This window comes from Streptomyces sp. NPDC052036, assembly GCF_040680495.1.
GTDB lineage: Bacteria > Actinomycetota > Actinomycetes > Streptomycetales > Streptomycetaceae > Streptomyces.
Genome location: NZ_JBFAWW010000002.1, coordinates 171,142 through 228,085 on the forward strand (window position 1 = coordinate 171,142; position 56,944 = coordinate 228,085).

The window sequence follows — 56,944 nt, forward strand, 5'->3', positions numbered from 1 at the left end:
GATCTCCAGACGCAGACTGCGCCCGGGCCGGCCCGCCGGGACCAGATGCCGGGTGCGGGCGGGCGAGGCCAGCCCGGCCCGCCGCCGTGCCGCGAGCACGTCGGGGAGCATCCGCGCCGCCAGGTCGATCATCCGGTTCAGATGGCGCGGCGCCGGCGGCTCGTACGGGTAGTCGACGGCGTCCGCGATGTCCTCGGCGTGCACCCAGCACTCGAAGGCCCGGTCCAGCATCGCGTCGTGCAGCGGCAGTCCGAACCCGCCGTAGTCCACCGTGAGCTTCCCGGTCCCGCCGGTGAACGACACCGTCCGCACCAGATCGCGGCTCTGCTCCCGCCAGGGGGAGCGCACGGACCGGGTCGGCGGGAAGTGGGCATCGCGCCAGTACGCCTCCGTGCGCCCTTGCGGTGTGGCGGACTCGGCGGTTGTGCCCGTGAGCGGGTCGTCCAGCCCCAGCGCCAGGGCCACCAGTCCGTCGACGGAGAGCAGATGGGCGATCACCCCGGCGACGGTCGTACGACGACTCGCCGGTCCCGTCCCGTCGAACCACCGCAGCCGTACGGGCGCGTGCCACTCGGCGTCGCCTATGTCCTGGAGCAGGGCGTCCAGGCGCGCGGCCTCCGCGTCGTACGGATCGGCCCAGTCCGGTACCGGGATTCGGGGCGGGCGCCGGTCCAGGCAGGTCTCCAGGACCCGGGTGCGCAGCCCCGGATCGAGGTCGAGGCTCTCCGGGCGGTGCAACAGCCCCACCGCCTCGCGCAGCCGCCGGGCCTCGTCCGCGCAGGGGCCGCAGTCCCCGAGGTGCGCCTCCACGGCCGCCGTCTCCTTCGCCGTACAGGCGGCGAGCGCCCAGGCCCCGAGCAGCGCCTTCAGCACCCGGTGTTCGAACACGGGCGGCGCTTCGGCCGCCGCGAGGGCCGCCCGGGTCCCCGCCTCCTCGCCACCCTGCACCCCGGTCATCACGCGGCCCCCGGTTCGTCGGGGGCGCCCGAGGGGTCCGTCTCGTAGGCCGTGGACAGCAACTGGAGGCCGAGGCGGAGGCGGCGCCGGGCCTCGTCCGCGGTGATGCCGAGGTCGGCGGCGGTCTGGCGGTAGTCCCGGCGCTGGAAGTAGGCGCGCTCCAGGGCGGCGCGCAGCGGTACCGGCATGGCGGTGACGATGTAGTCCGCGCGGGCCGCGACCGCGGCGCGGCGCACCTTGTGCTCCAGCTCCTCGGGGGTCCGGCCGTCCCTGGCGAGTGCAGCGGTCTCGGTGGCGCGCAGCCGCCGCACGGCGAGCCGATGGGTCAGCAGGGCGATCCAGGAGCGCAGGGGGCTCTGCTTCGGGTCGTACTCCTCGGGGTTCTCCCAGAGGCGGGCGAACACCTCCCGTGTGACGGCGTCGGCCGCCGCCTCGTCCCCGAGCACACGGTGGGCGAGCCCGTGCACCAGCGAGGCGAACCGGTCGTAGCACTCGCCGAGCGCGGCCGCCTCGCCGCGGGCGAGCCGCTGCTGCATCCTGCGGTCCCAGCGGGGTGGTGCATCCTTCTTCGTCACGCCGCCCTCCCCTCCGGTGGTGCCCGGCGCCCGTTCCGTCCAGCCTGTGACCCCTGTCTCCTCGAATGTAGTCGGCACGTCGGACAACGCACGCCCCTTTACGGCAATGTGCGCCCCTTGACGAGCCGCAGGTGATACAGGCCGGCCGCACGAGTTCGGTGCTTCAGGCGGCCGTCCACGCCGAGGGCCCCTCCGATCGGTCCTGAACGAACAAGACCGTTACCGATCGGATTGGCTCATCTGGCACGCGCTTCCGATCAATAGTTCGGTGTTTCATGGAGGGGCGTTGGGGCAGCCGCGCTGAAGGAAGCGTAGGAATGACTTCCGTTTTTTGTCGGGACGCAAGTGTGCGGGAGGCGTGGCGGTGACGCTCAAGGTGACCTACGGGGAGCGCGGCGAGTGGGCCGTGCTCCATGTCTCGGGTGAACTGGACCTGGTGACGTCGCCGGTGCTGCGCCAGCGGGTGCACGACGCGGTGGCGGACGGCCGGCACCGGGTCGTCCTCGATCTGTCGGACGTCGTCTTCTGCGACTCCAGTGGCGTTGGTGTGCTCGTCGCCACCCGCCGGCTGATCCGCTCCTGCCAGGGCGGACTCAGACTGATCCTGCCCGGACCCAGCCCGGCGGAGGGCGCGCACGTCAACAGGGTCCTCGCCGCGCTCGGGGTGCGCCGCCTCTTCGATGTCTACGCGGATGTGGTCTCGGCCACCGACGAGGAGTCACGCCCCTTGTCCGCGTGAGCCCCTCGCGCCCCCTTCCCGTGAGCCTCCGCGGTCCTTCCGCCTGAGCCCCTCACGCCCACCCGTGCGGGCTATTTACGGCCACCCTCAAAGGCCCCTCCGTGCCCACCCGCAAAGGCCTCCCACGCCCACCCGCGTGAGCCCCTCCCCCCCACCCGCCGTGAGCCCCCACGCGCGTCCGTATCACCCCCTGCGCCCCGTCCATGACCCGCGCGCTCCGCCCGTATGCCCCCGTCTCCACCCCCGCGACGCGCCCGGCGCACCCCCGTCAACGGAACACTCCAGGACAGCGACACTGTTGTCCCGGAATTCCTGCGGTCTTGGTACAAGCGTCGTTTTCCGTCTCCCCCCGCGCCTCAGGCGTCGTACGCTCCGTCCGAGACGTACCCCGACTCATGTAAGGCGGCCCGAGAACACCATGGTCAGCACCGAGTACGAGCGCAGGATCGCCGCCCGTTTCGCCACCTTCGACCTGGACGGCAACGGCTACATCGACCGGGAGGACTTCAGCGCCGCGGCCAAGGCGGTCCTCGCCGAGTTCGGCACCGCGGCCAGATCCGAGCAGGGGCAGGCCCTGTACGCCGGGGGCGAAGCGTTCTGGCAGGGCATGGCCGGCATAGCGGACCGGGACGGCGACCAGCGCATCACCCGCGAGGAGTTCGTGGGCGGCGCGGTCAAGCGGCTGCGCGACAATCCCGAGCGGTTCGCGGAGATCGCCCGCCCCTTCCTGCACGCGGCGCTCGCCGTCGCGGACGGTGACCACGACGGCCGGGCCACGGTGCAGGAGACCGTGCGCGTCCTCAGGGCGCTCGGCGTGGGCGAGGAGATCGCCCGGGCGGCCGTCACGGCGCTCGACGCCGACGGGGACGGCACGGTCGGCGAGGCGGAGGTCGTGACCGCGGTCGCGCGCTACTTCACCGTGCCGGAGTAGCGCTCCCGCAGCTTGTACTTGAGCACCTTCCGCAGGGTGTCGTTCCGCGGCAGGACGTCCACCACCTCCAGCCGCTCCGGCAGCTTGTGCACCGACAGCCCCTCGGCGCGCAGATACGAGACGACCGCGTCCAAGGTCAACTCCTGTGCGCCGAGCGGCTGTTCCACCACCGCGCAGACCCGCTCGCCGCAGTCCCGGTCGGGCAGCCCGATCACCGCGACGTCCCGCACCGCGGGGTGCCCGTGGAGCAGGTCCTCGATCTCCTTGGCCGAGATGTTCTCGCCCTTGCGGATGATGACGTCCTTCAGGCGTCCGGTCAGCACCAGATGACCGCTGTCGGTGAGGCGCCCGAGGTCGCCCGTGACGAAGAACCCCTCCTCGTCGAAGGCCTCCGCCGGGCCTGCCGGGTCCAGATAGCCCTGGCAGACGGCCTCTCCCCGCAGACGCACCTCCCCGTCGACGATCCGTATCTGCATCCCCTCGGGCGGCCGTCCCTCGGTCGTCGCCAGGTTGCGCGCCGAGTCGTCCGGCCGTCCCATGGTGATCACGGGCACCTCGGTCATGCCGTACCCGTGCGCGAGCTGCACCCCCATCTCCCTGACCACCTGGTGGTACAGCTCGGGAGGCTTGGGCGCCCCGCCGCCCGCCAGCAGCCGCAGCGTCGGGATCAGCCGGGCGCCCGGCTGCTTGCGCTGCTCGGCGAGGAACATCGAGTAGAAGGCGGTGGATCCGCCGGCCACCGTCACCCCGTGCCTGCGGTACTCCTCCAGTGCGTCCGGCAGCGCGAACTGCTCGAACAACACCGCCGGGAAGCCGTACAGCAGCAGCATCACCGTGTAGTCGGGCCCGCCGATGTGCGCGTACGGGAAGGCGATCGAGCCCACGTCGTGCTCGGACAGCCGCAGCGCGTGCGCGAGGCAGGCCCCGCCCGCGATGAGGGAACGGTCCGTGTGCAGGACGCCCTTGGGGTCGGAGGTCGTCCCGGAGGTCCAGTAGATCCAGCGGACCGAGGTGCCCTCGGCGGGCGGGGGAGGCAGCACGGACGGGTCCCCGTCGGGCAGGTCCTCGTCGTCGTACGCCCGGAAGACGCCCCGCGCGCCGAGCTGCCGCGCCATCGCCGTGTGGTCGAACCCCCGCCAGACGCCCGGCACCGCGAAGAACTCCGCCCGTGCCCGGCCGAGCGCGAAGCCGACCTCGCGCTCCCGGTAGAAGGGGATGACGGGGGTCTGGACGGCCCCGAGGCGGGCCAGCGCGAAGGACAGCAGAGCCGTCTCGATACGGGTGGGCAGCTGCCAGGCGACCACGGTTCCAGGGCGCACGCCCAGGCCGTAGAGGCCGGCGGCCACCCGCTCGGCCCGCGTGCACAGCTCGCCGAAGCTCAGCGAACGCTCTCCCTGGAGCAGAACGGGCCGGTCGGGGGTGAGGGCGGCGCGCCGGGCGGCCAGTTCCCAGAGCGTCCGGGACATGCCCAGCGCGTGCGCGGTGTCGTTCACATCGACCCCCCTGTAGCTGACGGTCAGTCAGATAGTGTCCAGAGCGTAGGGCCGACCGCCTTGCCGGTCCAGAGGTGCGGGACTAGTCTGCTGCCCGGCTGATCTGACTACCCGTCAGATCTTCTGGCGCCAGGGGAGGGGATCGCACCCATGACCGAGCCGGCCGACCTGGACCGCTAGTGGAACTCGCCCACTCGCCCGAGGAGGAGGAGTTCCGGGCCGGGCTGCGCGCCTGGCTGGCCGAGGTGCTGCCGACCCTGCCCCCGAAGCCGTCCCCCGACGACTGGCCGGCCCGGCGCGCCTACGACCTCCGCTGGCAGCGGATGCTCCACGACGCCGGATACGCGGGCCTGCACTGGCCCGTGGACGCGGGCGGGCGGGGAGCCACCCCCACCCAGCATCTGATCTTCCTGGAGGAGACGGAGAATGCGGGCGCACCCTATGTCGGCGCCAACTTCGTCGGACTGCTGCACGCCGGGCCGACGATCGCCGCCGAGGGCACCCCCGAGCAGCGGGCCCGCTGGCTGCCGCCCGTGCTGCGCGGCGAGGAGGTGTGGTGCCAGGGGTTCAGCGAACCGGAGGCCGGCTCCGACCTGGCGTCGCTGCGCACGCGCGCGTGGCGGGACGGCGACACCTATGTGGTGAGCGGGTCCAAGATCTGGACCTCCCACGCCGAAGTGGCGGACTGGTGCGAGCTGCTGGTCCGTACGGATCCCTCGGCCCCGAGACACCGGGGCATCACCTGGCTCGCGCTGTCCATGGACGCACCGGGTGTCACCGTACGGCCGCTGCGGACGCTCGCGGGGTCGAACGAGTTCGCCGAGGTGTTCCTCGACGAGGTGCGGGTGCCGGTGGCCAACCGGGTCGGCGCCGAGAACGACGGCTGGCGCGTGACCATGGTGACGCTCTCCTTCGAGCGAGGCACGGCGTTCGTCGGGGAGGTGGTGGCCTGCCGCCGGGTGCTGCGCGAACTCGCCCGCGCGGCACACGACAACGGCCGCTGGGACGACGTCACGCTCCGCCGGCGGCTGGGCCGGCTGAACGCGGAGTTCCGTGCCCTGTGGCGGCTCACCCAGTGGAACGTGAGCGAGGCGGAGCGGACCGGGGGAGTGCCGGGCGTCGGCGGCTCGGTCTTCAAGCTGCGGTACTCGCACGCCCGTCAGGAACTCTTCGACACCGCCGCCGAGGTGCTGGGCGCCGGTTCCCTGGACCTCGGCCACCCCTGGGTCCTGGACCGGCTGTCCTCGCTGTCGTACACGATCGCGGCCGGCACCTCGCAGATCCAGCAGAACATCGTGGCCGAACGCATCCTGGGGCTGCCGAAGGGGCGGTGACCGACCGTGCGCTTCCAACTGACCGACGACCAGCAGGCGTTGCGGGCGGGCGTGCGCGCGCTGCTGGCGGGCCGCTTCGGCCGGGACGCGCTGCGCGCCGCCGTCGCGCGGCCCGGTGTGCTCGACCGCGCGCTCTGGCGTGCGCTGGGCGAGGCGGGCCTGTTCGCGCTGCGGCTGCCGGAGGCGGCGGGCGGGGTCGGGCTGGGGCTGCCCGAGGCGGTCCTCGCCTTCGAGGAGGCGGGCCGGGCGCTGCTGCCGGGCCCGCTGGTGGCCACGCATCTGGCGGCCGGCGAGGTGCCGGGCGCGGCGAGCGGCGAGACGGTGGTCACGGACGTGTCCGGCGGCCTGGTGGAGTGGCTGGCCGAGGCGGACGTCGTGCGGGGGGACGCGACGGGTGCCGTACCGGTCCGCTCGGTGGACCCGCTGACCCCTCTGCACCGGGTGGTGCGGCCCCGGGGCGCCGCCCCCGTGCCCGGCCACCCGGACCCGGTGGCCGTCCTCCTCACCGCCGCCGAGCAACTGGGCGGCGCCGCCCGGACCTGCGAGCTGGCGGTGGCGTACGCGCGGACCCGCGAGCAGTTCGGGCGGCCGATCGGTGCCTTCCAGGCGGTCCAGGGGCTGTGCGCGCAGAGCCTGGTGCGGGTGGAGACGGCCCGGGCGGCGGTGTACGCCGCTGCCGTCACCGCCGATCCCCTCGACCTCGCCGCGGCCCGTCTGCTCGCCGACGAGGCGGCGGTCCGCGGCGCGCGCGACTGCCTCCAGGTCCACGGCGGTATGGGTTTCACATGGGAGGCCGAGGTGCATCTGTTCCTGAAGCGGGCCTGGGTGCGGACCCATCGTACGGGTAACGATACGCAGAGTTACGGCATCTTGGCCGATGATCTCCTCTCCGAGGCGCTCTGACCCCCTCTGTCCAGGCATTCTTCGGGGTAAGTGCCTGTGGGTGTCGCGGATTGTGGCAATCCAGAATTACGGAGCGTTGATACCGGGTTGTGTCCTACGCGTGACTTGTCACGGGCTGGAGTCGGGACGGGGCTCCGGTACCTTGTGTGGGATGCGAGTGGTTCCGAGCACGAGCCTTACCGGTGCGGCCCCTGTGGCGGCGCCGGATCCGGCGACGCATGCCGCTCGCGGGGCGGTGCGGGCCCCCGTATTCGCCTGTTCGACTCCCCGTGGCAAGCGTCGCACAGTATGGCGTACGCGTACTCCTTCACGCTGGAATATGCCCGAAGCGCTTGTTGGGGTGACTGTACGTCAACCATGCTGTCGTGCAAGGGAATCACGGTGTGTGATCCTGGTTCCTGCCATGCAGACGATGACCACGATCGTGGCGCTCGCGAGGCGCGAGGCGATGTGTCCGCCGGTTCGGATGGTGTGAGCGGTGCAGGTGCTTCAAGTGCAGCTGGAGATCCGGCCCGACCCCGCGGAGGTGGGGCGAGCCCGGAGATGGGCACGCTCCCGGCTCGCCGGGTCGGGGATAGGCGCGGAGGAGCCGCTCGCCGAGACCCTGATCCTGCTCGTCTCCGAACTGGTCACCAATGCCGTGGTGCACACCGGCTGTCCCGCCGTGCTGCGCCTGCTGCTGACGGGGGTCCGGGACGACCCCTCCGGCGCCCCGTCGGGCACCGTCCGTCTTGAGGTGGCCGACATCAGCGCCCGCCCGCCGGTGCCCCGGCACGCGCTGGGCGACGAGACCGGTGGCCGCGGGCTGGAACTTGTCGACGGCCTCGCCGACCGCTGGGGCTGGGACCCGGAGGGCGCGGGCAAGCGCATCTGGTGCGAGGTGGACCGCTGCACCGCGGCGGTCGCAGGCCGGATCGCGGCCTGCGCGAGCGAGACGGCGCTCGCCGATCTCGCGTTCGGCGCGGTCTAGTGCCGCGACCGGAAAGGTTCACCGGCTCGCGACTCCCCCAGCCTGGCGACTGGGAGGTGCCCCCAGGCACGGCATCTCGCCGCGTTGTCGTATCACCCGAGTACATCCAGTACGCGGGCGATGCTCCGCCGTGCGATCTAACGCACCGGACGCCGCGAGCTATCCGGCAAACCGTCCGGCCACAGCACTAGCGGAATCCGCGCACACGGGATCGGTCGCCAGGGTGTGCCCTGGCCGGGTTCCTGGCGCGGGCGTGAGCCTTGGCCGGTCCGTGGCGCGGGCGTACGCGCCCGGGCGCCCGGCCGCACCGGCTCGGCCGTCCGGGGCGGAGCGGAGTTCGGATGCGCCGGGGCGTGCTTCCGTGCGCGCTGTCGAGGGCGTAAGTGAGGAATCCCCGAGCGGCTGTTGACGCCCTGTGTCCGGGTGATCACGCTGGTGTCCAGCGGTGCGCCGCGAGGGGACGGCGAGGGTCGCGGTGACGGGGCCCTCGGCGAGTGCGGATCGCGATGCGGCGGCGGCTCCCTACAGGGTCGGACGATCCTCCGAGATCGTCCGAGGGGCGGGCGGGCGCGCCGGGGCCGGATGGCGGTGCGCGGTGCCGCGCTCGGGGCGAGCAAGGGCGTGCCGCCATCCGAACCACCTTCCCTGCCGCCCCTCTTCCCCGTGCCAACCCGGCCGCGCCCCCTAGAGGATCGCCACCGGCGCCACGGGCCCTCCCGTGCCACCGGTGAACGGCTCGGGCGTCGCCGACAGCAGGAAGGCATGGCGCCCTGTTTCTCCACAGGCTGTGGACAACTCTTCGAGATTCCAGTTCTGGCCCTGCGGCATCCCCATCTCCACGAGATCCAGCGCATGGACGGGCAGCCACAGATCCTCGATCTCGGGAGGGAAGATCTCGAAGGTGAGCGTGTCGTTGGCGACGGCCGCCACATCGCGCGCGTGGAACCACTCCGGGGTGCGCACGGACAGCCCCGGCGACGGATACCCGTAGCCGTGCCGGTCGCCCGCCAGGCAGCTCCGGATCTGCCCGGTCCGTACGAGCACGATGTCCCCGGCCCGTACGCGCGTACCGGCGAACTCCTCGGCCGCGTCGAGGTCTTCGGGGGTGACGGCGTGCCCGCCGTCGAGCCGTTCCCGGCCGAGTGCGCGGGCCACATCGAGCAGCACACCGCGGGAGACGATGTGCCGCGGCTTGTCGATCCCGCCGAACGCCGCACCCGCGTGGGGGGTGATGGTGTCGGCCGGGCGCCCGTTGTAGAGCCTCCCGGAGTGCGAGACATGGCTGAGCGCGTCCCAGTGGGTGCCCGCCTGCAACCCCATGGTCACCGCGTCGTCGCTGCACGCCACGGTGCCGGGACCGAAGACCTCCTGGTTGATCTGCACCATGACGTGCAGGGGATCGACCCGCCCCGGGATCGCACCGGTCTGCACCCCGTCCTGCCGCAGGGGAAGGGCGAGCGGGACACGCAGACCGCTGCGCACACAGGTGGCGGCCTCCCGCACCACCCCGTCGCTGATCAGGTTCAGGGTCCCGATCTCGTCGTCCGCGCCCCAACGCCCCCAGTTGTTCACGCGCCTGGCGATCTCGTGGAACTCGGCCGGCAGTGACATGAGTCCTCCCCGGGGCTTGTCTCCGAGCGGCCGACGGGCCGTAGAATCAGAAAACTAACGGACCGTCAGATACTGTGGGAGGGGCCGGGCGTGGGGAACTTCTTGGCGGGCAAGGTCGTCGCCGTGACCGGTGCGGGCCGTGGGATCGGACGAGCGGTGGCGCTGGCCGCGGCGGCCGAGGGGGCCCGGGTCGTCGTCAACGACCTCGGGGTGTCCGTGGAGGGCGCCGCCCCCACCAGCGCGGTCGCCGAGGCCGTGGTCAAGGAGATCGAGGCCGCGGGCGGCCAGGCCGTCGCGGTGGCCGACGACATCGCGACGATGGCGGGCGGACAGCGGGTGGTGGACGAGGCGCTCGCGTCGTACGGCCGCCTGGACGGGGTGGTGTGCGTGGCGGGCATCCTGCGCGAGCGGATGCTCTTCAACATGACGGAGGAGGAGTGGGACCCCGTGGTCGCCACCCACCTCAAGGGCACCTTCACGGTGTTCCGGGCCGCCTCGGCGGTCATGCGCGCACAGCGGTCGGGCACCCTGATCGGCTTCACGAGCGGCAACCACCAGGGATCCGTCGCGCAGGCCAACTACAGTGCGGCGAAGGGCGGCATCATCTCCCTCGTCCGCAGTGCCGCGCTCGGCCTGCACAAGTACGGGGTGACGGCGAACGCGGTGGCGCCGGTGGCCCGCACTCGGATGTCGGCGAACGTCCCCATGGAGCTGAAGGACATCGGCGAACCGGAGGACGTGGCCGCGCTCGTGGTCTATCTGCTCTCGGACCGCGCCCGGGAACAGGGCATCACGGGCCAGGTGTACACGATCGCAGGCCCCAAACTCGCGGTCTGGGCCCAGCCGAGGGAGCTGAGGGCGGCCTACGCGGAGGGTTCCTGGAGCCCGGAGCGAATCGCCGACGTCCTCAGCGGGGCGGTGGGGGCGGACCCGATGCCGCTCCTCGCACAACTGGAGGCGATGGAGCGGGCGGCCCGAGAAGGGAAGCGGCCCAACACCTGAAGCAGCGGGCGGCGCGGGAAGGGAAACGGCCCCACACCTGAAGCGGCGGCCGGCCGCAGCTGCTCACACCAGTCGACCCGATGCGAGGCGGTGACCGTGGAGTTCGGCCCCAACCCCGAAGACCAGGCCTTTCGTACCGAAGCGAGGGCCTGGCTGAGGACCCGTCTTGCCCCGGACACCGGCCGGCGCGCATGGGAACGCACCCTCGGCGCCGCCGGCTGGATAGGCCTCGGCTGGCCGGAGGACGGCTATGGCAACCGCCGCGCCACCCTCACCCAGCAGGTCGTCTGGGCGGAGGAGTACGCGAGGTCGGGTGCGCCGCCCCGCTCCGGCCACATCGGCGAGAACCTCCTCGCCCCCACCCTCATCGCCCACGGCACCCCCGAGCAGAAGTCCCGCTTCCTGCCCCCCATAGCGCGCGGCGACGAACTCTGGTGCCAGGGCTACAGCGAACCCGGCGCGGGCTCCGACCTCGCGGGCGTCCGCACCGCCGCCGTACGCGACACCCCGGGGACGTACCGCGTCACCGGCCAGAAGATCTGGACCTCGCTGGCCCACCAGGCCGACTGGTGCTTCGTCCTCGCCCGCACCGACCCGGCCGCCCGCCGTCATCACGGCCTGACCTTCCTCCTCGTCCCGATGGACCAGCCCGGCCGTATCGAGGTCCGCCCGATCCGCCAGCTCACCGGGACCAGCGAGTTCAACGAGGTGTTCTTCGACGGGGCGACGGCCCGCGCCGAACATGTGGTCGGCGGCGAGGGAGCGGGCTGGCGGGTCGCGATGAGCCTGCTCGGCTTCGAGCGGGGCGTCTCCACCCTCGCCCAGCAGATCGGATTCGCCCGGGAGCTGGGCGGGATCGTACGGACGGCGGTGGCGACGGGCGCGGCCGACGACCCCGTCGTACGCGACCGTCTCGTCGCCCAGTGGGCCGAACTGCGGGCGATGCGCTGGAACGCCCTGCGCACCTTGGGCGGCACGGCCGACGCGGGCGCCCCCAGCGTGGCCAAGCTGCTGTGGGGGCGCTGGCACCAGCGGCTGGGCGAGCTGGCGATGCTGGTACGGGGAGCCGCGGGGGCGGCGGCCCCGGCCGACTGGACGCCGGGCTCCCCGTACGAACTGGACGCGGACCAGCATCTGTTCCTCTTCGGCCGCGCCGACACCATCTACGGCGGCTCCGACGAGATCCAGCGCACGATCATCGCCGAGCGTGTGCTCGGCCTGCCCAAGGAACCCAGGGGACCGGCGGCCTGAGGGAGTGGCGATGCCAGACACGATACGAGGCGTGATCTACGACGGCACACAGCCGCGGGTCGTGGACGACCTGGAGGTACGGGACCCGGGTCCCGGCGAGGTGCGGGTGGCGGTCGCGGCGGCGGGACTGTGCCACAGCGATCTGTCCGTGGTGGACGGGACCATACCTTTCCCCGTTCCTGTGGTGCTCGGCCATGAGGGCGCGGGTGTGGTGGAGGCGGTGGGCGATGGGGTCGCCCATGTCCGGCCCGGGGACCATGTGGCGCTGTCCACCCTGGCGAACTGCGGGGCGTGCGCGGAGTGCGACCGGGGCCGGCCGACGATGTGCCGGAAGGCGATCGGTCGGCCCGGCCGTCCGTTCACCTGGGCCGGCCGTCCGGTGTACCAGTTCGCGTCGAACTCCGCCTTCGCGGAACGCACCGTGGTGAAGGCGGTCCAGGCCGTACGCGTCCCCGAGGACATCCCGATGCCGTCGGCGGCGCTGATCGGATGCGGTGTCCTGACCGGCGTGGGCGCCGTGCTCAACCGCGCACGGGTGGACCAGGGCGACACCGTCCTCGTCATCGGCGCGGGCGGGATCGGTCTCAACGTCTGCCAGGGCGCCCGGATCGCGGGCGCCTCGCGGATCGTGGCGGTGGACGCCAACCCGGCGAAGGAGGCGGTGGCGCGGCAGTTCGGCGCGACGGACTTCCTGGCCTCGGCGGACGGGCTCAGGGACCTCCTGCCGACCGGCGTCGACCACGCGTTCGAGTGTGTGGGCCGGGTGGAGCTGATCCGTGCGGCGATCGACTCCTTGGACCGCCATGGCCAGGCGGTCCTGCTGGGGGTGCCCCCGGCGGGGGCGGAGGCCACGTTCCTGGTGTCCTCGATGTATCTGGACAAGTCCGTCCTGGGCTGCCGTTACGGCTCCTCCCGCCCCCAGCGGGACATAGCGCTCTACGCCCGGCTGTACCGCGAGGGCCGTCTGCTGCTGGACGAGTTGGTGACGGCGACGTACCCGGTCGAGGACTACGAGAAGGCCGCGGCGGACGCACACGCGGGAAGGGTGGCGAGGGCGGTCCTCACCTTCTGAGACCGGCCGAGTTCCCGGCCGCCGCCCCGTCGGCGCCGTCGGCGGCGTCCGTGCGGAACGTCCGCCGGTAGACGGTGGGCGTCACCCCCAGCGCCGCCTGGAGGTGCTGCCGCATCGACTGCGCCGTGCCGAAGCCGGAGTCCCGCGCCACCTGGTCGATCGACAGGTCCGTGGACTCCAGCAGATGGCGGGCCCGTTCGACGCGCTGCTGGGTGAGCCACTGGCCGGGGCTCACCCCGACCTCCTCGCGGAAGCGGCGCGTGAAGGTGCGTACGGACATGGCCTCCTGTTCGGCCATGTCGCGCAGCTGGATGGGCTCGTGCAGGCGGCCGAGGGCCCAGGCACGGGCGGCGGTCGTGGTGGCCAGCTGCGGATCGGGCACGGGACGGTGGATGTACTGGGCCTGGCCGCCGTCGCGGTGCGGCGGTACGACCATACGGCGGGCCACGTCGTTGGCGACCGCGGTGCCGTGGTCGCGGCGCACGATGTGCAGGCACAGGTCGATTCCGGCCGCCACCCCGGCCGAGGTCAGGACGTCGCCGTCGTCGATGAACAGGACGTCCGCATCGACCTTGATCCGCGGGAAGAGCCGCTGGAAGTGCTCCGCGTCGGCCCAGTGCGTGGTGGCGGGCCGCCCGTCGAGGCGACCGGCGGCCGCGAGGACGTAGGCGCCCGTGCAGATGGACACGAGCCGGGTGCCGGGCCGGATGCGCGCGAACGCGGCGGCCAGCTCGTCCGAGAGAACGCCCCGCTCGAAGACCGGCCCCAGCGCGTAGGACGTCGGCACGACGACGGTGTCGGCGGTGGCCAGGACCTCCGGGCCGTGCGGGACGTGGACGGTGAAGTCCGCGTCGGTCTCGACCGGGCCGGGCGGCCGGACCGAGCAGGTGAGGACCTCGTACAGAGGCCGTCCCGAGGCGTCCTGCGGGCGCCCGAAGATCCGGTGCGGGATGCCCAGTTCGAAGGGCAGCAGCCCGTCCAGGACGAGGACGACGACACGGTGCGGCCGGAACGCTGGCTCACGAGTCATGGCCCGATCCTAATCAATGTTGTCCTTCGGGCCACTCGTTCGACGGATGCGCGGCCAGGATCCTCTAGTCGTGACCGAGACAACCGAAGCCGCAGCCGTAGAGGAATCCCGAACCGATACGACGCCGTCCCGTATCCATCGGGCCTGGTTCGTCGCCGCCGTCACCTTCGTGACCATCACCGGCGCCGCCGCCTTCCGCTCGCTGCCCGGTCTGCTGATCGACCCACTGCACCAGGAGTTCGGCTGGTCACGCGGCACCATCGGCGCGGCGGTGTCCGTCAACCTGGCGCTGTACGGAGTGACCGCGCCGTTCGCGGCCGCCCTGATGGACCGCTTCGGCATCCGCCGGGTCGTCGCCGCGGCCCTCGCGGTCATCGCGCTCGGCTCCGGCGCGACCATCTGGATGACCACTGCCTGGCAGCTCCTGCTCTGCTGGGGCCTGCTCGTCGGCCTGGGCACGGGAGCGATGGCGCTCGCGTTCGCGGCGACGGTCACCAACCGCTGGTTCACCGCGCGCCGCGGACTGGTGAGCGGCATCCTGACCGCCGCGTCCGCTTCCGGACAGCTGGTCTTCCTGCCCCTGCTGTCCTGGATGGTCCAGGACCACGGCTGGCGCCCGGCCGCGGGCACGGTGGCCCTCGCCGCCTTCGCGGTCATCCCCTTCGTCTGGCTGCTGCTGCGGGACCATCCGGCGGACGTGGGCCAGAAGCCGTACGGCGCACTTGAGTTCGTGCCCCGGCCGGAACCCGTGCGCGGTGCCGCACGCCGGACCGTCACCGTGCTGACCTCGGTGGTGCGCACGGGGACGTTCTGGCTGCTGGCCGGCACCTTCGCGATCTGCGGCGCATCCACCAACGGCCTGGTCCAGACCCACTTCGTGCCGGCGGCCCACGACCACGGCATGCCGATCACGGCGGCTGCCTCGCTGCTCGCGGTCATCGGCGTCTTCGACGTCGTGGGCACGATCGCCTCGGGCTGGTTCACGGACCGCTTCGAACCGCGCCGGCTGCTCGCGGTCTACTACGCCCTGCGTGGACTCTCGCTGCTCTTCCTGCCCATGCTGCTGGCCCCCGCCGTCCACCCTCCGATGATCTTCTTCATCGTCTTCTACGGCCTGGACTGGGTGGCCACCGTCCCGCCCACCCTGGCGCTGTGCCGGGAGCAGTACGGCGAGGACAGCGCCATCGTCTTCGGCTGGGTCCTCGCCTCCCACCAGGTCGGCGCGGCCCTGGTCGCGTTCCTCGGCGGTGTCGCGCGGGACACGTTCGGCTCCTACGACGTCGTCTGGTACGCGGCGGGTGCGCTGTGCGCGGCGGCGGCCCTGATGGCGCTGGTGATCCGCCGCCGCCCGGCGGGCGTGCCGGCGCTCGCCTGACCGCTCGCCCTTCCGAACCCGCCGACTCCCTACAGGAAGCGGCCCTTGTGGAACAGCAGCGGAGCATCCGTGCCGTCGCCGGTCCCCAGGGCCGCCACCCGGCCCACCACGATCAGATGGTCCCCGCCCGTATGCACGGCGTGGATCGCGCAGTCGATCCACGCCGGGGCTCCGGCGAGACGCGGGGAGCCGGAGAACGGCGCGGGTCCGTGGTCCACGCCGGCGAACTTGTCCCCGCCGCTCACCGCGAAACCCCGGCACAACTCGCCCTGGTGGGCGCCCAGCACATTGACGCAGAAGACGCCCGCGCGGGCGATCCGCGGCCAGGTCCGCGAGGTCCGGCCGACCAGGAAGACGACCAGCGGAGGGTCGAGGGACAGAGACGAGAAGGACTGGCAGGCGAACCCGGCCGGCCCGCTCTCGCCGTCCCCGGCGGGCGCGGTGATCACGGTGACACCGGTCGCGAAGTGCCCGAGGACGCGCCGGAACTCACCCGGGTCGACCGGCGCCCGTTCGTCGTCGCCGACGGCCCGCAACTCGGGCCGTGGCAGCGCCTCGACGGGCTCCGCGGCTGTGGCCGCCCCGACCGACCTGAGGTAACGGACGGCGGAGGCCGCCATCCCTGCGTGTCCCATCACAGCGCCCATTGAAGCTGACGACATGTCAGAAGTGAACCCCTCGGGGAACCTCAACGGCCCCGATAGCGGGGCTCCCGGCGCTCCACGAAGCTCGCCACACCCTCGTTCGCGTCCACGGTGGTCATGTTGATCTCCTGGGCCGCCGCCTCGGCGGTGAACGCGGTGGCGCGATCGCCGTCCAGGGACGCGTTGACCAGCTGCTTGGTGAGCGCGAGGGCGCGGGTCGGCCCGGCGGCCAGACGCTCGGCCCAGGCGCGCGCGGCCTGCTCCAGACCGTCCGCCGGTACCACCCGGTTGACCAGGCCCAGCTGTTCCGCATCGGCGGCGGTCAGCGCGTCACCGAAGAACATCAGTTCCTTGGCGCGCTGCGGGCCGACCAGCCGGGGCAGCAGATAGGCGCCGCCGCCGTCCGGCACCAGCCCCCGGCGCACGAAGATCTCGATGAACCGGGCCGGCGCGGTGGCGAGGACCAGGTCGCAGGCGAGAGCGAGATGGGCGCCCAGGCCCGCGGCGGTGCCGTTCACGGCGGCGATCACCGGCTTCTCGCAGTCCAGGACCGCGGCGATCAGGCGCTGGGCGCCCTCGCGGATGGTCCGGGCGACATCGCCGGGGAGCCGCTCACCGGCCGCCGCGCCGCCGCGCAGGTCCGCGCCGGCACAGAAGCCGCGGCCCGCACCGGTGAGGACCACGGCCCGCACCTCCGGGTCGGCGGAGGCGTCGAGAAAACTGCGGATCAGACGTTCTCGCAGGTCAGGGGTGATGGCGTTGAGGGATGCGGGGCGGTTGAGGGTGAGCCAGCGGACGTGATTGTCAGTGGTGTGCCGTACCAATGACTCAACGGATTCTTCGGGCTCAACGGGTTGTTCGGACTCTGAGGATTCTTCGGGCTCTACGGATTCCTCGGGATCAACAGGTTGTTCGGACTCGACGGGTTGTTCCGACTCGGCGGGTCCTTCGGGGGAGGGCGTCATCATGTTCCGTTTCTTCATGTTCCGTTTCTTCGTCCGGATGTCACGGGCCTCAGCGGCACACCACCAGCGCGTCCAGGGCCACGGCCCCCTGCCCGCTGGGCAGCACCATCAGCGGGTTGATCTCCAGCTCCGCGATCCCGTCCCCCAGCTCCAGAGCCATGCGCTGGACACGGAGCACGACCTCCACGAGCGCGTCCAGGTCGGCCGGGGGACGCCCGCGCACCCCGTCCAGCAGGGGCCGCCCGCGCAGTTCGCCGAGCATGGCCCGCGCCTGCTCCTCGCCGAACGGCGGCACGCGCACAGCCGCGTCCCGCAGCACCTCGACGAGCACACCGCCGAGCCCGACCGTGACCGTGGGCCCGAAGAGAGGGTCGTGGCCGACGCCGACGACCATCTCGACGCCGCGCTCCACCATCTGGCACACGAGCACGCCGTCGAGCGAGATCCCCTCGTAGCGCGCGATGTCCGCCAGCTCCCGGTAGGCGTCCCTGACCTGGCTCGCGGAGGTGAGTCCGACCTTCACCAGCCCGAGTTCGGTCTTGTGGGCGATCCGCGCGCCGGATGCCTTCATCACCACCGGGTAGCCGACGAGCCCCGCCGCCCGCACGGCCGCCGCCGCGCTGGTCACCAACTGCTCGCGCGGTACGCGGATGCCGTACGCCCGCAGCAGCTGCTTCGCCGCGTGCTCGCTCAGCTGCTCCCCGGGCCGTATCAGCGCCCGCGCCTTGCGGAAGGACGGCGAGGGAGTGCGGGGGGCCTCGTCGAAGGGGGAGCGGTAGCCGTCGACGAAGCGGTGGTGGTCGAGATGGGCGCGGACGGCCATGAGGCAGTTCGCGACGGTGCGGAAGGTGGCGACACGCGAGGACCCCAGCAGCGTCTCGCGGTAGGCGGCCTCGGTGCCGACCGGCGACCCCCACACCACGCACACCAGCTTGTCCGTGTGCTCCGCCGCGTCCACGAGATCCTGCACGAGACGATCGCTCAGCGGCGGGAAGGGCCCGGTGACGGGGCAGATGAGAACGCCCACCTCCGGGTCGTCCAGGATCGCGTCGATGATCTTCCGCCCGCGCCAGTCGCCCACCGGGTGACCGCCGTTGTCGATCGGGTTGGCCACGCTCAGGTACTCGGGTATCCACTGGTGCAGCTCGGCCTGCCTGGCCTCGGACAGCACCGGCAGCCGCAGCCCCGCCTCGGCCGCGAGGTCCGCGACGTGCGCGCCCGTGCCGCCCGAGATCGAATAGACGACGACACCGTCCGCGCGCGGGGCGCGGGCCCGGGCCAGCAGGGTGGCGGTGTCCTGGAGTTCGTCGAGGCCGTCGACGCGGATGATCCCGTACTGCCGCATCGCCGCGTCGACCACGTCGTCCGCGCCGGTCAGCTTGCCGGTGTGTGAGGCGGCGGTGCGGGTACCGGTCGCGGTGCGTCCGACCTTGACCGCGACGACCGGCACCCCGCGCCGGGCGGCCCGGTCGGCGGCCAGGAGGAAGGAGCGGCCGTCCTTCAGCCCCTCGATGTAGCAGGCGATGGCGCCGACCTCGGGCCGCTCGGCGAAGTAGGAGAGGAAGTCGGCGGTCTCCAGGTCGGCTTCGTTGCCGGTCGGGGCCCAGTGGGAGAGCCGGACGCCCAGTTCCTGGAGCGCGAAGACGGGCCGCCCCTGGTGACCGGACTGGGTGATGAGCGCGATGGCCGGCCCGCCGAGGTCGTCCCGGAACCGCTCGAAGGCGTTGAGATTGGTGTTGGGGCCGAGCAGCCGGATCCCGGACCGTTCCACGGCCGCGGCCAGCCGGGCCTGCGCGGCGGCACCCTGCTCACCGGTCTCGGCGAAACCGGAGGCGAAGGCGACGGCGAACCTGGCCTTGGCCGCGCCGAGTTCCTCGATGACGGGAAGGGGATCGGAGACGAGCAGTACGGCGAGATCGATCTGTTCGGGCAGGTCTGTGACGCGGGGGGTGCAGGGAAGACCGAAGACGGATCGGCGGGTGGGGTGCACGGGGTACAGCCGGGCGCCGACGCGTTCGGCCCAGCAGAGCAGCTGCCGGGTGATCCCGGTGCCGGGCCGCCCCTCGGTGTCACTGGCCCCGACGACGGCGACGGACTCGGGCCGGAAGAACCGGTCCAGGTCGGGGACGGCGGCGTACAGCGGCCGGCCGCTGACGTCCAGTTCCCCGGCGCCGGCGGGCCTGCCGTGCACCACGGGCGAGGTCCGCTCCTCGCAGGCGACGACCCGGGCCCGGCGGGAGTCGGTGGTCAGGCTGCCATGGGTTGATCCAAGCATCGATCCGCCCCGCTCCTGTGTGACGGCGCCGATAACTGACGTACCGTCAGGTTAGTGGAACTGACGCTATGTCAGGAATGACCGTGCAGACAAAGAATGCCCGCGGTCGGCCAGGGGCAATCGCGCCGCCGGGGCTGCGGGGCTGCGGGGCTGCGGGGCTGCGGGGCTGCGGGGTCGGGGGCTGCTGGGCCGCTGGACCGGGCTGCCGGGCCGCTGGACCTGCCGAGGGCGCGGCGGCCGGGTCAGTGACCCGCTCGGGTCCGTTCCAGGCGCCGTGCCGCCGCCTTCGCTATCTTCCGGGCGTCCAGGGCCAGTTCGCGGAGCATGCCGCTGATCGGGTTGGTGAAGCCGGTGAAGTAGAGGCCGGGTGCGGAGTGCGGGGTGCGGGCGCCGTGGACGACCGGCTTCCCGTGGGCGTCGAGGACGTCGAGATGGCCGACGAGGCCCTCCAGCGCGCGGACGTATCCGGTGGCGGCGATCACCGCCTCCGGCTCGACGCGGCTGCCGTCGGCGAGGGCGACCTTGTCGGCCTCGAAGCCGTCGACGGCCGCCACGATCTCGACCCGCCCCTTGCGCACGGCGTCGATGAGCCCGACGTCCTGCACCGGGATGGAACCCTCGTTGACCCGGCTGTAGAGCCCGGTCTCGGGCCGGGCCAGCCCCTGCGCCGACAGATCGGGCACGCTCAGCTTCGCCGTCGGCCCGGCCAGCCGGTCGACGAGCCGTACCGGAAGGCGGCGGACGAGCACGCCCGTGTACTGGGCGGCCCACCCGGCGGTCGAGCGGCGCACGATGTGCGGCGGCGTCCGTACCGACAGCCGCACCCGTGAGGCCCCGCCCTCCACCAGGTCGACGGCGATCTCGGCGCCGGTGTTGCCTACGCCGACGACGAGGACGTCGCGCCCGGCGTAGGGGGCCGCGTTGCGGTACTCGCCGGCATGCAGGAACTCGCCGGTGTAGGCGTCGAGACCGGGCCAGTCGGGCACGTGCGGGGTGTGGTTGCAGCCGGTGGCGACGACGACCGCGCCGCCGGTCAGCCGACGGCCGCCGGTGGCGTGCAGCAGCCAGCCGGTGCCGTCCGGCGCGGGCTCGACGCGCGAGACCTCGACGCCGGTGACGATCTCCAGCTGGTGGTGCTCGGCGTACTTCTCCAGGTACCGCACCACGTTGTCACGTGACACCCACCGCCCGAAGGACCGCGGTATCGGCAGCCCGGGCAGGGCCGACAGGCGCCGGGTGGTGTGCAGATGCAGCCGGTCGTAGTGGTGCCGCCAGGACGCTCCGACGCGGTCGGACCGCTCCAGCACGACGGCCCGTACCCCCCGGGCGCGCAGCGCGCAGGCCGCGGCCAGCCCACCCGGCCCGCCGCCGATGACGTAGACCGGTCGGTCCTCGTGGACGGGCACCACGGGGTGCGGCGAAGCAGCAGTCGAGTCGGCCATGAGCGGAGCGTAACCCCGCTGGTGGTTGATGGGTCTCGGTCAAGCCCGGAATCGGTTGCGACTTGATCACACCTGTAGAAGTCGTGCGGGGAACTGGCGGCATACGGTCGGAGGTGTGTCGGTTCGCGTCGGCCGGAGTGACCGAATGGGATTCCCGGTGGCCGCCTCTTGCGGGGTCGTCGTCCATGCGCTGAACTGACGTACCGTCAGATAACCGGCCGGTGGGGGTGGATGCACTTCATGGACACGATCTGGCTCACCGGCGCGGAGTGGTTCGCGGTGCTCCGCATCGGGCTCGGGCTGTGGTGGCTGGAGAGCTGGCGGCACAAGGACAAGAAGGCGTGGTTCGAGCGGGGCAGCGGCATCGCCTGGGCCGCGGACATCGCGTCCGGGCATCGGTGGGCCGCGGTGCGCAGAGGCTTCGACGCGATGGTCGCGCCCCGGCCGCGGACGATGGCGTATGTGGTCGTCTACGCGGAACTGGCCCTCGGGCTCGGCCTGATCGCGGGCTTTCTGACCCCGGTCGCCCTCGTCGGCGGCCTGCTCCTCAACGTCCTCTACTTCGCCCTCATGATCCATGACTGGGCCGAGCAGGGGCAGAACTCGATGATGGCGCTCATCTCGCTGGTCGGGCTGTTCGGGATGGCGTGGCAGACATGGTCCGTGGACAGCGCGCTGGGGCTGTTCCGGTGACCGGGCGCTTCGACCTCCCCGACGTCGACGCCTTCACCCGCCGCTACTGGGACGCGGCGGCCGGGGGACGGCTGTTGATCCGCCGCTGCGCGGCGTGCGCCCGCGCGCACCACTACCCGCGGGAGTTCTGCCCGTACTGCTGGAGCGAGGACGTGACCTGGGAGCAGGCGAGCGGGCACGCCACCCTGCACACCTGGTCCGTCGTCCACCGCAACGACCTGCCACCCTTCGCGGAGCGCACCCCGTATGTCGCCGCCGTGGTCGACCTGGCGGAGGGGCCTCGGATGATGACCGAGGTGGTGGAGTGTGCCGAGGCCCGGCTGCGGGTGGGGATGGCGCTGGAGGCGGCGTTCCGGGAGGGGGTTCCGGTGTTCCGGCCGCCGGGCCGCTGAGCCCGGCCCGCGGATTGGTTCAATGGTCCGATGACCGACATACATCGGAAGTCCCCCGGCCCGTCCCCCTTCCCCGAACTGCAGGACCACGGCCTGCGGCTGACCGTCTGGGATCCGGAGTCCGAGGAGCAGTTGGACGCATGGTTCCGCGGGCTGACCGACCCGGACTTCGGACGGTGGAACACCCCGTTGAAGATCGTGCACGACCGGGCCGAGGCGCGCCAGTCACTGCGGTCGAAGGCGGTGGGCGCGGCGAAGGGGACGAACGCCTCGTTCCGGATCACGGACGCGGCGAGCGGTACGACACTGGGACACATCGGCGTCAACGAGATCGACCATGTGCTGAGCGTCGCCCGCGTCGGCTACTGGGTGCTGCCCGAGGCCCGCGGCCGGGGCGTCGCCACCCGGGCCCTGGCCGTCGCCGCCCACTGGGCCCTGACCGACCTGGGCCTCCACCGCCTGGAACTGGGCCACGCCCTGGGCCACGAGGCGTCCTGCCGGATCGCGGAACGATGCGGCTTCCGCTACGAGGGGACGTTGCGCGGCGCCATGTTCGAGAGCGGCCGGCAGGACGCTTTCCGCGACGCGCATCTCCACGGCCGCATCGCGAGCGACCCGGAACCGGATCTCTCCTAGTGCTGTGACCAGGAAGGTTCACCGGCAAGCCTTCCCGGTCACAGCACTGCGGGCGCCCTCAGGGCCACAGCAGGTGCCGGGTCCATGCCTCCCCCTCCCGGCGGTAGACCAGCCGTACATGCCGCCGTCCCGCGTCTCCCTGGAAGAACTCGACCTCCTGTGGTCTGAGGCGGTAGAGCGTCCAGGACGGGACCGGGGCGTCCGGCTCGCGCCGCGCCCGCTCCCACGCCTCCTGCGAGGCCCGCGCCAACTGCTCCGCCGATGCGAGCACGTGGCTCTGGCGGCCCGTGAGCGCCGCGGCCAGCGCGCCGGTCGATCGGGCGTGCAGATCCGCCTGGCCCTCCGCCGAGGGCGCGACCGTGACCGGCCCGCGCACCCGGACCTGGCGGCCCTGGACGGGCCAGTAGAAGTTCAGCGCGGCATACGGCCGCACCGCCAGCTGGCGGCCCTTGCGGCTGTCCGCGTGCGTGGCGAACGCCCATCCCTGCGCGTCCGCTCCGTGCAGCATCACGATGCGCACATCGGGCGTGCCGTCGGCGTCCGCCGTCGCCAGGGACATCGTGTGCGGCTCGGTCTGCCCCGCCGCCACCGCCTCCGCGAACCACCGCGTGAACAGCGTCAGCGGGTCCTCGGGCGCCGTCGCCGGGTCGAAGGAGGGCAGCTCGACGTCCCAGACCCTCAGGGACCTGAGCAGCTCGTGAAGATCCGTTCCCATGCTCCGAGTATCGCCGCCGGGTCCGACGGCGCGGGGCAGGCCCCGGTCCGGGCCGCGGGCAGGGGTCTCAGCGCAGGCCCTCCCACGGGGTCCGCAGGTCGCGGCGGGGGTCGTGCACGAGCCCCGGTGACGTGCCGAAGTGGCGGACCGTGGGGTCCGGTTCGCGGCAGGCGGGCCAGCCCGGATCGCCCGTGGCGGCGAAGGAGACCCACGCGGCGTGCATGCCGTCGGCGATGTGCTGCGGCCGGGTGTAGCCGAGCAGGGGCGCGAAGCCCGGGTGGGCCAGGTTGTCGAAGACGAAGGGAACTCGTAGACGAACGTACGGGCGTCGTGGCGTGCCCGGGCCCTTCGGCTCACCGCCCCAGCACCAACGTCCCCGACGAGCAGAACCAGCCCCCCGTACCGGACGCCACGGCCAGTCGCGGCAACTCGCCGTCGCGAACCCGCACTTGGCGCTCCCCGGCCTCGCCCCGCAACTGCCGTACCGCCTCCACCAGCAGGAACAGCCCCCGCATACCGGGGTGCTGGGCCGAGAGGCCGCCCCCGTCCGTGTTCACCGGCAGCTGTCCGCCGCGCACCAGGAGCCGCCCCTGCGTCACGAACGCCCCGCCCTCGCCCTTCCCGCAGAACCCGAGGTCCTCCAGCGTCACCAGGGTCATATAGGTGAAGGCGTCGTAGATCTCCGCGAAGTCGATCTCCGCCGGGCGTACGCCCGCCCGCTCAAAGGCGAGAGGACCGCTGACCGCCGCCGGGGACACGGTGAAGTCGGGCCATTCGGACATCGTCGTGTGGGAGACGTGCTCGCCGGTCCCGAGCACCCACACCGGTGCCGTACGACAGTCCGGTACCAGCTCCCCGGCCACCAGCAGCACCGCCGCCCCGCCGTCGGAGCGTATGCAGCAGTGCAGCTTGGTGAAGGGGTCCGCGATCACCGGGCCGGACAGGACCTCGTCGACGGTGACCGGCGTGCGGAACATCGCCTCCGGGTTCGCGGCCGCGTTCGCCCGTGCCTGCACCGCCACCTCGGCGAGCTGGTCGAGCGTGGTGCCGTACCGGTGCATATGGCGGCGAGCGGCCATCGCGTACTTGGCGATGAGCGTGTGGCCGTAGGGGGCCTCGAACTGCAGGGGCCCGCGGGCGCCGAAGGACAGGGTGCCGGTGCGGCGGCCGGCTCTCACGTCCGCGCGGGCCGTCGAGCCGTAGGCCAGCAGCACTGCCCGGGCGTGGCCGGCCGCGATCGCGTCCGCCGCGTGGGCCGCCATGACCTCCCAGGTGGCGCCGCCGACGGAGGTGGAGTCGACCCAGGTGGGCCGCAGCCCCAGATACTCGGCGACCTCCGCCGGAGCCAGGGTGCCGAGGCCCGCGGAGGCGAAGCCGTCGATCACCGAGCGGTCCAGCCCGGAGTCGGCCAGAGCGCGGCGGGCGGCCTGGGCGTGCAGGGCGTACGGCGTCGCCTCGTCGAGCCGGCCGCAGTCGGACAGGGACACCCCGGCGATCGCGGTCTTCCGTCGAGCGGTCGCAGCACTCATGAATCTGACGGTACATCAGATTGCTTGCCGTCGGGCCTGTGCAGACGGGAGCGGGCGCCCTAACATGACGGAGCGTCAGATGCAGAGGGGACCCGCCCATGGACACCCGCTTCACCGCCGAACAGGACGAGATCCGCCGTACGGTGCGCAAGGTGCTCGCGGGTCGCTGCGGGCCGCAGGACGTCCGGGCCGCCGCCGACACCGACGCCGGGTACGACCCCGCCCTGTGGGGCACCCTCGCCGGGCAGCTCGGCCTGAGCGGGCTCGCGCTCCCCGAGGCCTACGGCGGGGCCGGCTGCACCACCACCGAACTCGCCCTCGCCTGCGAGGAGACAGGACGCTGCCTCGCCCCCTCCCCGCTGCTGTCCACGGCCGCCCTCGCCGCGCCCCTGCTGCACGCCCTCGGTACCGAGGTCCAGCGCGCCGAGCTGCTGCCCCGTATCGCCTCCGGGGAGCTGACCGCCGCCCTCGCCGTGCCCGGGACGGCCCTCGCCACCGCCCTCGGTCTCGTCGGTGACAACCGGGGCGACTGGGCGGGCGGCGGACGGGCCGGCGGCGTCCAGGCCCGGCGGGCGGACGGTGTCTGGCGGCTGTACGGGGAGGCCGGGCAGGTGCTCGACGGGCACAGCGCCGGGCTCCTGGTCGTCGCCGCGCACACCGGCGGGTTCGCCCGGTCCCGGACCCTGCTGTTCCTGGTGCGGGAGGGCGGGGTGCGGACGCGGCAGACCGCCCTCGACGCGACACGGCCGTGCGCACGCGTGCAACTGCGCGATGCGGATGGCGAGGTGCTGGGTGAGGACGGCGCCGATGTGACCGAGGCGCTCGCCGCCGTCGGGGACCGCGCCGCCGCCGTCCTGGCCTGCGAGGCCGTCGGGGCCGCCGACCGGGCGTTGGAGAGGACCGTCGAGTACGTCAAGCGGCGGGAGCAGTTCGGCCGGGCGATCGGCTCCTTCCAGGCCGTGCAGCACCGGCTGGCCGATGTGTACGTCCGGGTGCAGGCGGCGCGTTCGGCGGCGTACTACGCGGCCTGGGCCACCCGGCACGGGGAACGGGTCGGCGGGCTCGCGCTCGCCCAGGCCCTCCGGGCGCTGCGCTCCGCCGCGGGCCAGGGGATCCAGCTGCACGGCGGCATGGGCTTCACCTGGGAGCACGAGGCGCATCTGTACTTCAAGCGGGCGGCCGGGGACGAGCTGCTGTTCGGCCCCGTGCACCGGCTGCGGGCGCACGCCGCCGGCACGGCACGGCTCTTCACGGCGACGGAGGTGGCGATGTGACGGCCCTGGGTGTGCGGATCGTGCAGAAGGTGTCCTCCGCGCGGGCCTTCGCGAAGGTCGCGCCGCATGTCGTGCCCGCGCTGGACCGTACGGTGCACCGGCTGACCCGGGGCAGGGTCCTGCCCAGCGCGCGGATGCTGCCGGGCGTGATCCTCGTCTGCACCGGTGCGAGAAGCGGCCTCGAACGCCGCACCCCCCTCGCGTGCATGCCGGAGGAGGGCGGCAGCTGGCTCCTCGTCGGCTCCAACTTCGGACGGCCCGGCCACCCCGCCTGGACCGCCAACCTCCTCGTCCACCGCGACGCCGGGATCAGCTGGAAGGGGGAGGAGATCCCGGTCACGGCCCATCTGCTGGCGGGCGAGGAGCGGGCGGCGGCCTGGCGGGCGGTGCTCGCCTTCTGGCCGCCGTACGCGACCTACCAGGCGCGGGTGCAGCGCGAGATCCGGCTCTTCCGGCTCGTACGACGCTGATCACGCGGCGGGCGGCCCTCTGCGGGGCTCAGAGCGTCGCCAGCCGCTCCACCAGCAGGAACGCGCCGATCCCCAGCATCGCCGCCCCACTCGTCCGGGTGACCGCGCGGGCCGCGGCGGGCCGGGCGGCCAGGACCTTGCGGGCCAGGACCCCGACGGTCAGGTAGACGGCCGCGCAGCAGGCCATGTGAGCGAGACCGAGCACCCCCGTCTGCACCGCCACGGGCAGCCGCGCCCCCCGCGTGACCAGGAACTGCGGCAGCACGGAGAGGTAGAGCAGCAGGCCCTTGGGGTTGAGGCCGCTGATGCCGGCGCCCCGCAGGAAGACCCGGGCCGCACTCGCGTCGGTGTCCTCCCCGGCGGCAGCGCCCGGAGTGCCCGGCCGGCGCAGCACGCCCCACCCGAGCCACACCAGATACCCGGCGCCCGCCACCGTCAACGCCGTCAGCAGCCCCGGCGACCCCGCCACCAGGACGGCGAGCCCCGCCGCCGCCAGTGCCGTGTGCACCGCGTACCCGCCCACCAGGCCCCCCACCGCCGGCACCACCGACCGTCCGCGCAGGCCCGCCGCGATCGCGTACGCCCAGTCGGCACCCGGCACGCACACCAGCAGCAGGTCCACGGCGAGGAAGGACATCATCGCTCCCGTGTTCATGGTGGTGACATTAGGCGCGAAGAGGGTGAAAGTGTTCCCTAAGTTTCCCCAACGCCGGGCCTGGTGAGGGAGAATTTCCCTCATGGACTCCGTAGACCAGAAAATCCTTGCCGAGCTCCAGCAGGACGGGCGGCTGACCGTGACCGAGCTGGCCGCGCGGGTGCGGCTCAGTGTGTCGCCGTGCCACCGGCGGCTGCGCGAACTGGAGCGCAGCGGAGCCATCCGCGGCTACCGGGCGGTGGTGGACCCCGCCGCCGTCGGGCTGAACTTCGAGGCGCTGGTCTTCGTCTCGATGCGTCAGGAGGACCGGGACACCGTCGCGGGGTTCGAGCGGGCGCTGGGCGAGGTGGAGCACGTCGTGGAGGCCCGGCGGCTCTTCGGCGACCCCGACTATCTGCTGCGGATCGCGACCGCGGACCTCGCCGCCTTCCAGCGGCTGTACGACGAGCGGCTGGCCACCCTGCCGGGCGTGCAGCGGCTGACGTCCACCCTGGTGATGAAGCATGTGGTCGAGGACCGTCCGTTGCCCATGACCCGCACATGAGCAGCGGGCGGTGGCCCACCGCAGTGGACCACCGCCCGTATGACAGAACGTGTGCCGGAACCGCGAACAGCCGGCCTGGTCAGGGGAAAAGTGTGCGGCGGGGCTACCTCGCCGGCTTCTTCTCGGTCACGCCCAGATACACCAACAGCGCCAGGTTCGGCCGTAGTTCGGCCTGCTTGACGCCCCAGGACGTGAAGCCCTTCTGGTGGGAGGCCACGGACGCGAGCATCGCCACGAGCGCACCGGCCACGGCCGCCGGGCTCACGTCCTTGTCGACCCTGCCCTTGGACTGGAGTTCGGCGATCGAGTCCGCGAGGGAGTTGGTCACCGAGTTCAGGATCTTCATGCGGATCTTGTAGAAGCGCTTGTCGCCCTCGGCCGCGCCCAGGTCGACGACCCGCAGGATCGCATCGTGCTTGCGCCAGAACTCCAGGAAACCGTCCACGAGTTCCTGCGCCGTCTGCCAGCCCGCCTTGCCGACCCACGAGCGGCCGTCGAGCAGCTGGGTCAACCCGGCGCCCTCCGTGGCCATTTGCTCGGCGATCTCCAGGACGGCGCCCTCGACGTCCGGGAAGTACTGGTAGAAGGTGGCGGGGGAGGTCCCGGCCTTGCGGGCGACATCGATGACTTTGACGTCCCGGTAAGGCGAGGAGCTGAGCATCTCGCTGAGGCAGTCGAGCAGCTTCTGCCGGGTCGCCTGCCCACGCCGACCGGCCACACGGCCGTCGACGGTACGCACTTGTCCTGTCATGCCGTCAGCTTACCGAGGGGTGATGGGAGCGCGATTCGGCCGACTGCAAATGGGGAGTGGAGGGGCTCCTGAGTGCTTCCGTGGCTGGTGAGAAGGGAGTACGTACACGAGCGCCCCGCGGGAATCCCTTCTAACTTGGCGGCATGGCCGAAAATCCGCCGTCGCCTCCGGCGTCCCCGTCAACGGGCGACGACGCCTCCACGGCGAACGGCGCCGCCCCCCGGAGCGACTCGTCCCCGGGCGGCGCGGACCCGGGCGACACCGCCTTCCCCGAGGGCGTCCCCTGCTGGGCCGACGTCCAGCTGCCGGACCTGGAGGCGGGCAAGCGGTTCTACGGCGGGCTCTTCGGATGGACCTTCGAGGAGCTGCACGCCTCCTCCGTGTGGGCGTGCCTGGACGGCGCACCGGTGGCCGCGCTGGTCCGCAAGCGGGACGGCCGGATGCCCACCGTCTGGACGGTGTACTTCGCGACGCCCGACGTCACCGCCCTCGCCGGGCGGATCCAGGCGGCCGGCGGCCAGGTGATCGTCCCGCCCACCCCCGTGGGCCGCCTCGGCGGGACGGCTCTGACCTCGGACCCCGAGGGCGCCGTGTTCGGGCTGTGGCAGGCCGGGACGCACCCGGGCTTCGGCAAGCGGCACGAGCCCGGCTGCTTCACCTGGTCCGAGCTCTACACGCGGGACACCGCCGCCGCGAACGCCTTCTACACGGGGCTCTTCCCCGCTCTGTCCGGGCCGAGTGCCGCTCCCGACTTCGGATGCGCCCCGCTCCAGGACGTCTTCCCGGCCGAGATGCCGCCCCACTTCCTCCTCCATTTCGGGGTGCGGGACAGGGCGGCTGCGGTCGAAGCAGTGGGCCGACTGGGGGGTCGGGTACAGGTACCGCCGTTCGAGGCCTCGTACGGACGGGTGGCGGTCGTCACGGACAATCAGGGGGCGTCCTTCGCGCTGCTCCAGAGGTAGCAAGGCGCCACGGCGCGCCCGGGGGCGGCACTTCCGGGGCGCGTCGGGCGTTCCACCATGCGGGCGCCCGCTTTCCCGTGGGCGCCGGGCATGGTTTTGTCCTGAGACACCCCGATCCGCCCCCGGGTTCGCCACAGGTGCCCCGGACAGGAAGAATCAGGGTGCGTGCCGCCATGGCGGTGCGGTGGTGAGACGCTGCACGGGGTCGCGCGCACGACGCGGATGACGCGACCCGTACGGGGAGGTGGCAGGCAAGTGGTGGATCAGCTGACGCAGCACGATCCGCGGCGGATCGGGCCGTTCGAGGTACTGGGACGGCTGGGTGCGGGCGGCATGGGGCTGGTCTATCTCGCGCGCTCGGCGTCGGGCCGGCGCGTGGCGATCAAGACGGTGCGCACCGAGCTGGCCGAGGACCAGTTGTTCCGGGTGCGTTTCACCCGTGAGGTGGAGGCCGCCCGGGCGGTCTCCGGCTTCTACACGGCGGCCGTGGTCGACGCCGACCCGCGCGCGGCCGTGCCGTGGCTCGCCACCGCGTATGTGCCCGCGCCCTCCCTGGAAGAGATAGTGACCGAGTGCGGGCCGCTGCCGGCCCAGGCGGTGCGCTGGCTGGCCGCGGGCGTGGCGGAGGCGCTGCAGTCCATCCACGGGGCGGGCCTGGTCCACCGCGACCTCAAACCGTCGAACGTCCTCGTCGTCGAGGACGGCCCCCGGGTGATCGACTTCGGTATCGCCTCCGGCGTGTCGAACACACGTCTGACGATGACGAACGTCGCCGTCGGTACGCCCGCCTACATGTCCCCCGAACAGGCGAAGGACTCGCGCAGCGTGACCGGCGCGAGCGATGTCTTCTCGCTCGGCTCGATGCTCGTCTTCGCGGCCACCGGACATCCCCCGTTCCACGGCGCCAACCCCGTCGAGACCGTCTTCATGCTGCTGCGCGAGGGTCCGGACCTGTCCGGCCTGCCGGACGAGCTGCGCCCGCTCATCGAGTCCTGTATGCAGATGGAGGCCACGGGCCGCCCCAACCCGGCCGACCTCCAGGCCCAGCTCGCGCCCCACCTCTTCGGCTCGGGCTCCGACGACAGCGGTACGGCCTCGGCATGGCTGCCCGAGAAGGCGGTCACCCTGATCGAGGGCCGCCGCGGCGGACGCCCGCCGGCCAAGCCCTCCCTCCCCAGCGGCCGCAGCGCCGGCGGCGGACGGCCCGCGGTGCCGCCCCCGCCGTCGTACGACCCGGTGCCGGTGCCGGTCGGCGCACCCGACGCCGGACCCGTGCGGCTCGCGGGCGCCTCGGTGCCGATCGGCCCCGGGCCCAGAGTCGCCGACGCGCGGGCGGCCGCCGTGAAGGCGCCTCCCCCCGAGGCGGGCCTCGCCGCGTCCTGGTCCCGCCCGGCCGGCGGTGTCGACGGGGCGGTCGGAGCCGTCCCCGCGATCGCGCCCCCGCCCCCGCCCCCGGAGACGGCCTCCGGCTGGCGCCCATGGCGCTTCCGTATGTCGAACGACCTCTGGGGCACCCCGACGGTTGCCGACGACCTCGTGTACGTGACCTCCTTCGAGGTGCACGCCCTGGACGTGGCGACGGGCCGGCGCCGCTTCAAGACCCGTGATGTCGCCTGGTCGATGGCGGTCGCCGACGGCCGGGTCCACGCCTCGGACGGCCCCACGCTCTTCGCCCTGGACGCCCGCGAGGGCACGGACCTGTGGCGGCTGTCCCTGGACGGCTGGGTGTACTCGCTCAAGGCCGAGCGGGGCACGGTCGTCACCGGCACCCGCGGCGGCGGCGTACAGGCGTGGGAGGCGACGAACGGGCAGAAGCTGTGGGAGATCAGCGGCGCCCAGACCGACTTCGAGGCGCCGGAGGCCGGGCCGCTGGTCCACGACGGCACGGTGTACGTCTGGCAGGACGCCCGGCTGCGGGCCCTCCAGGCGCGTACGGGCGAGGAGCGCTGGTCGTACCCGATCGGGGACGCGGCGTCCTGCGGCGGGGTGCCGGTGCGCCTGACGCACGCGTCGGACGGCTGCGTCTACGTCTCCGCCGGCACCCGGGTGCTGTCCATCGAGGTGGCGACCGGCATGGTGCGCTGGCACTTCGAGGCGCCCGCAGTGTTCCTGTGCCCGCCGGCCTTCGTGCCCGGCCCCGCCGTCACCGGCGGCGGCATCTACCTCGCGGACTACCTGGGCACGGTGTACGCCCTCGACGCGGCGGACGGCCGCGACCGCTGGCGCATCGCGACGGAGGCGCGGGCCGCGATCGACCCGGTGCTGGTCGCCGGAGGCCACGTCCACGTGGGCAGCGGCAAGGGCCTGTACACCCTGGACGCGGTCACGGGCACCCCGAAGTGGCGCTTCCAGGCGGGCGGCGACATCGTGGGCACCCCGGCGGTGGCGGAGGGCCGTATCCACTTCGGCTCCACGGACCACCTGCTCTACACGCTGAAGGCCGACGACGGGCGCCTGCGCTGGAAGCTGGCCACGGGCGGGGAGATCACCGGTGCGCCCGTGGTGAAGGACGGCGTGGTGTACGCGTGCAGCAAGGACCGCTGTGTGTACGCGCTGGACGCCGAGAAGGGGACGGGCACGGCGCGGACGGCCTGAGCCAGGAGGCCGCCCCCCAAGGGGCGCAGGGCGCTCACCGCACCCGGTGGCCCCCCGCCCGCCGCGCGGCGAACAGCTCCGCCTGCCGTTCGGGCGGCAGGTTCCCGAGTGCGATCAGCTGCGGCGCCTGTGCGAAGGCCGCGGCCCGCGCCGTCTCCTGCGCCGCCCACAGCGCCCGCACGGTGCCCTGGACCCCCTCCGGCGGGTAAGAGGCGATGACCTCGGCACAGCGCACCGCCGCCTCCACCGCGCCACCGGGCTCGGTGAGTTCGGACACCAGGCCGATCTCGTACGCCCGCCGTGCCGAGATCCGCTCGGCGGTGCCCATCAGGGCCATGCGCGCCGCCTCCCCGTGGGGCATCCGATGGGCCATGAGGACGGACTCGTACGCGCTGACCATCCCGTAGCTCGTGTGCGGGTCGAAGAAGGCCGCGGTCGTGTCCGCCACGAGGAAGTCGCTCTCGCCCAGCAGATAGAACGCCCCTCCGCAGGCCATGCCCCGCACGGCGGCGATCACCGGCTTCCACAGGCCGTTCGCCTTCGGGCCGATCCCGAGCAGGGGATCGTCCACCATGTAGGGCGAGGCGGGCTGCGGCACCCGGGTGTCCCGGTCGATCCCCGTGCAGAAGGCCCGCTCGCCCGCCCCGGTGAGCACGACGGCCCGTACGGAGTCGTCGAACCGCAGCCGCCGCCAGCAGTCGCCCAGTTCGCGGGTCATCGCCAGATCGATCGCGTTGAGCCGGGCGGGCCGGTCGAGCGTGACGACCGCGACGCCCGTGGCCGGGTCGGCGGCGACCCGCAGCCCCCCGCTCACGGCCGCTCCAGAACCCAACGCGGCAGCCCGTCCGCGCCGAAGACGACCTGCACCCTGGCACCGATCCGGATCCGGTCGAGCGGCATCGAGTCCAGCGGTGCGCCGGGCCCGGCGACGAGGTTCCCGACGAGCCGGATGCGCGGCGCCTCCGCCAGCTCCACCACGATCACGTTGTACGGCGCCTGTGCCGCGTAGGCGGGGAGCAGCGGCGGATGCGGGACGACGTACGACCAGATCCGTCCCGCCCCGCTCACCCGCCGCCACTCGCTCGCGAACGACCGGCAGTGCGGGCAGCAGGGGCGCGGGGGGAAGCGGAGTTCACCGCAGTCGGCGCAGCCCTGGACGCGCAGCTCGCCCCGGCCGACGTACTCCCAGAAGGGTGCGCCGTCCTCGTCGGGCACGGGGGACAGCAGGGTGTCGGCCATGGTGTCAGCTCCTCAGCAGCAGGGCGGAGGTCGGCACACCCTCGCCGGCGGTGACCAGACAGGCGGCGGCGCCCGGGACCTGCGCGGTACTGGTCCCGCGCAGCTGCTTCACGCCTTCGTTGACGAGATTGAACCCGTGGACGTACGCCTCGGACAGTCCGCCGCCCCCGGTGTTGACGGGCAGCCGCCCGCCGAGCTCCAGCGCTCCTCCCTCGGTGAAGGCCGCGCCCTCCCCCCGGCCGCAGAAGCCGTAGCCCTCCAGGGAGAGCGGCACGAGGGGCGTGAAGGCGTCGTAGATCTGTGCGACGTCCACGTCGTCCGGGGTGAGGTCGGCGTGCTTCCACAGATGCCGCGCGGCCGTCCAGGCCGGACCGGTGAGCGGGTCGTCGTTCCAGTAGTTGACCATGCCGTGGTGCTGGGCGGGGAGCCCCTGGGCGGCGGCGTGGACGTACACCGGCCGGTGCCGGCAGTCACGGGCGCGGGCGGCGGAGACGACGACACAGGCCAGCGCCCCGTCCGTCTCCAGGCAGTTGTCGAAGAGGCACAGCGGCTCGCTGATCCAGCGGGAGGTCATGTACATCTCCCTCGTCAGCGGGCGCTCGTACATGATCGCGGCGGGGTTCTGGTTGGCCCTGTTCCGGCAGGCGAGGGCCACGTTGAAGAAGTGGTCCCGGGTGGCGCCGTACTCGTGCATGTACCGGCGGGCCAGCATCCCGATCTCGTCGGCCGGCCGCAGCAGCCCGAAGGGGCGCGTCCACTGGGCGGGAGCGGGCAGTTGGACGGCCGTGTTCCGCCAGGGCCGGGGCCCGCTGCCGCGCTTGCGGGACCGCCAGGCGACGCCGACGGTCGCCTGCCCGGTGGTGACGGCGGCGGCGAGATGCGCGACGGTGGCGCAGGAACCGCCGCCGCCGTACCCGACCTTGCTGAAGAAGGTGAGGTCACCGAGCCCGAGGGCCTTCGCCAGCTCCACCTCGTCGGTCTCCTCCATGGTGTACGAGGCGAGCGCGTCGACCTCGCCGGGCGCGATTCCGGCGTCGTCGAGGGCGGAGAGGACGGCACGGCAGGCCAGGGTCTTCTCGGACTCGGGGAGCCGTTTGGCGAAGGCGGTCTGACCGATGCCGACGATGGCGGTGGCGTCCTTGAGCCCTGCCATGGCTGCACCTCTCCCCCCGGACGGTTTGCTGACAGTCCGTCAGGTTACCGCTAATCTGACGGTCAGTCAGCCATGCGTACCGTGGGGAGGTCGCTGTGCGCGGTGACGTGGAGTGGGGCAGCATCCCGGGACTGGTCCGGAACGCCGCCCGTCGCTACGGCGAGGTGGAGGCGGTGGTCGAGGGCCGCACCCGGATCTCGTACGCCGAACTGGGCGCCCGCGTGGACCGCGCGGCGGCGGCGTGCATCGCGAACGGCGTCGCCCTCGGCGACCGCGTGGCGATCTGGGCCCCCAACACCCTGGACTGGATCGTCTCGGCCCTCGGCGCGGTCTCGGCGGGCGCGGTCCTGGTCCCCCTCAACACGCGCTTCAAGGGCACCGAGGCCGCGTACGTCCTGGCGCGAAGCAGGGCGAAACTGCTGTTCGTGACGGGCACGTTCCTCGGCACGTCGTACGTCGCCTCGCTACGACGGGCAGCGGGGGACGGCCCCGCAGATGGCGCCGGAGGCAGCCCCGCAGACGGAGGCGGCGGCCCTCTCCCTCGCCTGCCCCACCTGGAGCAGGTGGTGGTCCTGGCGGACGACGCCCCGGCCGACTTCCGCACCTGGAAGGACTTCCTGGCCGACGGGGAGGGCGTGGGGGAGCCGGCGGTACGCCGACGGGCATCGTCCGTGACCGGCGAGGCGCCGTCGGACATCGTCTTCACCTCCGGCACGACGGGCCGCCCCAAGGGCGCGGTGATCACCCACGCCCAGACGCTCCGGGCGTACGGGATCTGGACGGACCTGGCGGGCCTGAGCCGGGGCGACCGCTATCTGATCGTCAACCCCTTCTTCCACACCTTCGGCTACAAGGCCGGCGTACTGGCCTGTCTGATGCGGGGCGCGACGATGATCCCGCAACCGGTGTTCAACGTGACCACTGCGCTGGCGAACATCGCCGCGGAACGGATCTCGGTGCTCCCCGGCCCGCCCACCCTCCATCAGTCCCTCCTCGACCACCCCTCCCGGAACGCACACGACCTCTCGGCCCTGCGCCTGGTGGTGACGGGAGCGGCGGTGATCCCGCTCCGCCTCGTGGAACGCCTGCGCGGGGAACTCGGCGTCGAGACGGTCCTGACGGCGTACGGCCTGTCGGAGGCCAGCGGCTTCGTGACGATGTGCCGCCGCGGCGACGACCCCTCACTGATCGCGGCGACATCGGGGCGGGCCATCCCCGGCACGGAGGTGAGGGTGGCGAACCCGAAGGGCGAGCCCCTGCCCCCGGGCACCCCCGGGGAGATCCTGGTCCGAGGCTTCCACGTCATGCGGGGCTACTACGAGGACGCCGCCGCCACGTCGGAGGTCCTGGCCCCGGACGGCTGGCTCCGCACGGGCGACGTGGGCGTGTTGGACGAGGCGGGCAATCTGAGGATCACGGACCGGCTGAAGGACATGTACATCGTGGGCGGCTTCAACGCCTACCCGGCGGAGATAGAGCAACTGCTCGCCCTGCACCCGGACGTGGCGGACGCGGCGGTGATCGGCATACCGGACGCCCGGCTGGGCGAGGTCGGCAAGGCCTACGTGGTCCGACGCCCCGGGTCCCTGCTGACCGGCGACGACCTGATCGCCTGGTCCCGCCGCGAGATGGCGAACTACAAGGTCCCGAGGGAGGTGGAGTTCGTCGCGGAACTCCCGAGGAACGCGAGCGGGAAGGTGGTGAAGGGGGAACTGCGGGGGCGTGTGCGCCTGGGGCATCAGCGGTCACCAGGAGCGGCGTGAAGGTGGTCCTGGGGGCCTGAGGCCCTGTCTCTTTGACTTCACGACGATCGGGCCACGTGCGAAATACCTCCTGGATATTTTCGAGAGACCAGGCGGGGTAAATTTTCAGTAAGGCTTGTTAAGGGTGGAGGGTGCTTTTTCGGTTTTCGGTAAGCCTCTTTAGTCGATTCCTTTAGATCTCGGTTCGATAAAGAAAATCCCCCTGGCGGAGAGTCGGATGGAGCCGTTGGCGGCCCGGACGGGGGTGGACTGGCAGGATCTCGGCCATGTGCGGTGCATACGACTGTGCGGAAGCGCGGGAAGGCGCCCGCCTGCGATGTCGAGGACTCCCGCGAGCGTGCAGGCCGTGCCGGCCGGCGCGGGGACGGTTTCCGGGTGAGGGCCGCGGAATATGCGCCCACCACAGATTGTTTCGGAACCTGACCCGGCTTTTCCTCATCTACCCTGACGGACATCGCATCCCGTAGTTCTGCGAGTGACCTTGAGTCTGGCGCCTGTCCGGACATCCGGCCACATTGCGCACTCCAGGACGGTGTCTTGGGGAGTGAGGTTCACTCCCCCATCACAAAGCCGGTTCAAAACCGAAGGAAAGTCCGGGGCAAGCCCGTGCGAAGGCGTGAGTGCGCTCCAGGGGACGGAAAGCGCAGTCAGGGAAAGAACCTATGGGTCTCACAAGCAACAAAGTGCTGGTGCTGGCGCTGATGCTGGCCGTGCTGCTGTTCGTAGGCACGGTCTGGTGCTGGCCGAGGCTGGCGCGGCGCAACTGGCAGGCCGTCGGCGGACGGGTCGGCCTGCTGTTCGCCACTCAGCTCACCGTTGTCGCGTCGCTCGGACTGGCCGCCAACCAGGCCTTCGGGTTCTACGCCAGTTGGTCCGATCTGTTCGGTCAGGAGAACGGGCAGGGCGTGGTCGTCGACAACGGTGCCGCGGGATCGAGCGGCGGCCCCCTCCAGGTGGTCGGCACGCAGGCGGTGAACGTCTCGGGCGGCGCGCAGCCGCAGATCGGCGGCCAGATTCAGAGAGTCACCATATTCGGACCGAAGACCCATATCGCCACGCCCGCGTACGTCTACCTGCCGCCGGAGTACTTCCAGCCGGCGTTCCGCACGCGGTCGTTCCCGGTGGGCGTCGTCCTCTCCGGCTACCCGGGTACGGCCGCGGCGCTCATCAAGGGGCTGAAATACCCGCAGACGGCGCACGAGCTGTCCAAGCAGGGCAAGATGCAGCCGATGATCCTGGTGATGCTGCGGCCGACCGTGGTGCCGCCACGGGACACGGAGTGCGTGGACGTGCCGGGCGGGCCGCAAGTCGAGACGTTCTTCACGAAGGACCTCCCCGACGCCGTCCGGTCCCACTACAGGAGGGTGGGCGTGAGTCCCTTCGGCTGGGGCGTCATCGGTGACTCCACGGGTGGCTACTGCGCGCTGAAGTTCGCGATGCACCACCCGGACGTCTATGCCGCCGCGGTGGGTCTGTCGCCGTTCTACAAGGCGCCGATCGACCCGACCACAGGCGACCTCTTCCACGGGAACAAGCAGTTGAAGAACCGCGCCGACCTGATGTGGTACCTCAAGCACGTGCCGGCGCCCAACACCTCGCTGCTCGTCACGAGCAGCAAGCACGGCGAATACCACTACAAGGACACGCTCAACTTCATCCAGCAGGTGCGGGCCAACAAGGTGACCAGGATCTCGTCGCTCATCCTCGACAGCGGCGGTCACAACTTCAACACCTGGCTCCGGGAGATCCCGGGCGCGCTGCAGTGGATGAGCGGTCGGCTCAGCGACCGCTGAGCGGGCGAATGCGCGGCGGCGCCGCCGCACGGTCTAGGGCCTCGGACTCGCGGAGCGCGAGCCGTTCGGTCCTCATCGAGGCAGGTGGCTAGGCAATGGGTCCGAGTCCAGTCATGGCGGGCAACCTATCGCACGCCCGTGAGAGTGATCCGAAAGAGAAGACCTAGGCCCGACGCAGGGGCATGCCTCGATCCCGCGGCCGATGAACGCGCATCGGCCGCCACCTACCCTCGGAACTCATGGACAACGACGGCACACTCGACGAGGCATACGAACGGTTGCACCGGACAGGACCGGAGTTCGAGGGCTGGTTGAGCAACCACGGCCCCATGGCGGTGGAGTCCATGGTCCGGCGCGGACACGCGCGCCAGGTCCACCGCTGGCTGGACCTCTACACCCGGCGACTGGACGATCTGCCACGCGGCCTCTCGCCCGTCACGGACGACACCTGGCGTACGGCGCTCGGTGACCCGCACCGTCTCGGCGACTGGCTCGCCTTCTTCGCGCGCGAGGTGACGGAACAACCCTGGCGTACGGTGCTGGAGACATGGTGGCCGCGGCTGCTGCCGGGCATCGCGGCCGGCGCCACCCACGGCGTGATCCGCACCGGCCACGCGGTCCACGCTCTGCTCGACCACGAGGACGGGCCGCGCCTGGCCGAACTGGGCCAGGCCCTCGGCTACTGGGCCGGGCGCTGGCAGCCGGTTCCGGCGGCCGGCCCCTCCGGGAGTGCCGACGCCATGTCCGCTCTGGCCGGCGTCCCTCGCGTGCCCGACCAGAGCGCGGGCATCAACCACCGGCTCGACCAGCTCACCGGCCTCACCGACTGGCCCACCGCGCTGGCCGCACTGCGACCGGCCACCGATGCCGAGCAGGCCCGGGACCGGCTGGCCGACCTGACGACAGCCGCCGTCCTGCGCTACCTCACGACCGCGCACGGCTCGGCCGTCATGCTGGTCCACACGGCGACCGCCCCCATGGCCGTCCTGCGCACCCTGCCCGCACTGCCCCGCCCCCAATGGGTCATGAGCTACGACGCTGCCTGGGCCGCGAGCGCCGCCGTGACCGCGGCCTACACCCCCGCCGCCCCCGTCCCCCGGCACAGCCTCCCGGCGGCCCCCGAGTCGGCGGCCGAGGTGTTCGCCCTGGCCGTCCGCCACGGCGACGAACACGTCGTCAAACTCGCGGACACCAGCCTGGAGGTCCACCAGCGCACGGGCGCCCCGGACGCGTTGGCGGCGGTACTCCGAGCGACGGAACTGATCGACGAACTTTGAGCGACCCAAGGGGCCGAGGGCGAGCCGGGGGCGATCCGCGGCGGCGGGACCACTGAGAGTCGGTCAGCGGGCAGCGAGTCCGAGCGACAGGTACGGCGATGGGTCTCTTGACGTAAATCGGCCGCGGCGGCTCCCCCTCCGCGCCGCCGCGGCCGATCCCCCGTCGATGGAAGACGCTTTAGGCCTTCTCGCTCCCGGCGTGGTTCTCCAGGGTGGTGAAAACGCCCTCCTCCACGCTGCCGGCGTGGTTCTCCAGCGGCTTGATGGTCTCGCTCTGGGTAACGCTTCCCGCGTGGTTTTCCAGCGGCTTCACCGCGGAGCCGTCGGTCGAGCTTCCCGCGTGGTTCTCCAGCGGGTTCGTCTTGTTGTGCTTCGTGCCTTCGCTCATCGCCGGCTTCTTCCTGTCGAACGCTCTATGGGCTGAGGCCCGTCCGGCGGCTCCCCCGAGGGTCGCCGGACGGGCACTGCGTGGCCGCTCAGATTAGCGGTGCGGCCTGATCGCCTAGCCGTCTGTCCCCCGATGCGACGGATCAGCAACTCCGAGGATGGCGAACGGCGATAAACAAACAATGAACGTGTGCAGCGACCGCCGGTCAGGCCGCCGCCACGGGCGCCAGCAGCGTCCTGACCTGGTCGGCCTCGGGGGCGTCGGACTGCTCGTAGATGTTCAGCGCCTCACGCCAGCACGCCTTGGCGCGGTCCGTCTGGCCGAGTTCACTGAGAGCGCGGCCGAGCGTGGTCAGGACGTTGGCGCGCATCCAGTCGCCTCCGATGACTCTCAGGGCGAGGGCTTGCTCCGCATGCTGTGCCGCGCGGGCGGGGCGGCCGCCGAGCAGATGTGCTTCGGCGATGCGGAAGTTCGCCGTGCCCTCCCAGAGCCTCTGGCGGTTCTCACGGAAGAGCCGAAGCGCTTCGGAGAGCTGATCGAGGGCTTCGCCGTCCTGCTCGGCGCGACTCAGAGCGATGCCGAGTGCCAGACGGCCGTTGGCGAGACGCAGGGTCGCACCCAGCTGGTCGTAGATCGCGACTCCACGGCGTGCCAGATCGACCGCGCTGTTCACGCGGCCGAGGTTCACGTGGATACGAGACAGATTGCACAGGGCGCTGCCTTCACCCGACAGGTTCCCGTCGGCACGGTAGTTGGCGATGGCTTCCTGCAGGTGCTTCTCGCCGTCGGTGTACCGACCTTGGTAGAGGGCGATGATTCCTCGGTCGTTGGGCGCCCAGCAGCACGGAGCGAGGTCGCCGACGCTCTGGGCGAGAAGTATGGCGAGCCGAGCCTCCTCGTCCGCCTGCGTGAATCGGTCGGAGACCAACAAGGCGTTGGTCAGTGCGGTGCGCGCCCGTCCTTCCGCCCGTGCGTCACCTGTCTCCTGGGCCAGTTGGCACAGAGCCACCGCAGTTGTCTCGTACTGGTGGGAGTTGGCGCCGGACTCGGTCAGATCCTTCGCGACCCACAACAGGTCGACGGCGCGTCGAAGCATGCCGTGGCTCGCGCTCTGGCGAACGCAGGCGAGCAGGCAATCGGCCTCGGCGTACAGCCAGTCGACGGCAGCCTTTCCGTGCGCGAAGGTCAGGCCGGGGTGTTGCGTGGCCTCAAGGTGGTCCACCAGTCGGTCCCCGGGACGTTCGATCGCGTACACCCCCGCCGCCGTGGCCAGATAGAAGTCCAGCAGTCGGGACATCGCCGTGCCCCGCTCGCTCGGCGGATGTTCGTCGCGTTCGGCGCAGGCGCGGGCGTAGAGGCGGACCAGGTCGTGGTAGCGGTAGCGGCCCGGGGCGGCCGACTCCACGAGGGACGTGTCCACCAGGGACTCCAGCAGGTCCTCGGTCTCTTCCAGCGGCAGGTCCAGCACCGCCGCGGCGGCGGCGAGGGATATGTCCGGGCCGTCCGCCAGGCCCAGGAGGCGGAAGGCGCGGGCCTGGGCCGGCTCCAGTTGGCCGTAGCCCAGTTCGAAGGTGGCCTTCACCGCCAGGTCTCCGGCCTGGAGTTCGTCGAGGCGGCGTCGTTCGTCCGCCAGCTTCGCCGCCAGGACCGACACCGTCCACGTCCGGCGTGCCGCGAGCCGTGACGCCGCGATGCGGATCGCCAGCGGCAGGAAGCCGCAGGCCGCCACCACGTCCAGCGCCGCTTCCCGTTCCGAGACCACCCGCTCCTCGCCCACGATCTTGGTGAAGAGCGCCAGCGCCTCGTCCGGGGACATCACGTCCAGGTCCACCAGGTGCGCACCGGCCAGATCCACCATCCGCACCCGCGCCGTCACCAGGGCCGCGCAGCCCTCCGTGCCGGGCAGCAGCGGGCGTACCTGGGCCGCGTCCTTGGCGTTGTCCAGCAGGACCAGGACCCGACGGCCGTCCAGGACCGACCGGTACAGCGCCGAACGCTCCTCCAGGGAGTCGGGAATCGCAGAGTCCGCCGTGCCCAACGCGCGCAGGAAGGAGCCCAGGACCGTCTCCGGTTCCGCCGCCCTCGGGCCCGCGCCCTGCAGGTCGACGTACAGCTGTCCGTCCGGGAAGGCCGACCGGGCCTGGTGGGCGACGTGCACCGCCAGCGTCGTCTTGCCCACGCCGCCGATGCCCGCCAGCGCGGAGACCGCCATCACCCGGCCGTCCGCGGACGCCAGCACCTCGCTCAGCTCGGTGACGAAGGCGGAGCGGCCGGTGAAGTCAGGCACGGTCGCCGGCAGTTGCGCCGGGCGGACGGGGGGCGCGGCCGGCTCGGGCGCCGGAGCCGACGGTTCCGCCAGGCCCGGGTCCGCCTGGAGGATGCGCTGCTGGAGTTCCTTCAGGCCCGGGCGGGGGTCGACCCCGAGTTCGTCGGCCAGCAGTCGGCGGGTGTCCGCGTAGACCGCCAGCGCCTCCGCCTGGCGGCCCGAGCGGTACAGCGCCAGCATCAGCAGTTCCCGGAGGCGTTCGCGCAGCGGGTGGGCCGCCGTGAGGGCGGTCAGTTCCGACACCGCCTCCGCGTGGCAGCCCTGCTCCAGGTCCATGTCCAGGCGGGATTCGAGAAGTTGCAGGCGCAGTTCCTCCAGGCGGACCCGCTGCGCCTCCGCGTACGGGCCGGGCACTCCGGCGAGCGGCTCCCCGTCCCACAGCGCCAGTGCCTCGTTCAGGACGTTCCGGGCGTGGCCCAGGTCTCCGGAGCTCTTGGCCTTCTCCGCCTCCGCGGCCAGTTCCTGGGCCGCGGCCAGGTCCAGGGAGCGGGACTCGTCCAGCCGTACCGCGTAGCCGCCCGATTCGCTGACCAGGACATCCGGGGAGAGTGCCTTCCGCAGCCGGGAGGCGTACGTCCGTACGGCCGCCAGCGCCCGCGGCGGCGGTTCGTCGCCCCAGAGCGCGTCGATCAGCTCGGACGCCGTCGCCGTACGGCCCTCCCGCAGCAACAACGCGGCCAGCAGGGCGCGTTGTTGCGGTGTGCCCGTGGCCAGCGGCTCCTCCTCACGCCAGGCGCGCACCGGTCCGAGCACGCCGAAGCGCAGAGTCGCCGGTTCCTCGGCACTCCGCTGCTCAGGTACTCGCGGCACACCGTCCATCGTTGCCCCCTGGCCCCCTGCCGAACCGTTCACGACCGAGAGGCCAGTTTGCCTTGTTCATGGCGGATGCGTCAGCCATGGGAGACGCCGATCACAGGCTGTGGCGCTGTGCGTCACAGGGTCCACACACGCTCTTCTCATAACGGAAGATGCGGATTCACGCCGGGAGGCGCCGAGTTTACTGACGGGCCGTCAGATCGGCGCTACGGTGCCCGCATGGAGACGTCACCGAACAACGCCACGTTCCCGCAGATCATCTCCGTCGACGACCACACCGTGGAGCCCCCGCACGTCTGGCAGGACCGGCTCCCCGCCAAGTACCGGGACATCGGGCCGCGTATCGTCCGCGCCCCCCTGAAGGAGCTGACGTTCCTGGGCGGGAAGTTCGCGCCCGTCATGGGCGAGCCCGGTGACGAGGGGCCGCTCGGGGACTGGTGGGTGTACGAGGAGCTGCGCCGGCCCCTCACCCGTCTCGACACCGCCGTCGGGTACGACAGGGACGAGATCAAGCTGGAGGTCATCACCTACGAGCAGATGCGGCCCGGCTCCTACGACGTGCCCCACCGCCTTGCCGACATGGACGTCAACCACGTCCGGTCCGCCGTCTGCTTCCCCACCTTCCCCCGCTTCTGCGGGCAGACCTTCACCGAGGCCGAGGACCGTGAGCTCGGGCTGCTGTGCGTCCGGGCGTACAACGACTGGATGGTGGAGGAATGGTGCGGGCCGCAGGCGCACGGGCGTCTCATACCCCTCACCATCGTCCCCCTCTGGGATGCCCGCCTCGCCGCCGCCGAGGTGCGCCGCAACGCCGAGCGCGGGGTGCGCGCCGTCGCCTTCTCCGAGATCCCGCCCCGTCTCGGGCTGCCGTCCGTGCACAGCGACGGCTGGGATCCCTTGCTCGCCGCCTGCGACGAGACCGGCACCGTCGTCGCCATGCACATCGGCTCCAGCAGCAGGATGCCGTCCACCTCCGCCGACGCCCCGCCCGCCGTCGGCTCCACCATCACCTTCGCCAACTGCTGCTTCTCGATGGTCGACTGGCTGATGAGCGGCAAGTTCGAGCGCTTCCCGAATCTGAAGGTGATGTACGCGGAAGGGCAGATCGGCTGGATCCCGTACATCCTGGAGCGCGCCGATGTCGTCTGGGAGGAGAACCGCGCCTGGGGCGGTGTCGCCGACAAGGTCCACCGCCCGCCGTCCGAGCTGTTCGCCGAGCATGTCTACGGCTGCTTCTTCGACGACGCCTTCGGTCTGAGGAGCCTGGACTCCATCGGGGTCGGGAACGTCCTCTACGAGACCGACTATCCGCACTCCGACTCCACCTGGCCGAAGTCGCGCGAGGTCGGGGAGGCCCAGATGGGGCACCTGGACGCGGACGTGGTCGACCGGATCGTACGGCGCAACGCGATCGAGCTGCTCGGGCTGACCGAGGACGGCCTGTGGCCGGGGCGGTGAGCGGGGACGCCCTGCGGTACGGGATGCAGCTGCCCGTCCAGTCCCGGTCCACGATCTACGCCGAGCCCTGGGAGGCCGATGCCGGTCCCGGTGACCTCGTCGCGATCGCCCGGACCGCCGACGCCGCCGGGTTCGACTACGTCGCATGCTGCGACCACGTCGCCGTCCCGCGCCGGCTCGCCCCCGCGATGAGCACGGTCTGGTACGACCCCGTCGCCACCCTCGCCCACCTCGCCGGCGTCACCGGGCGGGTACGGCTGCTCAGCCATGTCGCGATCGTCGGGCTGCGGCATCCGCTCGTCACGGCCAAGCAGTACGCGACCCTCGACCACCTCTCGGGCGGACGGCTCGTCCTCGGGGTGGGGGCCGGGCACGTGCGGGAGGAGTTCGAGGCACTGGGCGTGGACTTCGGGCAGCGGGGCGCCGTGCTCGACGAGACGATCGACGCCCTCAGGGCGGCGCTGGGGCCGGACGAGTTCCCCGTCCACCACGGCAAGGCGTACGACTTCGAGGGGCTCGGGCAGCGCCCCCGGCCCGCCCAGCCACGCGTCCCGCTGTGGGTCGGCGGCTCCTCGTCCGCCGCCGTGCGCCGGGCCGCGCTGAAGGGCGACGGCTGGCTGCCCCAGGGGGATCCGCGCCACCGGCTGCCCGCGCAGATCGACCGGCTGCGGCGGTTCCGCGCACAGGCGGGGCTCGACGCCCCCTTCACCGTCGGTGCCATCACCGAACCGCTGTACCTCGGAGAGCCGGGCTGGGACGTCGGGCCACGGACGCTCTGCGGCGCGCCGGAGGCGGTCGCCGACTCCCTGCGCGCCTATCGCGCGATGGGCGTGCACCAGATCCAGGTGCGGTTCCGCAGCCGGAGCCGTGCCGAACTCACCGACCAGATCGCCGCGTTCGGGGCCGAGGTCGCGCCCCGTCTGGACTGAGAGGCAGGCCGCATGGGCAAGCTGGACGGGCGCGTCGTCATCGTCACCGGGGCGGCGCGCGGGCAGGGCGAGCAGGAGGCGCGGCTGTTCACGGCGGAGGGCGCCCGGGTCGTCCTCGCGGATGTGCTCGACGACCAGGGGGAGGCCGTCGCCAAGGAGCTCGGGCAGTCGTACGTCCGTCTCGATGTGGGGCGGGAGGACGACTGGACCGCCGCCGTGGCTCATGCGAAGGAGACGTACGGGCGGATCGACGGGCTGGTCAACAACGCCGGGATCCTCCGTTTCAACGCCCTGGCCGACACGCCGCTGGACGAGTTCATGCAGGTCGTCCAGGTCAACCAGGTGGGCTGTTTCCTCGGTATCAGGGCCGTGGCGCCCGAGATCGCGGACGCCGGGGGCGGCACCATCGTCAACACCGCCTCCTACACCGCGCTGACGGGGATGGCGGCCGTGGGCACGTACACGGCGACCAAGCACGCCGTTCTCGGCCTCACCCGGGTCGCCGCGATCGAGCTGGCGTCGGAGGGGATCCGGGTCAACGCCGTGTGTCCCGGCGCCATCGACACCCCGATGGCCAATCCGGGCCGGCTGGACCCGCACGCGGACGCGGGGGAGATGTCCCGGGCCCTGGACGAGGTGTACCGCAGGCTCGTGCCGCTCGGCCGGATCGGCAGGCCGGAGGAGGTGGCGCGGCTCGCCCTCTTCCTGACCTCGGACGACTCCTCGTACATCACCGGACAGCCCTTCGTGATCGACGGCGGCTGGCTGGCCGGGGTCTCCGTTCTCTGACGGATCGTCAGCTATTGACGCTCCCACCGGCCGGTGTCAGAGTCGGCCGCAGACGAAACTGACAGGCAGTCAGATAGGGCCGTCCGGCGGGACAAGGCACCCGTCGGCGGCACACACTCGTGGGGACGGTGAAACTCCGTGGAATTCGGGCTCTTTGTACAGGGATACGTGGGGAAGCGGGCCGAGACCGACCCGCTCGCGGAGCACAAGGCACTGATGGAGGAGACCGAGTACGTCATCCAGGCGGACGCGTCCGGCTTCAAGTACGCCTGGGCCTCCGAGCACCACTTCCTGGAGGAGTACTCGCACCTCTCCGCCAACGACGTCTTCCTCGGCTACCTCGCCCATGCCACCGAGCGCATCCACCTCGGCTCCGGCATCTTCAACCCCCTCGCCCAGGTGAACCACCCGGTGAAGGTCGCCGAGAAGGTCGCCATGCTCGACCACCTCACCGAGGGACGCTTCGAGTTCGGCAGCGGCCGGGGCGCGGGCTCCCACGAGATCCTCGGCTTCCTCCCCGGCATCACCGACATGAACCACACCAAGGAGATCTGGGAGGAGACCATCGCCGAGTTCCCCAGGATGTGGCTCCAGGACGAGTATCCGGGCTTCCGGGGCAAGCACTGGTCCCTGCCGCCGCGCAAGGTGCTCCCCAAGCCGTACGGGAAGTCGCACCCCGCGATGTGGTACGCCGCCGGGTCCCCGCCCTCGTACGCCATGGCCGCCCGCAAGGGCCTCGGGGTGCTCGGGTTCAGTGTGCAGAAGGTCTCCGACATGGAGTGGGTCCTGGAGCAGTACAAGACGGCGGTCGTGGACGCCGAGCCCGTCGGGGACTTCGTCAACGACAACGTGATGGTGACGACCACCGCCGTGTGCGCGCCCACGCACGAGGAGGCGATCCGGACCGCGGCGGCCGGACAACTGCACTATCTGCCCTCCCTCGTCTTCCGCTACCACGACACCTTCCCCCGCCCGGAGGGCTTCCCGGTCTGGCCGGAGACGCTGCCCGAGTACACCGAGGAGTTCATCGAACTCCTCGTCGAGGAGGAGCTGCTCATCTGCGGCGACCCGGACGAGGTCCTCACCCAGTGCAAGCGGTGGGAGCAGGCCGGGGCCGACCAGCTCAGCTTCGGGCTGCCGGTCGGGATCCCGAAGGAGGAGACGCTCCGGACGATCCGGCTGATCGGCGAGCACGTGATCCCGAAGATCGACACGGACCCGGTGCACCGCACGACCCGGTTCCGTCAGGCCGTCTGAGGGGGTGCCCGGCATGCTCGACCACGTCATCAGGGGCGCGACCGTCGTGGACGGGACCGGCGCGCCCGGGTACACCGCCGACGTCGGGATACGGGACGGCCGGGTCGCCGCCGTAGGGAAGATCACCGAGGCGGCCCGGAGCGGCGAGGACGCCGACGGCCTGGTGCTCGCCCCCGGCTTCGTCGACCCACACACCCACTATGACGCCCAGCTCTTCTGGGACCCGTACGCGACCCCTTCCCTGAACCACGGGGTCACCACGGTCGCCGCCGGCAACTGCGGCTTCACCCTCGCCCCGCTCAACCCCGAGCGGCCCGCCGACGCCGACTACACCCGCCGGATGATGTCCAAGGTGGAGGGGATGTCCCTGGTCGCCCTGGAGGAGGGGGCGCCCTGGAACTGGCACGGCTTCGGGGAGTACCTCGACGCCCTCGAAGGCAGGATCGCCGTCAACGCGGGCTTCATGGCGGGACACTGCGCGCTGCGCCGCCATGTGATGGGCCCGGACGCGATCGGCGGACAGCCCACCCCCGAGCAGCTGGACGCCATGCTCCGGCTGTTCCACGAGGCCATGGACGCGGGGGCCTGGGGCCTGTCCACCACCCAGTCCTCCACGCACTCCGACGGCGACGGCGCCCCCGTCGCCTCCCGCCATGCCCGGCCGGCCGAGCTGCTGGCCCTGTCGCGGGCGGTGGGCGCGCACGAGGGCACCCAGATCGAGGCGATCGTGGCGGGCTGCCTGGACCAGTTCAGCGACGCCGAGATCGATCTGCTGGCGGACATGAGCGCGACGGCCGGACGGCCCCTGAACTGGAACGTGCTCACGATCGACGCCGCCGTCCCCGAGCGGGTGCCGCGTCAGCTGCTCGCGAGCGAACGCGCCCGGAAGGCGGGCGGCCGGGTGGTGGCCCTCACCATGCCGATCCTCACCCCGATGAACATGTCGCTCGGCACCTTCTGTGCCCTCAACCTGATCCCCGGCTGGGGCCCGGTGCTGGGCCTTCCGGTGCCCGAGCGGATCACCAGGCTCCGGGACCCGCAGGTCCGGGACGAACTGCTTCGGCGCGCCCACTCCAAGGAGGCGGGCGTCTTCCGGCGCCTCGCCGACTTCGGGCGGTACGTCATCGGGGACACCTACAGCCCGCGCAACGAGGGCCTGACCGGGCGGGTGGTACGTGACATCGCGGCCGAGCGCGGCCAGGACCCCTTCGCCTGCCTGGTCGAGATCTGCGCCGACGACGACCTGCGCACGGTCCTGTGGCCCATGCCCACCGACAACGACCCGGACTCCTGGGCACTGCGGGCCGAGACCTGGCGCCACCAGGACGTCCTGCTCGGCGGCTCCGACGCGGGCGCCCATCTGGACCGTATGTGCGGGGCCCCGTACACCACCCGGTTCCTCGGGGACTGTCTGCGCGGCCGGAGGCTGGTGCCGCTGGAGCAGGCCGTGAAGATGCTGACCGACGATCCCGCGCAGCTGTTCGGGCTGCGGGAGCGGGGCCGGGTACGGGAGGGCTTCCACGCGGACCTGGTCCTGTTCGACCCGGAGCGCGTGGACGCCGGGCACGCCACCCTGGTGCACGACCTGCCAGGCGAGAGCCCGCGCCTGGACTCCCGGGCGATCGGGGTGAACGCGGTCTGGGTCAACGGCGTCGAGGCGATCCGGGACGACGTGGTGACCGGTGCCGTGCCGGGCCGGGTGCTGCGTTCCGGACGGGACACCAGGACGGTGAGCACCACGTGACCGAGCGGCAGCGGCTGTTCATCGGCGGGGCGTGGGTCGAGCCCGAGGACGGGCACCACCCGGTCGTCGACCCGGCGACCGAGGGGATCGCCGGTTGGGCGCCGGAGGCCTCGCGGGACCAGGTGCACGCGGCCTGCGCGGCGGCCCGCGAGGCGTTCGGGCCCTGGTCGCGGACGGCGCCGGAGGAACGGGCGGCGGTGCTGGCACGGGCGGCGGAGGCGATACGGCGCAACCTCGTGCCGCACGCGGCGCTGGCGCAGGCGGAGAGCGGCGCCACGACCCGTACGGCGCGCGGGATGCAGGTCGGTGTCGCGGCGGCCCGGTTCCGGCGGTACGCGCGCGTGGAGCCGGTGGAGCAGCCGCTGCCGCCGCAGATCAACGAGGCGGGCCCGTTCGGCCCGGCGACGGTCGTCGGCGCGGTCGCGGAGCGCCGCCCGGTCGGCGTGGTCGCCTGCATCACCTCGTACAACAACCCGTGGGCGAACCCGGCGGGCAAGGTCGCGCCCGCGCTGGCCATGGGCAACACGGTGGTCGTCAAGCCGGCCCCGCAGGATCCGCTGTCCGTGTACCGGATGGCCGAGGCCCTTCAGGAGGCGGGCGCGCCGCCGGGTGTCGTGAACGTGGTGAGCGGTTCGCGGCCGGAGGTCGGCGAGGCGGCCGTCGACTGCCCCGAGGTGGACATGGTGAGCTTCACCGGGTCCACGGCGGTCGGGCAGCGGATCGCCGAGGTGTGCGGCCGGTCCATGAAGCGGCAGCTGATGGAGCTGGGCGGCAAGGGCGCGGCGCTGGTCTTCGACGACGCGGATCTGGACGCGGCGGTCGCCGGGATCGGGACGACGTTCTCCTTCTACAGCGGCCAGATCTGCACGGCACCCACCCGGGTGATCGCCCAGCGGGGTGTCTACGACCGGCTGGTGTCCGAACTGGGCGCCCACGCCCGGCGGCTGACGGTCGGGGATCCGCGCGCGCCGGGCACGGTGGTGGGGCCGGTGATCTCGGCGGCGCACCGGGACCGCGTGGAGGCGTATGTGGAGTCGGGCCGCAAGGAGGGCGCGCGGCTGGTCGCCGGGGGCGAACGCCCCCCGAACGAGCGGGGCTTCTATGTGGCGCCCACCCTCCTCGCGGACTGCACGCCCGCTATGCGGGTGGTCCGGGAGGAGATCTTCGGTCCGGTGGTCGCGGTCGTGCCGTTCGAGGACGAGGAGGAGGGCATCGCCCTGGCCGACGCCACCGACTACGGCCTCATCGACTACGTCTGGTCCCGGGACGTGGCCCGCGCGTTCCGTGTCGCCCGCCGGCTGCGGGCGGGCCAGGTGGGCGTCAACACCGTCGGCCGCAACATGGAGGCACCGTTCGGCGGCTTCAAGAAGAGCGGGGTGGGCCGCGACGTCGGCTCGTACGCCCTGCACGCGTACAGCGAGCTGCAGGCGATCGTGTGGCCGGGGTGAACGGACCGGCCGGCGACCGCCTCAGTCGTCCAGGTCCACCCGCACCGTGAGCAGCCCCGTGCCGAGCGCCTGTACCGCCGCGCTGTTGAGGCGGGGCAGCGTCCGCAGCCGGGCCCGGGCGTCGTCGTCCGGCAGCGGGTGGGCCGTGCCCGCGTACCAGCGGCCCCTGATGCGGACCCGCACCCGGGGATCGGCCTGGATGTTGCGGATGTACTGGGACTTCTCGCCGTGCTCGGACACCAGCCAGAAAGAGCCGCCGATACGGCGCCCGCCGAGGGGGGTCCGGCGCGGCAGGCCCGAGACGCGGCCCGTGGTCTCCAGGAGCGTCTGGAGCGGCATACGGCGCTGCACCGGATTGACGAGATGGCGCTGGAGCGCCGTGACCGCACGGTATTTGAGGTCGGTGAAGCCCGGCATGGTCGTGTGTCCCCCCTGACGACGTGAAGGGCGAGGCCTCCGCGCAGTCTGGCAGACCGCTCAGCGGGGCGCGCGGGAAAGACCGTCGCGCCCCAGGGGAAAGACCGTCGCGCCCCAGGGGAAAGACCGTCGCGCCCCCGGAGAACGGCCGTCGCGCCCCGGGAGATAGACCGTCGCGCCCCGGTGAACGGCCGCACGCCTTTGGCGGCCCAGGACCCTACGACCGGCCCAGGAAGATCGGGTTCGTGAACGCGGCCAGCACCCCCGGCACCGGACCCACCGCCGCCTCGTGCCGCAGCTCCGCCCGTACATAGGCCGCGTACGACGGTGTCGTGTGCCACTCCACCGTGCCCGCCCCGGACACCGGCAGCGGATCGCTCGTGAACAGCGCGCCCTGGTCGGTGACGAAGCGGACCGAGCAGCGAGGCGCGCCCTGCGCCTCCAGCCGGACCGTGACCGGGGTGTCGCGGTCCACCCGCAGCCGCTCGCCGATCCCGGCGTGCTCGCCGTGGCCGCCCGAGACGCCGAAGGCCAGCGAGACGCTCTTCGACTCGGCCACGTACGAGCGGCCCACGCGGATCCCCTCCTGGACGGCCTCCCTGGTCAGGTCGTCCGCGAGGACCACCGTCTGCGGGGTGCCGATCGCGTCGGGGTCGCGGTGTGCGTCGCTGTTGCCCATCGCCGGGAGCCAGCGGCCGTGCCCCTCCCGGACCGACGCCACCAGCGTGTTGTCCCACTCCGCCAGCGTCGCCTCGTCGTCCGGGGTGAAGGGACCGTTCCACACCTCCACCGCGTCCGCCTCGGCGAAGCCGAACTTCCAGCCACAGCCGACACAGGTGGCGTGCGGATGGGCGGGCACGACCAGTCCGCCCGCCCGGTGGATCTCCCGGGCGAACCGGGCCCAGCGGTTGTCGCGCGCCCGGTAGCGCCAGTCGACGAAGGTGCCCGGTTCGGTGCCCAGCGCGAGCACATGGCCGTTACGGGTCGTCACCTCCTCGCCGAGCATGATCAGCAGGTCGTCGCCCGCCTGGTCGGCCCAGTGCGCGTGCGAGGAGTGCGTGTTGTGTTCGGAGGAGTTGATGAAGTCCAGGCCCGCGGCCCTGGCCAGCGCCGCGATCTCGGCGGGCGTGCGGCGGCCGTCGGAGTACCAGGAGTGCATATGGCAGTCGCCGCGGTACCAGGCGCGGCCCCGGCCCTTGGCCCGGGACGGCGGATACACCGGCGTCGGGGTGACGCCCTGCTCGCCGTAGGTGAGGGTGATGGTGATCTCGTAGGCCAGGCCCTGCGGGGCCACCGTGTAGGGGCCCAGCGCGATGTGCCAGGTGCCGGGGCGGACCGGGCCGGGCAGATAGCCGGGGGTCGCGTCGTCCGCGCGGACGAAGAACTCCGAGCGCGCGCCGCCGGACCAGCCGCGGAAGCCCTTGCCGCCCAGCTCGGTGCCGCGCTCGTCGAAGAGGCCGATGTCGAGGGCGTTGCCCTGGGTGCCGGCCGGGACGGACGGCTTGTCGTAGGAGTAGGCGACCTTGATCTCCCGGACGCCCGCGGGGACGTCGACGGGGAGGTAGACGAAGTCGGGGGAGCCGGGCGGCAGGGTGCCGCGCACCGTCCTCGTCTCCTGGTTGTCGGCCGCCTCGGCCGCGGGACCGTCGGAGAAACTCACGGTTCCCAACGTAAGGGCGACGGCCGCGCTCGTCACGAACAGTGCGCGTCTGCCGATGCCGTGGTCGTCCTCGCACATGCTGCTGCTCCCAACGTGTCGGATGACAGGGGGTGGGCAGGGGCCGCACCCGACACTCTCTCCTCCGGCCGTGAACTCCTGCGCACGGGACGCCGATCGCCCGCCGCGTGTCGGCGGAACATCCGGTGCCCGTGCGAGCTCCCGACACCCGTGGTGTCCGGCCGCCGTACGGTTGCCCGTCCACCCCTCTGGGCTGATCACGGCAAACGTATGCTCGGAGGATGACGACTTCCGCGACCTCCGGAACCGGCCCCACCGAGAACTCCATGCGTCGCGCCCTCAAACGTGCTCGTGAGGGTGTCGCACTCGACGTCGCCGAGGCCGCGGTGCTGCTCCAGGCCCGCGGCGCGGACCTGGACGACCTCGCCGCGTCCGCCGCCCGGGTACGGGACGCGGGCCTCGCGGCCGCGGGCCGGCCGGGTGTCATCACCTACTCGAAGAGCGTCTTCGTCCCGCTGACCCGACTGTGCCGGGACAAGTGCCACTACTGCACCTTCGTGACGGTCCCGGGCAAGCTGCGCCGGGCCGGGCACGGGATGTTCATGTCCCCGGACGAGGTCCTCGACATCGCCCGCAAGGGCGCGGCCCTGGGCTGCAAAGAGGCCCTGATCACCCTGGGCGACAAGCCGGAGGACCGCTGGCCCGAGGCCCGCGAGTGGCTGGACGCGCACGGCTACGACGACACGATCGCCTATGTACGGGCCATCTCGATCCGGATCCTGGAGGAGACGGGCCTGCTGCCGCACCTCAACCCGGGCGTCATGTCATGGACGGACTTCCAGCGGCTGAAGCCGGTGGCGCCGTCGATGGGGATGATGCTGGAGACGACGGCACGGCGGCTGTGGTCCGAGCCGGGCGGCCCCCACTACGGCTCCCCGGACAAGGAACCGGCGGTGCGGCTGCGGGTCCTTGAGGACGCGGGCCGTTCCTCGGTGCCCTTCACCTCCGGGCTTCTGATCGGGATCGGCGAGACCTACGAGGAGCGAGCCGAGTCGCTGTTCGCGCTGCGGAAGGTGGCGCGGGCGTACCACGGCGTCCAGGAGCTGATCATCCAGAACTTCCGCGCCAAGCCGGACACGGCGATGCGCGGGATGCCGGACGCGGAACTGGACGAACTGGTCGCCACGGTGGCGGTGGCCCGGCACATCATGGGCCCGAGCGCCTGTCTGCAGGCGCCGCCGAACCTGGTGGACGGCGAGTACGAGCGGCTCATCGACGCCGGCATCGACGACTGGGGCGGGGTGTCCCCGCTGACCATCGACCATGTGAACCCGGAGCGGCCGTGGCCGCAGATCGAGCAGTTGCGGGAGCGTTCCGCGGCGGCCGGCTTCGAGCTGCGCGAACGCCTCTGTGTCTACCCGGAGTTCGTGCGGCGCGGAGAGCCCTGGTTGGACCCGCGGCTGCGGCCGCACGTGGACGCCCTCGCCGACCCCGAGACGGGTCTGGCCCGGGCGGACGCGGTGGTCGAGGGGCACCCGTGGCAGGAGCCGGAGGAGGTGTTCACCTCCGCCGGGCGCACCGATCTGCACCGCACGATCGACACCGACGGCCGTACGGGCGACCGCCGGGACGACTTCGACGAGGTGTACGGCGACTGGGAGGCGCTGCGGGAGGCGGCCGCGCCGGGCATGGCGCCGGAGCGCATCGACGCGGACGTACGGGCGGCACTGCGCACGGCGGCGGACGACCCCACGCGGCTGACGGACGCCGAGGCGCTGGCCCTGCTGCACGCGGACGGCCCCGCGCTGGACGCGCTGTGCCGGATCGCGGACGACGTGCGCACGTCGGCGGTGGGCGACGACGTCACCTACATCGTCACCCGGAACATCAACTTCACCAACGTCTGCTACACCGGCTGCCGCTTCTGCGCGTTCGCCCAGCGCCGCACGGACGCCGACGCCTACACGCTGTCGCTGGAGCAGGTCGCCGACCGGGCCCAGCAGGCGTGGGACGTGGGCGCGGTGGAGGTGTGCATGCAAGGCGGCATCCATCCCGACCTGCCCGGAACGGCGTACTTCGACATCGTCAAGGCGGTGCGGTCCCGCGTCCCCGGCATGCATGTGCACGCCTTCTCCCCGATGGAGGTGGTCAACGGCGCCACCCGCACCGGACTGTCGATCCGCGAGTGGCTGACGGCGGCGAAGGAGGCGGGTCTCGACACGATCCCGGGCACGGCCGCGGAGATCCTGGACGACGAGGTCCGCTGGGTGCTCACCAAGGGCAAGCTGCCGACGGCGACCTGGATCGAGGTCGTCACGACCGCCCATGAGCTGGGCATCCGGTCCTCCTCGACGATGATGTACGGCCATGTGGACCAGCCCCGCCACTGGCTCGGCCACTTCCGCACCCTCTCCCGCATCCAGCAGCAGACGGGCGGCTTCACGGAGTTCGTCACCCTCCCCTTCATCCACACCAACGCCCCCGTCTATCTGGCGGGCATCGCCCGCCCCGGCCCGACCCTGCGGGACAACCGTGCGGTGACGGCGATGGCGAGGCTGCTGCTCCACCCCCATATCCCCAACATCCAGACCAGCTGGGTGAAACTGGGCGCCGAGGGCGCGGCGGAGATGCTCCGCTCCGGCGCCAACGACCTGGGCGGCACGCTGATGGAGGAGACCATCTCCCGGATGGCGGGCTCCTCGTACGGCTCGTACAAGTCGGTCAGGGAACTGGTCGCGGTGGCCGAGGCGGCGGGTCGCCCGGCGAAGCCCCGTACGACGCTCTACGGCGAGGTCCCGGAGGAACGCCGGCGCGCGGCGGCGGCGTCGGACGGGCATCTGCCGGAACTGCTGCCGGTACTGGACTGAGAGCGGGGCTCCGAGGGGCCGCGGCCGGCCCGGTCACCTCACCGTGCCCCTGTCGGGCAGCCGACGGGGAGGCGTGCGGTGGGGTCCGGGCCGGCGGGGAACTGCGGGTTCGTCGGTCGGTGCGGGGGTCAGCTGTCCTCCGCGGCCGCTCCCGGCAGGTTGGTCACCAGGAGGACCACGCCGGTCAGGACGATGACGCGGGTCGCCGCGTCCAGACCGTTCCACGTCTTGGACTGCCACATCGCGAACCACTCCCCGCCGATCGCGATGAAGCCCGCGCCGAACAGCACCAGAAGCATCGACAGGCCGATGGTGGACAGCCGGCGGGCGCTCGGGTGGCGCCGGGCCCAGAGCCAGGTCGCGGCTATCAGGAGCAGCGCCGCCGCCGTCTCCCAGACGATGATCGCGACATAGGCGGAGTCCTGGAGGGCGTGCGAGGTGATCGCGTGCCACATCAGATCGTCGTCCTTGAACGTGGTGTCCATGGCGAGAACATGGCGGACGAACTGCTGGTTGGTCCCGAAGTCGGTGATGTTCCCGAACGCGACGAGTGCGATGTAGAGGGCGACGCTGCCGACGAGGGCGGTGGCGGCGACACGAAGTGCGGGCAGGGGACGGGGGGTTCTGGTTTCGGCCATGGTCCAACTATGGAGAGGGCTTCCGGCCGCTCCTAGATCATTTTCGGGCGCACACCGAAGTGTGGTGTGCATGACGGCCGGGCGCCCCCGACCGGACGTCCCCGTTCGATTACAGTGCTGCGCGTCGGACGTACGGGCGGTGCCAAGAGGAGGCCTGGGGTGAGTGCGACATCCGGTGCCGTCTGGGGTCGCACCGAGCAGCAGGACTTCCGCAGCCGTGTGCGCGGCACGTTGCTCGGCGCGGCCGTCGGCGACGCGCTGGGCGCCCCGGTCGACGGGCTGTCCCTGGAGCAGATCAAGGAGGCGCACGGGCCCGAGGGGCTCACCGACCTCGCCTCCGGACCCGGCGGGCGCGGCGCGATCAGCCGGCACACCCAGCTCACCCTGTTCTCCTTCGACGGGCTCATCCGCGCCCAGGTCCGCAGGGACACCGGCGCCTGGCATCCGCCGACCGATCTGCACCGGGCGTATCTGCGCTGGGCGGCCACCCAGCACGACTGGGGGCCCGACGAGCGCCGCACGGAGGACGGCTGGCTGGCCCGCGAGGAGTGGCTGTACGCCCGCCGCTCCCCGGCCCGGGCCTGTCTGCTCGGGCTCGGCGACGGCACCATGGGCACACTGGACGCGCCCAAGAACCCCGGTGAGCCGGGCCCCGACGCGGCGGCCCGCTCCGCGCCCTTCGGGCTGCTCGTCGGCTGGGAGCCGCAGTTGGTGCTGCAACTGGCGATCGAGTGCGCGGCGCAGACGCACGGGCACCCCGTCGCGTACTTCGCCGCGGGCGCGTACGCCGTGATCGTGCACGCGCTGTCCCGCGGGGAGATCCTGGACGCGGCGGTACAGCGGGCGCTCGCGCTGCTGACCCCATGGCCGGGACACCAGCCGGTCGCGGAGGCGCTGCAGCACGCGCTGGGCGCCGTGCGGCAGGGCATGCCCACGCCCGCCCGGATCGAGGAGCTGGCCGGCGGCGGTACGGCGGAGGGGGCGCTCGCGGTCGCCGTGTACTGCGCGCTCGTCGGGGAGGACGTACGGCACGCGCTGTGCCTCGCCGTGAACCACGGCGGGCCCTCGGCGGCCGCGGCGGCGCTGACGGGCGGGCTGCTCGGGGCGCTGCACGGCGAGACGGCCCTCCCGCCGGCCTGGCTGGCCGAACTGGAGGGCCGTCCCACGATGCTGGTGCTG

50 protein-coding genes and 1 pseudogene (2 of these 51 running past the window's edge) are annotated in these 56,944 nt (G+C 72.3%); 28 read left to right on the forward strand and 23 right to left on the reverse strand.

Features of this window, described 5'->3' with window-relative positions:
- On the reverse strand, positions 1-957 hold the 5' portion of the coding sequence (locus tag AB0L95_RS04800) for a maleylpyruvate isomerase N-terminal domain-containing protein (RefSeq protein WP_365156947.1). It extends 219 nt beyond the left edge of the window; only the first 957 of its 1,176 coding nucleotides appear in the window; it begins with the start codon at positions 955-957; its stop codon lies beyond the left edge, outside the window.
- Positions 957-1,532 (reverse strand): sigma-70 family RNA polymerase sigma factor, encoded by a 576-nt coding sequence (locus tag AB0L95_RS04805; protein WP_365156950.1) that lies wholly within the window; start codon positions 1,530-1,532, stop codon positions 957-959. Before AB0L95_RS04805 ends, AB0L95_RS04800 begins: the two co-directional genes overlap by 1 nt.
- A 358-nt stretch (positions 1,533-1,890) precedes the next feature.
- Here AB0L95_RS04805 and AB0L95_RS04810 point away from each other — a divergent pair, with 358 nt between their 5' ends.
- Complete coding sequence (locus AB0L95_RS04810; protein ID WP_365156953.1) at positions 1,891-2,271, forward strand: STAS domain-containing protein; 381 nt, start codon at positions 1,891-1,893, stop codon at positions 2,269-2,271.
- Between the two features lie 418 nt (positions 2,272-2,689).
- The gene (locus AB0L95_RS04815) at positions 2,690-3,202 is read left to right on the forward strand and encodes an EF-hand domain-containing protein (protein ID WP_365156955.1); all 513 of its coding nucleotides are present in this window, start codon (positions 2,690-2,692) and stop codon (positions 3,200-3,202) included.
- Here the strand turns inward: AB0L95_RS04815 and AB0L95_RS04820 are convergent.
- The gene (locus AB0L95_RS04820) at positions 3,181-4,695 is read right to left on the reverse strand and encodes an AMP-binding protein (RefSeq protein ID WP_365156958.1); all 1,515 of its coding nucleotides are present in this window, start codon (positions 4,693-4,695) and stop codon (positions 3,181-3,183) included. The genes AB0L95_RS04815 and AB0L95_RS04820 overlap by 22 nt on opposite strands.
- A 179-nt stretch (positions 4,696-4,874) precedes the next feature.
- On the opposite strand from AB0L95_RS04820, the gene AB0L95_RS04825 reads away from it, so the two are divergent.
- The 3 genes from AB0L95_RS04825 to AB0L95_RS04835 all read left to right on the forward strand — a co-directional run bounded on the left by AB0L95_RS04825 (position 4,875) and on the right by AB0L95_RS04835 (position 7,902).
- Entirely contained in the window at positions 4,875-6,029 is a 1,155-nt protein-coding gene (locus AB0L95_RS04825; protein ID WP_365156961.1) for an acyl-CoA dehydrogenase, read from the forward strand.
- A gap of 6 nt (positions 6,030-6,035) precedes the next feature.
- Positions 6,036-6,932, forward strand: coding sequence for an acyl-CoA dehydrogenase family protein (locus AB0L95_RS04830; protein ID WP_365156963.1), 897 nt, complete (start codon positions 6,036-6,038; stop codon positions 6,930-6,932).
- 478 nt (positions 6,933-7,410) lie between these two features.
- A complete protein-coding gene (locus AB0L95_RS04835) occupies positions 7,411-7,902 on the forward strand; it encodes an ATP-binding protein (RefSeq protein ID WP_365156966.1) in 492 nt (163 codons plus the stop codon).
- Positions 7,903-8,586: 684 nt separating this feature from the next.
- Here AB0L95_RS04835 and AB0L95_RS04840 read toward each other — a convergent pair.
- Positions 8,587-9,513, reverse strand: a complete 927-nt coding sequence (locus AB0L95_RS04840) for a cyclase family protein (RefSeq protein ID WP_365156968.1) — start codon at positions 9,511-9,513, stop codon at positions 8,587-8,589.
- A gap of 90 nt (positions 9,514-9,603) precedes the next feature.
- Between AB0L95_RS04840 and AB0L95_RS04845 the strand changes: the two genes are divergently transcribed.
- From AB0L95_RS04845 to AB0L95_RS04855, 3 genes are all read left to right on the forward strand, one after another.
- On the forward strand, positions 9,604-10,515 hold the full coding sequence (locus tag AB0L95_RS04845; protein WP_365156971.1) for an SDR family NAD(P)-dependent oxidoreductase: 912 nt from the start codon (positions 9,604-9,606) through the stop codon (positions 10,513-10,515).
- Positions 10,516-10,611: 96 nt separating this feature from the next.
- A complete protein-coding gene (locus AB0L95_RS04850; protein ID WP_365156974.1) occupies positions 10,612-11,766 on the forward strand; it encodes an acyl-CoA dehydrogenase family protein in 1,155 nt (384 codons plus the stop codon).
- A 22-nt stretch (positions 11,767-11,788) separates the two neighbouring features.
- Positions 11,789-12,838, forward strand: a complete 1,050-nt coding sequence (locus AB0L95_RS04855; protein WP_365157742.1) for a Zn-dependent alcohol dehydrogenase — start codon at positions 11,789-11,791, stop codon at positions 12,836-12,838.
- Here AB0L95_RS04855 and AB0L95_RS04860 read toward each other — a convergent pair.
- Positions 12,828-13,868: a helix-turn-helix domain-containing protein gene (locus tag AB0L95_RS04860; RefSeq protein WP_365156977.1), complete on the reverse strand. Its 1,041-nt coding sequence runs from the start codon at positions 13,866-13,868 to the stop codon at positions 12,828-12,830. The genes AB0L95_RS04855 and AB0L95_RS04860 overlap by 11 nt on opposite strands.
- Before the next feature lie 70 nt (positions 13,869-13,938).
- Between AB0L95_RS04860 and AB0L95_RS04865 the strand changes: the two genes are divergently transcribed.
- Complete coding sequence (locus AB0L95_RS04865; protein ID WP_365156979.1) at positions 13,939-15,243, forward strand: MFS transporter; 1,305 nt, start codon at positions 13,939-13,941, stop codon at positions 15,241-15,243.
- A 29-nt stretch (positions 15,244-15,272) separates the two neighbouring features.
- Here the strand turns inward: AB0L95_RS04865 and AB0L95_RS04870 are convergent, their stop codons facing one another.
- The 4 genes from AB0L95_RS04870 to AB0L95_RS04885 all read right to left on the reverse strand — a co-directional run bounded on the left by AB0L95_RS04870 (position 15,273) and on the right by AB0L95_RS04885 (position 20,569).
- Complete coding sequence (locus AB0L95_RS04870; protein ID WP_365156981.1) at positions 15,273-15,878, reverse strand: flavin reductase family protein; 606 nt, start codon at positions 15,876-15,878, stop codon at positions 15,273-15,275.
- Between the two features lie 53 nt (positions 15,879-15,931).
- On the reverse strand, positions 15,932-16,711 hold the full coding sequence (locus tag AB0L95_RS04875; protein WP_365156984.1) for an enoyl-CoA hydratase-related protein: 780 nt from the start codon (positions 16,709-16,711) through the stop codon (positions 15,932-15,934).
- Between the two features lie 190 nt (positions 16,712-16,901).
- Positions 16,902-19,127, reverse strand: coding sequence for an acetate--CoA ligase family protein (locus AB0L95_RS04880; protein ID WP_365156987.1), 2,226 nt, complete (start codon positions 19,125-19,127; stop codon positions 16,902-16,904).
- Between the two features lie 242 nt (positions 19,128-19,369).
- The gene (locus AB0L95_RS04885) at positions 19,370-20,569 is read right to left on the reverse strand and encodes an NAD(P)/FAD-dependent oxidoreductase (protein WP_365156989.1); all 1,200 of its coding nucleotides are present in this window, start codon (positions 20,567-20,569) and stop codon (positions 19,370-19,372) included.
- Positions 20,570-20,809: 240 nt separating this feature from the next.
- Between AB0L95_RS04885 and AB0L95_RS04890 the strand changes: the two genes are divergently transcribed.
- Genes AB0L95_RS04890 through AB0L95_RS04900 form a run of 3 tightly spaced genes read left to right on the forward strand, consistent with a single transcriptional unit; the run spans position 20,810 to position 22,290 of the window.
- Positions 20,810-21,262 (forward strand): DoxX family protein, encoded by a 453-nt coding sequence (locus AB0L95_RS04890; protein ID WP_365156992.1) that lies wholly within the window; start codon positions 20,810-20,812, stop codon positions 21,260-21,262.
- Positions 21,226-21,654, forward strand: coding sequence for an OB-fold domain-containing protein (locus AB0L95_RS04895; protein WP_365156995.1), 429 nt, complete (start codon positions 21,226-21,228; stop codon positions 21,652-21,654). The genes AB0L95_RS04890 and AB0L95_RS04895 overlap by 37 nt, the downstream gene beginning before the upstream one ends.
- Before the next feature lie 30 nt (positions 21,655-21,684).
- Positions 21,685-22,290 (forward strand): GNAT family N-acetyltransferase, encoded by a 606-nt coding sequence (locus AB0L95_RS04900; protein ID WP_365156998.1) that lies wholly within the window; start codon positions 21,685-21,687, stop codon positions 22,288-22,290.
- Between the two features lie 58 nt (positions 22,291-22,348).
- Here the strand turns inward: AB0L95_RS04900 and AB0L95_RS04905 are convergent, their stop codons facing one another.
- The 3 genes from AB0L95_RS04905 to AB0L95_RS04915 all read right to left on the reverse strand — a co-directional run bounded on the left by AB0L95_RS04905 (position 22,349) and on the right by AB0L95_RS04915 (position 24,534).
- The gene (locus AB0L95_RS04905; RefSeq protein WP_365157001.1) at positions 22,349-23,005 is read right to left on the reverse strand and encodes a pyridoxal 5'-phosphate synthase; all 657 of its coding nucleotides are present in this window, start codon (positions 23,003-23,005) and stop codon (positions 22,349-22,351) included.
- 67 nt (positions 23,006-23,072) lie between these two features.
- Entirely contained in the window at positions 23,073-23,228 is a 156-nt protein-coding gene (locus AB0L95_RS04910) for a hypothetical protein (protein ID WP_365157004.1), read from the reverse strand.
- A gap of 130 nt (positions 23,229-23,358) precedes the next feature.
- The gene (locus AB0L95_RS04915; protein WP_365157006.1) at positions 23,359-24,534 is read right to left on the reverse strand and encodes an acetyl-CoA acetyltransferase; all 1,176 of its coding nucleotides are present in this window, start codon (positions 24,532-24,534) and stop codon (positions 23,359-23,361) included.
- Positions 24,535-24,632: 98 nt separating this feature from the next.
- Between AB0L95_RS04915 and AB0L95_RS04920 the strand changes: the two genes are divergently transcribed.
- Together AB0L95_RS04920 and AB0L95_RS04925 are read left to right on the forward strand one after the other, a co-directional pair.
- Positions 24,633-25,808: an acyl-CoA dehydrogenase family protein gene (locus AB0L95_RS04920; protein WP_365157009.1), complete on the forward strand. Its 1,176-nt coding sequence runs from the start codon at positions 24,633-24,635 to the stop codon at positions 25,806-25,808.
- Entirely contained in the window at positions 25,805-26,278 is a 474-nt protein-coding gene (locus AB0L95_RS04925; RefSeq protein ID WP_365157011.1) for a nitroreductase/quinone reductase family protein, read from the forward strand. Before AB0L95_RS04920 ends, AB0L95_RS04925 begins: the two co-directional genes overlap by 4 nt.
- Before the next feature lie 28 nt (positions 26,279-26,306).
- On the opposite strand, the gene AB0L95_RS04930 is transcribed toward AB0L95_RS04925, so the two are convergent.
- Positions 26,307-26,933: a LysE family translocator gene (locus AB0L95_RS04930; protein ID WP_365157014.1), complete on the reverse strand. Its 627-nt coding sequence runs from the start codon at positions 26,931-26,933 to the stop codon at positions 26,307-26,309.
- Positions 26,934-27,015: 82 nt separating this feature from the next.
- Between AB0L95_RS04930 and AB0L95_RS04935 the strand changes: the two genes are divergently transcribed.
- A complete protein-coding gene (locus AB0L95_RS04935) occupies positions 27,016-27,477 on the forward strand; it encodes an Lrp/AsnC family transcriptional regulator (RefSeq protein WP_365157017.1) in 462 nt (153 codons plus the stop codon).
- 103 nt (positions 27,478-27,580) lie between these two features.
- Here AB0L95_RS04935 and AB0L95_RS04940 read toward each other — a convergent pair whose 3' ends face one another.
- Entirely contained in the window at positions 27,581-28,216 is a 636-nt protein-coding gene (locus AB0L95_RS04940) for a TetR family transcriptional regulator (protein WP_365157745.1), read from the reverse strand.
- 155 nt (positions 28,217-28,371) lie between these two features.
- Between AB0L95_RS04940 and AB0L95_RS04945 the strand changes: the two genes are divergently transcribed.
- A complete protein-coding gene (locus AB0L95_RS04945; protein WP_365157020.1) occupies positions 28,372-29,190 on the forward strand; it encodes a VOC family protein in 819 nt (272 codons plus the stop codon).
- A gap of 255 nt (positions 29,191-29,445) precedes the next feature.
- Positions 29,446-31,785 (forward strand): serine/threonine-protein kinase, encoded by a 2,340-nt coding sequence (locus tag AB0L95_RS04950; RefSeq protein WP_365157023.1) that lies wholly within the window; start codon positions 29,446-29,448, stop codon positions 31,783-31,785.
- A gap of 34 nt (positions 31,786-31,819) precedes the next feature.
- Here the strand turns inward: AB0L95_RS04950 and AB0L95_RS04955 are convergent, their stop codons facing one another.
- Genes AB0L95_RS04955 through AB0L95_RS04965 form a run of 3 tightly spaced genes read right to left on the reverse strand, consistent with a single transcriptional unit; the run spans position 31,820 to position 34,177 of the window.
- Entirely contained in the window at positions 31,820-32,599 is a 780-nt protein-coding gene (locus AB0L95_RS04955) for an enoyl-CoA hydratase/isomerase family protein (RefSeq protein WP_365157026.1), read from the reverse strand.
- The gene (locus AB0L95_RS04960; RefSeq protein WP_365157748.1) at positions 32,596-33,012 is read right to left on the reverse strand and encodes an OB-fold domain-containing protein; all 417 of its coding nucleotides are present in this window, start codon (positions 33,010-33,012) and stop codon (positions 32,596-32,598) included. The genes AB0L95_RS04955 and AB0L95_RS04960 overlap by 4 nt, the downstream gene beginning before the upstream one ends.
- A 16-nt stretch (positions 33,013-33,028) precedes the next feature.
- Positions 33,029-34,177, reverse strand: a complete 1,149-nt coding sequence (locus AB0L95_RS04965) for a lipid-transfer protein (protein ID WP_365157029.1) — start codon at positions 34,175-34,177, stop codon at positions 33,029-33,031.
- Between the two features lie 95 nt (positions 34,178-34,272).
- Here AB0L95_RS04965 and AB0L95_RS04970 point away from each other — a divergent pair, with 95 nt between their 5' ends.
- Both AB0L95_RS04970 and AB0L95_RS04975 read left to right on the forward strand, forming a co-directional pair.
- Positions 34,273-35,940, forward strand: coding sequence for a fatty acid--CoA ligase family protein (locus tag AB0L95_RS04970; RefSeq protein ID WP_365157032.1), 1,668 nt, complete (start codon positions 34,273-34,275; stop codon positions 35,938-35,940).
- Between the two features lie 662 nt (positions 35,941-36,602).
- Entirely contained in the window at positions 36,603-37,733 is a 1,131-nt protein-coding gene (locus tag AB0L95_RS04975; RefSeq protein WP_365157034.1) for an alpha/beta hydrolase-fold protein, read from the forward strand.
- A gap of 22 nt (positions 37,734-37,755) precedes the next feature.
- On the opposite strand, the pseudogene AB0L95_RS04980 reads toward AB0L95_RS04975, so the two are convergent.
- Positions 37,756-37,848 (reverse strand): annotated as a pseudogene (locus AB0L95_RS04980) (GNAT family N-acetyltransferase); the annotation flags it as partial.
- Positions 37,849-37,972: 124 nt separating this feature from the next.
- Between AB0L95_RS04980 and AB0L95_RS04985 the strand changes: the two are divergent.
- Positions 37,973-39,010 (forward strand): questin oxidase family protein, encoded by a 1,038-nt coding sequence (locus tag AB0L95_RS04985; protein ID WP_365157037.1) that lies wholly within the window; start codon positions 37,973-37,975, stop codon positions 39,008-39,010.
- Between the two features lie 178 nt (positions 39,011-39,188).
- Here AB0L95_RS04985 and AB0L95_RS04990 read toward each other — a convergent pair whose 3' ends face one another.
- Entirely contained in the window at positions 39,189-39,398 is a 210-nt protein-coding gene (locus tag AB0L95_RS04990; RefSeq protein ID WP_365157040.1) for a hypothetical protein, read from the reverse strand.
- 205 nt (positions 39,399-39,603) lie between these two features.
- Positions 39,604-42,543: a BTAD domain-containing putative transcriptional regulator gene (locus AB0L95_RS04995; protein ID WP_365157042.1), complete on the reverse strand. Its 2,940-nt coding sequence runs from the start codon at positions 42,541-42,543 to the stop codon at positions 39,604-39,606.
- A gap of 216 nt (positions 42,544-42,759) precedes the next feature.
- On the opposite strand from AB0L95_RS04995, the gene AB0L95_RS05000 reads away from it, so the two are divergent.
- The 6 genes from AB0L95_RS05000 (at position 42,760) to AB0L95_RS05025 (ending at position 50,165) form a co-directional block, all read left to right on the forward strand.
- On the forward strand, positions 42,760-43,998 hold the full coding sequence (locus AB0L95_RS05000) for an amidohydrolase family protein (protein WP_365157045.1): 1,239 nt from the start codon (positions 42,760-42,762) through the stop codon (positions 43,996-43,998).
- A gap of 23 nt (positions 43,999-44,021) precedes the next feature.
- A complete protein-coding gene (locus AB0L95_RS05005) occupies positions 44,022-44,927 on the forward strand; it encodes an LLM class F420-dependent oxidoreductase (RefSeq protein ID WP_365157751.1) in 906 nt (301 codons plus the stop codon).
- A 12-nt stretch (positions 44,928-44,939) separates the two neighbouring features.
- Positions 44,940-45,716, forward strand: a complete 777-nt coding sequence (locus tag AB0L95_RS05010) for a glucose 1-dehydrogenase (protein WP_365157048.1) — start codon at positions 44,940-44,942, stop codon at positions 45,714-45,716.
- A gap of 138 nt (positions 45,717-45,854) precedes the next feature.
- The gene (locus tag AB0L95_RS05015; protein ID WP_365157051.1) at positions 45,855-46,973 is read left to right on the forward strand and encodes an LLM class flavin-dependent oxidoreductase; all 1,119 of its coding nucleotides are present in this window, start codon (positions 45,855-45,857) and stop codon (positions 46,971-46,973) included.
- A 13-nt stretch (positions 46,974-46,986) separates the two neighbouring features.
- Positions 46,987-48,717: a D-aminoacylase gene (locus AB0L95_RS05020; protein WP_365157054.1), complete on the forward strand. Its 1,731-nt coding sequence runs from the start codon at positions 46,987-46,989 to the stop codon at positions 48,715-48,717.
- Complete coding sequence (locus tag AB0L95_RS05025; RefSeq protein WP_365157056.1) at positions 48,714-50,165, forward strand: aldehyde dehydrogenase family protein; 1,452 nt, start codon at positions 48,714-48,716, stop codon at positions 50,163-50,165. Before AB0L95_RS05020 ends, AB0L95_RS05025 begins: the two co-directional genes overlap by 4 nt.
- Before the next feature lie 21 nt (positions 50,166-50,186).
- On the opposite strand, the gene AB0L95_RS05030 is transcribed toward AB0L95_RS05025, so the two are convergent.
- Positions 50,187-50,582, reverse strand: a complete 396-nt coding sequence (locus tag AB0L95_RS05030) for a nitroreductase family deazaflavin-dependent oxidoreductase (protein WP_365157059.1) — start codon at positions 50,580-50,582, stop codon at positions 50,187-50,189.
- 217 nt (positions 50,583-50,799) lie between these two features.
- Entirely contained in the window at positions 50,800-52,320 is a 1,521-nt protein-coding gene (locus AB0L95_RS05035; protein WP_365157061.1) for a CehA/McbA family metallohydrolase, read from the reverse strand.
- A 221-nt stretch (positions 52,321-52,541) separates the two neighbouring features.
- On the opposite strand from AB0L95_RS05035, the gene AB0L95_RS05040 reads away from it, so the two are divergent.
- Positions 52,542-55,127, forward strand: coding sequence for a bifunctional FO biosynthesis protein CofGH (locus tag AB0L95_RS05040; protein WP_365157064.1), 2,586 nt, complete (start codon positions 52,542-52,544; stop codon positions 55,125-55,127).
- A 128-nt stretch (positions 55,128-55,255) separates the two neighbouring features.
- Here AB0L95_RS05040 and AB0L95_RS05045 read toward each other — a convergent pair whose 3' ends face one another.
- Positions 55,256-55,765, reverse strand: a complete 510-nt coding sequence (locus AB0L95_RS05045) for a DUF2165 domain-containing protein (RefSeq protein WP_365157066.1) — start codon at positions 55,763-55,765, stop codon at positions 55,256-55,258.
- Positions 55,766-55,924: 159 nt separating this feature from the next.
- Here AB0L95_RS05045 and AB0L95_RS05050 point away from each other — a divergent pair, with 159 nt between their 5' ends.
- On the forward strand, positions 55,925-56,944 hold the 5' portion of the coding sequence (locus AB0L95_RS05050) for an ADP-ribosylglycohydrolase family protein (protein WP_365157069.1). Its footprint extends 96 nt past the window's final position; 1,020 of the gene's 1,116 nt are visible here — the first part of the coding sequence; it begins with the start codon at positions 55,925-55,927; its stop codon lies beyond the right edge, outside the window.

What these genes read in the sequence shown, in the direction of transcription:
- AB0L95_RS04885 (WP_365156989.1), bottom strand. Translation starts at nt 20,569, where the DNA reads ATGGCCGACTCGACTGCTGCTTCGCCGCACCCCGTGGTGCCCGTCCAC.
- AB0L95_RS05010 (WP_365157048.1), top strand. Translation starts at nt 44,940, where the DNA reads ATGGGCAAGCTGGACGGGCGCGTCGTCATCGTCACCGGGGCGGCGCGC.
- AB0L95_RS04905 (WP_365157001.1), bottom strand. Translation starts at nt 23,005, where the DNA reads ATGGGAACGGATCTTCACGAGCTGCTCAGGTCCCTGAGGGTCTGGGAC.
- AB0L95_RS04985 (WP_365157037.1), top strand. Translation starts at nt 37,973, where the DNA reads ATGGACAACGACGGCACACTCGACGAGGCATACGAACGGTTGCACCGG.
- AB0L95_RS04990 (WP_365157040.1), bottom strand. Translation starts at nt 39,398, where the DNA reads ATGAGCGAAGGCACGAAGCACAACAAGACGAACCCGCTGGAGAACCAC.
- AB0L95_RS04920 (WP_365157009.1), top strand. Translation starts at nt 24,633, where the DNA reads ATGGACACCCGCTTCACCGCCGAACAGGACGAGATCCGCCGTACGGTG.
- AB0L95_RS04895 (WP_365156995.1), top strand. Translation starts at nt 21,226, where the DNA reads ATGGTCCGTGGACAGCGCGCTGGGGCTGTTCCGGTGACCGGGCGCTTC.
- AB0L95_RS04975 (WP_365157034.1), top strand. Translation starts at nt 36,603, where the DNA reads ATGGGTCTCACAAGCAACAAAGTGCTGGTGCTGGCGCTGATGCTGGCC.
- AB0L95_RS05040 (WP_365157064.1), top strand. Translation starts at nt 52,542, where the DNA reads ATGACGACTTCCGCGACCTCCGGAACCGGCCCCACCGAGAACTCCATG.
- AB0L95_RS04880 (WP_365156987.1), bottom strand. Translation starts at nt 19,127, where the DNA reads ATGCTTGGATCAACCCATGGCAGCCTGACCACCGACTCCCGCCGGGCC.
- AB0L95_RS05035 (WP_365157061.1), bottom strand. Translation starts at nt 52,320, where the DNA reads ATGTGCGAGGACGACCACGGCATCGGCAGACGCGCACTGTTCGTGACG.
- AB0L95_RS04890 (WP_365156992.1), top strand. Translation starts at nt 20,810, where the DNA reads ATGGACACGATCTGGCTCACCGGCGCGGAGTGGTTCGCGGTGCTCCGC.
- AB0L95_RS05020 (WP_365157054.1), top strand. Translation starts at nt 46,987, where the DNA reads ATGCTCGACCACGTCATCAGGGGCGCGACCGTCGTGGACGGGACCGGC.
- AB0L95_RS04930 (WP_365157014.1), bottom strand. Translation starts at nt 26,933, where the DNA reads ATGAACACGGGAGCGATGATGTCCTTCCTCGCCGTGGACCTGCTGCTG.
- AB0L95_RS04945 (WP_365157020.1), top strand. Translation starts at nt 28,372, where the DNA reads ATGGCCGAAAATCCGCCGTCGCCTCCGGCGTCCCCGTCAACGGGCGAC.
- AB0L95_RS04870 (WP_365156981.1), bottom strand. Translation starts at nt 15,878, where the DNA reads ATGGGACACGCAGGGATGGCGGCCTCCGCCGTCCGTTACCTCAGGTCG.
- AB0L95_RS04900 (WP_365156998.1), top strand. Translation starts at nt 21,685, where the DNA reads ATGACCGACATACATCGGAAGTCCCCCGGCCCGTCCCCCTTCCCCGAA.
- AB0L95_RS04965 (WP_365157029.1), bottom strand. Translation starts at nt 34,177, where the DNA reads ATGGCAGGGCTCAAGGACGCCACCGCCATCGTCGGCATCGGTCAGACC.
- AB0L95_RS04935 (WP_365157017.1), top strand. Translation starts at nt 27,016, where the DNA reads ATGGACTCCGTAGACCAGAAAATCCTTGCCGAGCTCCAGCAGGACGGG.
- AB0L95_RS05030 (WP_365157059.1), bottom strand. Translation starts at nt 50,582, where the DNA reads ATGCCGGGCTTCACCGACCTCAAATACCGTGCGGTCACGGCGCTCCAG.
- AB0L95_RS04910 (WP_365157004.1), bottom strand. Translation starts at nt 23,228, where the DNA reads ATGCACGCCGCGTGGGTCTCCTTCGCCGCCACGGGCGATCCGGGCTGG.
- AB0L95_RS04815 (WP_365156955.1), top strand. Translation starts at nt 2,690, where the DNA reads ATGGTCAGCACCGAGTACGAGCGCAGGATCGCCGCCCGTTTCGCCACC.
- AB0L95_RS04860 (WP_365156977.1), bottom strand. Translation starts at nt 13,868, where the DNA reads ATGACTCGTGAGCCAGCGTTCCGGCCGCACCGTGTCGTCGTCCTCGTC.
- AB0L95_RS04995 (WP_365157042.1), bottom strand. Translation starts at nt 42,543, where the DNA reads ATGGACGGTGTGCCGCGAGTACCTGAGCAGCGGAGTGCCGAGGAACCG.
- AB0L95_RS05000 (WP_365157045.1), top strand. Translation starts at nt 42,760, where the DNA reads ATGGAGACGTCACCGAACAACGCCACGTTCCCGCAGATCATCTCCGTC.
- AB0L95_RS05005 (WP_365157751.1), top strand. Translation starts at nt 44,022, where the DNA reads ATGCAGCTGCCCGTCCAGTCCCGGTCCACGATCTACGCCGAGCCCTGG.
- AB0L95_RS04840 (WP_365156968.1), bottom strand. Translation starts at nt 9,513, where the DNA reads ATGTCACTGCCGGCCGAGTTCCACGAGATCGCCAGGCGCGTGAACAAC.
- AB0L95_RS05045 (WP_365157066.1), bottom strand. Translation starts at nt 55,765, where the DNA reads ATGGCCGAAACCAGAACCCCCCGTCCCCTGCCCGCACTTCGTGTCGCC.
- AB0L95_RS04915 (WP_365157006.1), bottom strand. Translation starts at nt 24,534, where the DNA reads ATGAGTGCTGCGACCGCTCGACGGAAGACCGCGATCGCCGGGGTGTCC.